This window comes from Bifidobacterium choladohabitans, from assembly GCF_016102005.1.
In the GTDB taxonomy this organism is placed as follows: Bacteria; Actinomycetota; Actinomycetes; order Actinomycetales; family Bifidobacteriaceae; genus Bombiscardovia; species Bombiscardovia choladohabitans.
Genome location: NZ_JACFPL010000001.1, coordinates 1 through 57671, shown reverse-complemented (window position 1 = coordinate 57671; position 57671 = coordinate 1). Strand labels below are relative to the sequence as shown.

The 57671-nt window shown below is 61.9% G+C and carries 42 protein-coding genes, 1 tRNA gene, 1 pseudogene and 2 riboswitches (1 of these 46 running past the window's edge); of the genes and pseudogenes, 28 read left to right on the top strand and 16 right to left on the bottom strand.

Annotation, left to right across the window (positions count from 1 at the left end):
• The 3 genes and pseudogenes from H3S97_RS00220 to H3S97_RS00210 form a co-directional block, all read left to right on the top strand.
• A pseudogene (locus H3S97_RS00220) lies at nucleotides 1–461 on the top strand (ABC transporter ATP-binding protein); it begins 454 nt to the left of the window's first position.
• A gap of 31 nt (nucleotides 462–492) precedes the next feature.
• Complete coding sequence (locus H3S97_RS00215) at nucleotides 493–1248, top strand: ABC transporter permease (protein ID WP_198219217.1); 756 nt, start codon at nucleotides 493–495, stop codon at nucleotides 1246–1248.
• A gap of 324 nt (nucleotides 1249–1572) precedes the next feature.
• Nucleotides 1573–2340: an LOG family protein gene (locus H3S97_RS00210; protein ID WP_198219215.1), complete on the top strand. Its 768-nt coding sequence runs from the start codon at nucleotides 1573–1575 to the stop codon at nucleotides 2338–2340.
• An 18-nt stretch (nucleotides 2341–2358) separates the two neighbouring features.
• Here the strand turns inward: H3S97_RS00210 and H3S97_RS00205 are convergent, their stop codons facing one another.
• The 3 genes from H3S97_RS00205 to H3S97_RS00195 form a co-directional block, all read right to left on the bottom strand.
• The gene (locus H3S97_RS00205; RefSeq protein WP_198219213.1) at nucleotides 2359–3036 is read right to left on the bottom strand and encodes an O-methyltransferase; all 678 of its coding nucleotides are present in this window, start codon (nucleotides 3034–3036) and stop codon (nucleotides 2359–2361) included.
• A gap of 75 nt (nucleotides 3037–3111) precedes the next feature.
• Nucleotides 3112–4320, bottom strand: coding sequence for a succinate dehydrogenase/fumarate reductase iron-sulfur subunit (locus H3S97_RS00200; RefSeq protein ID WP_198219211.1), 1209 nt, complete (start codon nucleotides 4318–4320; stop codon nucleotides 3112–3114).
• Nucleotides 4321–4402: 82 nt separating this feature from the next.
• A complete protein-coding gene (locus tag H3S97_RS00195) occupies nucleotides 4403–6304 on the bottom strand; it encodes an FAD-dependent oxidoreductase (protein WP_198219209.1) in 1902 nt (633 codons plus the stop codon).
• 48 nt (nucleotides 6305–6352) lie between these two features.
• On the opposite strand from H3S97_RS00195, the gene H3S97_RS00190 reads away from it, so the two are divergent.
• Nucleotides 6353–6727 carry an MGMT family protein gene (locus H3S97_RS00190; RefSeq protein WP_332468251.1) on the top strand — a complete coding sequence of 125 codons (375 nt, stop codon included), beginning with the start codon at nucleotides 6353–6355 and terminating at the stop codon, nucleotides 6725–6727.
• Here H3S97_RS00190 and H3S97_RS00185 read toward each other — a convergent pair.
• The 4 genes from H3S97_RS00185 to H3S97_RS00170 form a co-directional block, all read right to left on the bottom strand.
• Nucleotides 6643–8256, bottom strand: a complete 1614-nt coding sequence (locus H3S97_RS00185; protein ID WP_232356192.1) for a DNA-processing protein DprA — start codon at nucleotides 8254–8256, stop codon at nucleotides 6643–6645. The two genes, H3S97_RS00190 and H3S97_RS00185, sit on opposite strands and share 85 nt — an antisense overlap.
• A 49-nt stretch (nucleotides 8257–8305) precedes the next feature.
• Entirely contained in the window at nucleotides 8306–9892 is a 1587-nt protein-coding gene (locus H3S97_RS00180; protein ID WP_198219205.1) for a YifB family Mg chelatase-like AAA ATPase, read from the bottom strand.
• A complete protein-coding gene (locus H3S97_RS00175) occupies nucleotides 9892–10539 on the bottom strand; it encodes a YraN family protein (protein WP_232342443.1) in 648 nt (215 codons plus the stop codon). The genes H3S97_RS00180 and H3S97_RS00175 overlap by 1 nt, the downstream gene beginning before the upstream one ends.
• A gap of 606 nt (nucleotides 10540–11145) precedes the next feature.
• On the bottom strand, nucleotides 11146–12042 hold the full coding sequence (locus H3S97_RS00170; RefSeq protein ID WP_198219203.1) for a pyridoxamine kinase: 897 nt from the start codon (nucleotides 12040–12042) through the stop codon (nucleotides 11146–11148).
• A gap of 289 nt (nucleotides 12043–12331) precedes the next feature.
• On the opposite strand from H3S97_RS00170, the gene H3S97_RS00165 reads away from it, so the two are divergent.
• The 5 genes from H3S97_RS00165 to H3S97_RS00145 all read left to right on the top strand — a co-directional run bounded on the left by H3S97_RS00165 (nucleotide 12332) and on the right by H3S97_RS00145 (nucleotide 21417).
• Nucleotides 12332–13651 carry an O-acetylhomoserine aminocarboxypropyltransferase/cysteine synthase family protein gene (locus tag H3S97_RS00165; RefSeq protein ID WP_198219201.1) on the top strand — a complete coding sequence of 440 codons (1320 nt, stop codon included), beginning with the start codon at nucleotides 12332–12334 and terminating at the stop codon, nucleotides 13649–13651.
• Between the two features lie 195 nt (nucleotides 13652–13846).
• The gene (locus tag H3S97_RS00160; RefSeq protein WP_232356191.1) at nucleotides 13847–14737 is read left to right on the top strand and encodes an ABC transporter ATP-binding protein; all 891 of its coding nucleotides are present in this window, start codon (nucleotides 13847–13849) and stop codon (nucleotides 14735–14737) included.
• 11 nt (nucleotides 14738–14748) lie between these two features.
• Nucleotides 14749–17442, top strand: a complete 2694-nt coding sequence (locus H3S97_RS00155) for an ABC transporter permease (protein ID WP_198219199.1) — start codon at nucleotides 14749–14751, stop codon at nucleotides 17440–17442.
• Nucleotides 17443–17846: 404 nt separating this feature from the next.
• A complete protein-coding gene (locus H3S97_RS00150) occupies nucleotides 17847–18731 on the top strand; it encodes an ABC transporter ATP-binding protein (RefSeq protein WP_232356190.1) in 885 nt (294 codons plus the stop codon).
• A gap of 79 nt (nucleotides 18732–18810) precedes the next feature.
• Nucleotides 18811–21417 (top strand): ABC transporter permease, encoded by a 2607-nt coding sequence (locus tag H3S97_RS00145; RefSeq protein WP_332468250.1) that lies wholly within the window; start codon nucleotides 18811–18813, stop codon nucleotides 21415–21417.
• 19 nt (nucleotides 21418–21436) lie between these two features.
• Here the strand turns inward: H3S97_RS00145 and H3S97_RS00140 are convergent, their stop codons facing one another.
• From H3S97_RS00140 to H3S97_RS00120, 5 genes are all read right to left on the bottom strand, one after another.
• Nucleotides 21437–22126 (bottom strand): response regulator, encoded by a 690-nt coding sequence (locus tag H3S97_RS00140; protein WP_198179901.1) that lies wholly within the window; start codon nucleotides 22124–22126, stop codon nucleotides 21437–21439.
• A 325-nt stretch (nucleotides 22127–22451) separates the two neighbouring features.
• Nucleotides 22452–25196: a sensor histidine kinase gene (locus tag H3S97_RS00135; protein WP_198219195.1), complete on the bottom strand. Its 2745-nt coding sequence runs from the start codon at nucleotides 25194–25196 to the stop codon at nucleotides 22452–22454.
• A gap of 342 nt (nucleotides 25197–25538) precedes the next feature.
• Nucleotides 25539–26522, bottom strand: a complete 984-nt coding sequence (locus H3S97_RS00130) for a ribokinase (RefSeq protein WP_373564659.1) — start codon at nucleotides 26520–26522, stop codon at nucleotides 25539–25541.
• Nucleotides 26523–26576: 54 nt separating this feature from the next.
• A complete protein-coding gene (locus H3S97_RS00125; protein ID WP_198219193.1) occupies nucleotides 26577–27611 on the bottom strand; it encodes a LacI family DNA-binding transcriptional regulator in 1035 nt (344 codons plus the stop codon).
• A gap of 477 nt (nucleotides 27612–28088) precedes the next feature.
• A complete protein-coding gene (locus H3S97_RS00120; RefSeq protein ID WP_198219191.1) occupies nucleotides 28089–31745 on the bottom strand; it encodes an RCC1 domain-containing protein in 3657 nt (1218 codons plus the stop codon).
• Nucleotides 31746–31998: 253 nt separating this feature from the next.
• On the opposite strand from H3S97_RS00120, the gene H3S97_RS00115 reads away from it, so the two are divergent.
• The 6 genes from H3S97_RS00115 (at nucleotide 31999) to H3S97_RS00090 (ending at nucleotide 38110) form a co-directional block, all read left to right on the top strand.
• Nucleotides 31999–33378 (top strand): alpha/beta fold hydrolase, encoded by a 1380-nt coding sequence (locus H3S97_RS00115; RefSeq protein WP_198219189.1) that lies wholly within the window; start codon nucleotides 31999–32001, stop codon nucleotides 33376–33378.
• A gap of 10 nt (nucleotides 33379–33388) precedes the next feature.
• Nucleotides 33389–34192: a pyrroline-5-carboxylate reductase gene (proC, locus tag H3S97_RS00110; protein ID WP_198219187.1), complete on the top strand. Its 804-nt coding sequence runs from the start codon at nucleotides 33389–33391 to the stop codon at nucleotides 34190–34192.
• Between the two features lie 42 nt (nucleotides 34193–34234).
• Entirely contained in the window at nucleotides 34235–35341 is a 1107-nt protein-coding gene (ychF, locus tag H3S97_RS00105) for a redox-regulated ATPase YchF (RefSeq protein WP_045924585.1), read from the top strand.
• Complete coding sequence (locus H3S97_RS00100) at nucleotides 35338–36138, top strand: alpha/beta fold hydrolase (RefSeq protein WP_198219185.1); 801 nt, start codon at nucleotides 35338–35340, stop codon at nucleotides 36136–36138. Before ychF ends, H3S97_RS00100 begins: the two co-directional genes overlap by 4 nt.
• Before the next feature lie 54 nt (nucleotides 36139–36192).
• Nucleotides 36193–36996: a L,D-transpeptidase gene (locus tag H3S97_RS00095; RefSeq protein WP_198219183.1), complete on the top strand. Its 804-nt coding sequence runs from the start codon at nucleotides 36193–36195 to the stop codon at nucleotides 36994–36996.
• Between the two features lie 106 nt (nucleotides 36997–37102).
• Entirely contained in the window at nucleotides 37103–38110 is a 1008-nt protein-coding gene (locus tag H3S97_RS00090) for a bile acid:sodium symporter family protein (protein ID WP_198219181.1), read from the top strand.
• Between the two features lie 32 nt (nucleotides 38111–38142).
• Here the strand turns inward: H3S97_RS00090 and H3S97_RS00085 are convergent, their stop codons facing one another.
• The 4 genes from H3S97_RS00085 to H3S97_RS00070 form a co-directional block, all read right to left on the bottom strand.
• Nucleotides 38143–38523 (bottom strand): fluoride efflux transporter FluC, encoded by a 381-nt coding sequence (locus tag H3S97_RS00085; protein ID WP_198219179.1) that lies wholly within the window; start codon nucleotides 38521–38523, stop codon nucleotides 38143–38145.
• Nucleotides 38520–38957 (bottom strand): fluoride efflux transporter FluC, encoded by a 438-nt coding sequence (locus H3S97_RS00080; protein ID WP_198219177.1) that lies wholly within the window; start codon nucleotides 38955–38957, stop codon nucleotides 38520–38522. The genes H3S97_RS00085 and H3S97_RS00080 overlap by 4 nt, the downstream gene beginning before the upstream one ends.
• Nucleotides 38958–39044: 87 nt before the next feature.
• Nucleotides 39045–39117: riboswitch (Fluoride riboswitch) on the bottom strand.
• Nucleotides 39118–39164: 47 nt separating this feature from the next.
• A complete protein-coding gene (locus H3S97_RS00075; RefSeq protein WP_408610403.1) occupies nucleotides 39165–40517 on the bottom strand; it encodes an ABC transporter ATP-binding protein in 1353 nt (450 codons plus the stop codon).
• Between the two features lie 20 nt (nucleotides 40518–40537).
• Complete coding sequence (locus H3S97_RS00070; RefSeq protein ID WP_198219639.1) at nucleotides 40538–42277, bottom strand: ABC transporter permease; 1740 nt, start codon at nucleotides 42275–42277, stop codon at nucleotides 40538–40540.
• Between the two features lie 97 nt (nucleotides 42278–42374).
• A riboswitch (M-box (ykoK) riboswitch) is annotated at nucleotides 42375–42533 on the bottom strand.
• A gap of 134 nt (nucleotides 42534–42667) precedes the next feature.
• On the opposite strand from H3S97_RS00070, the gene H3S97_RS00065 reads away from it, so the two are divergent.
• The 13 genes from H3S97_RS00065 (at nucleotide 42668) to H3S97_RS00005 (ending at nucleotide 57453) form a co-directional block, all read left to right on the top strand.
• Nucleotides 42668–43300, top strand: a complete 633-nt coding sequence (locus tag H3S97_RS00065; RefSeq protein WP_198219173.1) for an NAD(P)H-dependent oxidoreductase — start codon at nucleotides 42668–42670, stop codon at nucleotides 43298–43300.
• Nucleotides 43297–44460, top strand: coding sequence for a glycosyltransferase family 4 protein (locus H3S97_RS00060; RefSeq protein ID WP_198219171.1), 1164 nt, complete (start codon nucleotides 43297–43299; stop codon nucleotides 44458–44460). The genes H3S97_RS00065 and H3S97_RS00060 overlap by 4 nt, the downstream gene beginning before the upstream one ends.
• A 9-nt stretch (nucleotides 44461–44469) precedes the next feature.
• On the top strand, nucleotides 44470–47676 hold the full coding sequence (locus H3S97_RS00055; RefSeq protein ID WP_198219169.1) for a UPF0182 family membrane protein: 3207 nt from the start codon (nucleotides 44470–44472) through the stop codon (nucleotides 47674–47676).
• On the top strand, nucleotides 47673–48203 hold the full coding sequence (locus tag H3S97_RS00050) for a GNAT family N-acetyltransferase (RefSeq protein ID WP_198219167.1): 531 nt from the start codon (nucleotides 47673–47675) through the stop codon (nucleotides 48201–48203). Before H3S97_RS00055 ends, H3S97_RS00050 begins: the two co-directional genes overlap by 4 nt.
• A gap of 40 nt (nucleotides 48204–48243) precedes the next feature.
• Nucleotides 48244–48843 (top strand): aminoacyl-tRNA hydrolase, encoded by a 600-nt coding sequence (gene pth, locus H3S97_RS00045; RefSeq protein ID WP_198219165.1) that lies wholly within the window; start codon nucleotides 48244–48246, stop codon nucleotides 48841–48843.
• On the top strand, nucleotides 48833–52435 hold the full coding sequence (gene mfd, locus H3S97_RS00040) for a transcription-repair coupling factor (protein WP_198219163.1): 3603 nt from the start codon (nucleotides 48833–48835) through the stop codon (nucleotides 52433–52435). The genes pth and mfd overlap by 11 nt, the downstream gene beginning before the upstream one ends.
• A gap of 43 nt (nucleotides 52436–52478) precedes the next feature.
• Nucleotides 52479–53774 carry a phosphopyruvate hydratase gene (eno, locus tag H3S97_RS00035; RefSeq protein ID WP_024627326.1) on the top strand — a complete coding sequence of 432 codons (1296 nt, stop codon included), beginning with the start codon at nucleotides 52479–52481 and terminating at the stop codon, nucleotides 53772–53774.
• Between the two features lie 95 nt (nucleotides 53775–53869).
• Nucleotides 53870–54454: an FtsB family cell division protein gene (locus tag H3S97_RS00030; RefSeq protein ID WP_198219161.1), complete on the top strand. Its 585-nt coding sequence runs from the start codon at nucleotides 53870–53872 to the stop codon at nucleotides 54452–54454.
• A 202-nt stretch (nucleotides 54455–54656) separates the two neighbouring features.
• Nucleotides 54657–55247: a DUF501 domain-containing protein gene (locus tag H3S97_RS00025; RefSeq protein WP_332468259.1), complete on the top strand. Its 591-nt coding sequence runs from the start codon at nucleotides 54657–54659 to the stop codon at nucleotides 55245–55247.
• A gap of 11 nt (nucleotides 55248–55258) precedes the next feature.
• Nucleotides 55259–56260, top strand: coding sequence for a Ppx/GppA phosphatase family protein (locus H3S97_RS00020; RefSeq protein ID WP_198219157.1), 1002 nt, complete (start codon nucleotides 55259–55261; stop codon nucleotides 56258–56260).
• 24 nt (nucleotides 56261–56284) lie between these two features.
• Nucleotides 56285–56370: transfer RNA gene (locus H3S97_RS00015), tRNA-Leu, on the top strand.
• A 90-nt stretch (nucleotides 56371–56460) separates the two neighbouring features.
• Nucleotides 56461–56868 (top strand): FKBP-type peptidyl-prolyl cis-trans isomerase, encoded by a 408-nt coding sequence (locus H3S97_RS00010; protein ID WP_024627330.1) that lies wholly within the window; start codon nucleotides 56461–56463, stop codon nucleotides 56866–56868.
• 105 nt (nucleotides 56869–56973) lie between these two features.
• Nucleotides 56974–57453, top strand: coding sequence for a GreA/GreB family elongation factor (locus tag H3S97_RS00005; protein ID WP_024627331.1), 480 nt, complete (start codon nucleotides 56974–56976; stop codon nucleotides 57451–57453).
• Nucleotides 57454–57671 lie beyond the last annotated feature (218 nt).

The following is a 57671-nucleotide window of genomic DNA, read 5'->3' as shown; positions in this document are numbered from 1 at the left end:
GGACGAAATTAGCCATACTTGATGAACCTTCCACTGGTCTTGATGTAATGGCTCGGGATGACCTTTGGAAGGTGCTTAGGTTTCTGGCTGAGGAAGGTACGACGATTGTCCTATCGACACATGATCTAGATGAAGCGCGAGTTCTCTGTCACGAAGTAGCAGTGATAGATCATGGTCGGTCTGTAGCCCAAGGCAGTCCAGAGGAACTCATAAGGAAACATGCCAAGGGAACGTTAATCTCCTGCCAAGTAACGCCAGATGGAATATCGGACCTTGTGAGCATGCTTCGAACTTTTGGTGAACCGGAAGTTATTGATAAGACAACCGTTTCAGTACGTGCCGATGATACGGATCCTGTTATTGCTGTGCTGTCGAGCAATCCTGCGGTTTCCCAATTACGTATGAACGAACCAAGTCTTTATGACGCCTTCGTGAAGTTGACCGGGCATGATTTCGAATAATTGATGATACTCATTTTTGTTAGGACTCCAGATGATAGAAAAAAGGCACCTTCGCCCTTTGTTGGCGCTGCAGACTCGTGAATTGATCAGGAACACCTCATACTTTATTTTTGTCATAATTTTCCCTTTTGCCATGGCGGGAATGTTTCTTCTCATGTCCGCGATGATGAAGGGACAGGCTGATGCTCCGGATTTCAGCCCATTTGTCATGCCCATGGCGCTCTTTCTGGCAGTGACCGGTACAGCTTTGACCATGACCGCAGGTCCTTTGGCTGAGGTCAGGCAATCGGGAGCTCTTCGTGTGCTTTCAACGACGCCGATTCGCAAAGCTGACTATTTGATGACATATCTGGCTGTAAGGCTCATCATGGCGACCGCGCAGATCCTTGTCATAGTAGGCGCTTCGGTATTGCTGACTCTGCTTCCGTTTAGGGATGTAGGTCGAGTTTTTGTCGTGTCCTTATTGGGACTGGTCATGTTCCTTGCCTTGGGGTATTTAATGGGTGGCTGGCTTTCGTCACCGCAGTTGGCAACCAACTTGGGAACTCTCGTGCAATTGTTGGCTTTGTTCCTCAGCGGTCTGGCCATACCTTTCGCCATCCTTCCGGATTGGTTGACGAATGTTATCAGATGGATTCCGTCGACTCTCTTTGGAGATCTCATTTTCTGGGCATCAAAAAATCCTCTGCAGCAAACGGGCGCTATGCTTTCAACTTCCATCGTGCTTGCTGTTACTGCAGTGCTTGTGTTTTTGGCGGTTCGCGGTTTCAAATGGGATGTGGAGTGAGTTTGGAACCCGAAGTGTCATTAATTAAACATGTTTGAAAGTTGAAATATTCAAGCAAGTCATAAGTTATTCATGCCACCAGCCATAGGAGGGTTAGAGGGCCAAACTCGGTTTTTCTCTTGGTTATTTGTCCATGTCTGGGACTGCAGCACCATACTCTGTTGGTCTGATTCAGCTCGTCCACGCTACCCTCAGCGCCTGCGGTTATTTCTCCTGATATGAATCTGATCTTGCCGCCAGACGGGCGGCGGGGGCCGCTATCATGAGAGCCGGAACAGGATCGAGCGGGTCCTTCGGATTGGGGCCCGATGAAGGAATGCGTACATGGCGGATATGGTTGACAATCACAATGACGATGAAGGCCCGGACCTGGGCAGGACCTACCACAGTGGTCCGGTCATCATGCGCGGGCCCATGATTCCCGAGGCGGATGCCAATGCTGGGTTGCTCTCGTCGGGCGGTGACACGGACTGGCTGCATATGGATCCTTGGCGTGTGCTGCGCATCCAGGCCGAGTTCGTCGACGGGTTCGGTGCACTGGCGGAGCTGGGGCCCGCAGCCGCTATCTTTGGGTCAGCCCGGACTGGCAGGGATGATTCCACCTATGCGGCTGCGCGCAAGATGGGCGGCGACCTGGCCAAGGCCGGTATGGCGGTCATCACGGGGGGAGGGCCTGGCATCATGGAGGCGGCCAACAAGGGCGCTGCTGAGGTCGGTGGCAAGTCCGTCGGCCTGGGCATCGAATTGCCCATGGAGCAGGGACTGAACCGCTGGGTGAATCTGGGCATCACCTTCCGCTACTTCTTCGTGCGCAAGATGATGTTCATGAAATACTCCTCGGGCATCATCGTCTGCCCTGGTGGGTTCGGCACCCTGGATGAGATGTTCGAGGTGCTGACCCTGGTCCAAACCCATAAGGCGCCCAGCATGCCCATCGTCCTCTTCGACAGGGCCTACTGGCAGGGGCTCTTCGATTGGATCTCAGACACGGTGAGGCAGCGGGGCATGATCTCTGATCTGGACCCCGATCTGGTCATCCGCACTGATGATCCTGATGAGGCTGTCCAGGCTATCCTGCGTCACCGTGCCTGAAAATTAGGCGAGCGGCAGTCAGCGGGCGCGGGTGGCCATGATCATGCCCGTGCCGATGGGCAGCAGGCAGGATTCCCAGGCATTGTCTTTGCTTATGTCTTCCATGATGGTGCGTAAGATGGTCGTTTTCTCGGATCTATTGGCCGGGTTGAGCACGCCGCCCTTGTCAGGCTCGTCCAGCAGATCGAAGGCATCGGTAAAGATCAGCTGTCCTCGGTCCTTGAGCAGGCGTGGAGACTGGTCCATAACCTGTTGGTAGTTGTCCCCATTGCCCGAGACGACGATAAGATCGTAGTCGCTGGGGTTGAGCCTGGGGAAGTAGGTTCGGGCAGCAGCGTTGACCGCCCGCAGCCTCATGCCTGGGTGGGCTTTCTCCATGCCCGCGAATATTTTTTTGACCAGGGAGGTGCCTTGGGCTGTGGAGTCGACGGCGGTGAACTGGCCATGGCCGTGTAGGCCTGTCATCAGGCGCAGGGCTTCGACCACGGAGCCGTTGCCGACCAGGATGATGGATGCCGGAGCGTTTCGGCCTGCCAAAAACTGCAGAAAGGCGCCTTGAGACCGGGAACACTGGGCGAATCCGGCCTCTGAAGCCTTGTCTCGCAAGGCCTGCAACTTGTCGGATTCGACGTTCAGAGCGCTTGCCTCGGCGAATTCCCATCCTCTGGCGATGTTGTTGTACGAGGTTTTGTCCATGCTAACCATGGTAACGACCAGAGGGCACAAGCCTGTCGTCAGCTCCTAGTGCCCTGTGTGTGCGCAGGAGTCTGACTACTCCTTGACGGCTTCGACCAGCTTCCACATCTCTTCACCCACGTCGATGCCTCTGGGGCAGGGTCGGGTGCAGGCCCGTATGGACTGGCATGCCTGGATCCCGTCCACCTGGTCAATGGCCTCAAGACGTTCCTGACGATGGCCGTCGCGGGAATCGTTGATGAATCGAGCCGCTGCGATCATGGCCGCCGGACCGGCGAAGGCCTCACCGCCCGCATAAATAGGACAGGCGCCCTGGCAGAGCCCGCAGGCGATGCAGGTGCTGAGCAGTTCATACCGGGCCAGCTCTTCCGGCGTTTGCTTGTATTCTGACGCTGGTTCTGTGCTGGCTGCTTTCGTCCTGTCCGCTTGGCCGCTATCGGCAGAGGAGTCATCATGGAGCAGATAAGGCTTGAAGCGCCGAATCTGCTCGAACATGGCATTGGTGTCCACTATCAGGTCCCTGAGCGGGGTGAAGCCAGGAAGTGGGCGGATCTCTACAACTGAAGATTCTGCGGTGTCTGAAGTTTTTGTCAGTCCTGATGTTTTTATACGGCCTGTGGTTTCTGTAAGGTCTGTAGCTTCTGCAGGATCGGTCGGACCGGCTCCAGTAGGATCTGTGGTCGTAAAGTTTGAGGCCGAATCCGAAAGCGCAACCGACGAGGATACGCCCGTGGTGGTGGTCGCCGTACCGGTACGACGGAAGGCTGGAGGCTGTTGGACCTGCGGACTTCCACTAGCTGCACCTGGTGAGGCGAAGGCGTTCGGCATGGATTTGGGTGCGGACAGGCAGTCGGCGATGGTGGCAGTGCAGAGCAGATCCGGGCGGCCGTTGATGAGCACGGCATCCGATCCGCACATGCCATGTCCACAGGAGTACCGGAAGTTCAGCGTAGGATCCACTGCTCGCTTGATCTGCAGAAGGGCATCCAGAACAGTGCGCTGTGGAGCAATCCGGATTGTGTACTCCTGCGTCCAGCGGCGACCTCGAGCCCGTCGGTTGCCTGTCGTGGCGAAAGGATTGCTTTTGGAGAATGGGTTGGTTCGTGCCGGCCGCTCTGATTGAGGTCGTGGGGTAAACCGGGCTATTCTAAAGGTCACTGGACGGGGATCGCGATCCGGTGAGGATGCCTTGGATTCGTCTGATCCCGTGGACTGTGATGTCACGGTTGCTCCTGTTCTTGCTCGGAATCTGGCCCGATGCCCATTGATATGCGCGAATTCCATCCTAATCGCTGACTGGCCTGGATAGATGTCGAATAGGTGTCTGTCTGAACAGATTGGGCCCAGAGTCCATCATCAGAGTCCATCAGTAGTCGCGGCCCTTGGGAGGCATGTCGACGATATGAACAGGCTGCCAGGAGACGTTTTCCTTGGCATCGATCATGGTGTGAGCCAGATAGTGTTCGTCATCACGCTGCGGATAATCGCTCCGGTACAGGGCGCCGCGGGATTCCTGACGCCGCAGGCTGGCGTTCAACACAGCCCGGGCCAGTGTCAGCAGGTTGTCCACCTCCATGATGGCGGTCACCTCCTGGTTGAGCACTGCTGTGTCACTGTGCGCATGCAGCTGTCTGGCATCGGCATCCAGTTGATTTAATCCTTGCAAACCCTTTTCAATGCTGCTTTGATCGCATCGGACGGCAACGGCCTCCTCCATCAGCCGTCCCAGTCGGCCCATCAGCGCATAAGGGTTGTTCAGGTCGGCATCGACACCGGTGTTGGCTTCTTCGTTTTGGTTGTCGGCCAATGCTGGTTCCGTGGGCTCGGCCTTGCTTGCGCCAGCCAGCAACACGTCCATGAAGGCCTGACGCCTTTGCAGGGCTGGTGCGAGCGGAGACGTGTCGGTCATGTCGTTTGGCTCGTCGGCATTGGACATGGCGGCGGCGATGGTCTGCCCAGTCCGGGTGCCAAAGAGGCAGGCGTCCAGCAGGGAATTGCCGCCCAGCCGGTTGGCCCCGTGAACGCTGACACAGGAGCATTCCCCGGCGGCAAACAGTCCGTTGACGATTCGACGGTGGCCATTCTGCCAGCGGTAGACGCGACCACGATCGGTAATGGGAATGCCTCCCATGGTGTAGTGGGCGGTGGGTTTGACCGGAACCATGTCCACAGTGGGATCCAGGTGGGCGTAGCGATGGATGGTCTCGGTGACTTGGGGGAGCAGGGCAGCCATGCGCTGGGCGTCAATGCCGGTCATATCCAGCCAGACGCAATCATGAGGTCCGTCAGGGTCCGATGGATCGGCCACTCCCCGGTCTGCATCAATCTCGGCCATGATGGAACGGCTGACCACATCCCTGGCGGCCAGGTCGCCGTGTCCCGGCGCGTAGTCCTGCATGAAGGCCCGTCCCTGACTGTTCCTGAGCACGCCGCCTTCTGCGCGTGAGGCCTCCGACAACAGGATGCCCGTGTGGCCCAGGCCCGTGGGATGGAATTGGATGAACTCCACATCCTCCAGCTGCAGGCCGGACTGCAGGGCTAGCGCCATGCCATCGCCGGTCAGATCCCAGGAGTTGGAGGTCGTATGGAAGAGCCGGCCGGCCCCGCCTGTGCACAGGACGATATTGTCGGCTTGGATGGCCTGCAGCTTGCCGGCGTGGGTATCCAGGACGATCAGTCCTCGGGCATGGCCGCCGGATTCCTCATCAGTGGGCGGATCAACGACCAGATCGGTCACATACCACTCCTCGGCGAACTCGACTCCCTGACGCAGGCACTGCTGCCAAAGGGCGTGCAGGATCTGGTGGCCGATACGGTCGGCTGCATAGGCTGCTCTCCTGACTGGATGGCCGCCATAATCAGCGGTATGGCCGCCGAACTTCCGCTGGGCGATGTGCCCGTCTTCGGTCCTAGAGAAGGCCACTCCGTCATGCTCCAGCTCGATGATGATGCCCGGGGCCTGCTCGGCCAGAATCCGCACGGCATCCTGGTCAGCTAGCCAGTCGCTGCCCTTGACGGTGTCGTAGTAGTGCCAATGCCAGTCGTCCTTCTCCTGGTTGCCCAGACTGGCCGCAATGCCGCCCTCCGCCGAACCGGTGTGGGAGCGCAGGGGCTGCAGCTTGGAGATGACCAGGACCTTTGGCGACGAGCTGCTTTCGCTCTGTTTGCCCTCTAAAGCTCTGTACAGTCCCAGAGCCGTTGACAACCCGGCCGCTCCGGCTCCGACGATGACGGCATCATAGCGGTTTCTGACCTTCTGCGGATTCATACCATCGATACTGTCACGACCTATTGATAGCGGCAGCCCTACCAGTGCATGTCTGCTTGCGTGGGCAGAATAGGTCTTATGACCGAGCTTTCCTTCTCACAGCAGGTTTATCAGGTCGTCAGGCGGATCCCTCGCGGCAAGGTGGCCACCTATGGTCAGGTCGCCTCTCTGACTGGCCATCCGCGCAACGCCAGGTTCGTGGGTTATGCGCTTCATGACAATCCTGAACCTGGGGTGATTCCCTGTCATCGCGTGGTCTTCCGCGATGGTTCTCTGGCCCCGGGATTCGCTTTTGGCGGGCCTGAACGTCAGCGTCAGCTGCTGGAGGATGAAGGCGTTCATTTTGTTCCTCCCCGCAGCGATGAATCTGCTGGTGCAGATGGCTGGGTGGTTGATTTGGATCGCTGTCGCTGGAAGGCCTGACTCTTCGGATCTTCAGCTACGACGCATCCGTCCTGCAGGTTGATCAGACCACGAATCTCCAGGGAACCCAGCAGCTGCATCAGATGCCTGACTGAGAGTTCATGTCCCTGATTGGCCAGCTCAGTGCGAAGCTGTCCCATCATGGGCGGACCGCCCCGGAGCTGGCAGGTACGGATAGCCGCCAGCAGGGGTCCCTCCTCCTTGGTCAGGCGATCGTCGTTGGCTTTTTCGTGTTCGTGGGCCATGCCTGGATTTGATGGCGGGGTTGAAGGATGCTCTTTGTGCTGAGAGTGGGTCGAAAGCCTGCCTTTATTAGTACCGGATTGTTTGAGCGTGATCGGGAGCGGCTGATTGCCGTGAGTGGTTTGCATAGGATGATCACAGTCAAGCGGCGGTGTGCGCTGCGTGGGTTGTCTACTTGCTTGATGCTCATGATCTTCGGTGGTTTTGGCTGAAACTCCGGCTCCTTGTTGAACAGACTCGTCAGGGTGGATAGGTGCATGGGCGGGATGGCAGATGTCTTGGACGTCGGAGGCCGACAGGAGCAGCTCCGCCTTGCCTTCATGGATAAGCCGGTTGCAGCCGGTGTTTTCAGGCTGGTCGATTCTGCCGGGGGCAGCCAGTACGCGACGGCCCAATTCCACACCCCAATTGGCGGTGTTCAGCGCACCGGATCGGTGACGGGCCTGTGCTACAACGATGTCGGAGGCCAGGGCGGCGATGATCCTGTTGCGCAGAAGGAACCGACGCGCCTCGGGGATGGTGCCAGGCGGCAGCTCGCTGATCAGCGCGCCGCCATCTGCCTCAATGTTCTCGAACAGACGGCTGTTGCGTTTGGGACCCATATGCAACAAGCCTCCGGCAAAAACGGCCACCGTGCGTCCGCCGCCGGCGGCCAGGGCTCCCCAGTGGGCCGCGGCGTCCGTGCCCATGGCTCCGCCGGAGACGACCAGGTGGCCTTGGCCGGCGGCCTGTCTGGCGATCTGATGGGCGATGGACCGTCCATACTCGTCGCAGGCTCTGGACCCGACCACGGCCAGGGGCTGGTCACAGCAGATCAATGTTTCAGGATTGCCTCGTCCCCACAGGCAGAAGGGAGGGGCCCAGTCGGAGCGGCGTGCCAGGTCATCCACCTGGCCTGGCCAGCAGGGGTCATCTGGGGTCATCACCCAGAATTGGCCCCCACCTGTCATCATGGTTCGTACCTGGTCGGTGTCCATGGCCAGCAAGGGCGCCAGGCGTTTTCGCCAGGAATTGCTGATTTTGTGGAACCGGGTGAGGTCCTCAGGGCTCGTTTGCCGTCCCCATCGAACCGCCCCTTTAAGAAAGCGTTCGTCCAGACTGACACGAGCAGCATCATGGGGACTGTCGCTCTCCGACTGATTCGGCGCTCCCAACTCGATCAGATTTCGGCACAGGTCGGCAGCCTGGTCCGAGCCCAGCAGGCAGGCAATCATGAAGGCATCGGGGCCGTCTGCCGCCAGGGTCAGTACAGCTCTGGCAAGCCAGTCGTTTTCAGCCATGGACATTGGTCGCGGTTGGCCGGCGGGCATGGTTCTCATCAAAGGTTTGGACATCTCAGACGGCCCTTGTTCTAAGCAGGATGCCAGTGGTCACATCGTCGGCACCGGGGCTGGTCCGCCCGTCCAGGTCTGCCAGAGTCCAAGCCAGGCGCATGGTCCGGTCGGCACCTCGCAGGCTGATCCGTTGCCTGCGCAAGGCCTGATCCACGACCGAACGTGCCTTGGCTGATGTGTTCTGACGTAGCCATTCGCCGCTGATCTGGGCGTTGCAGGTCCAGCCTTCCTTGTGAAAACGCTCTTTTGCTGCCTGGCGGGCGCGGGTCACACGCTGACGGATCTGTGCGCTGTGTTGGCGTGGACGGTGGTCGTCGAGACCAGGGTCGGTCACAGGGGGGACCGTGGTTTGGATGTCGATGCGGTCCATGATGGGTCCTGACAGCCTGTTCCAGTAGCGGAGGCGTTCGCGGGGCGTGCAGGTGCAGCGCTCGCCGGTGCCGTATCCGTATCCGCAGGGGCAGGGATTGGCGGCCATGACCAGCTGGAAACGAGCAGGGAAGGTGGTGCTGCCCTTGGCGCGGGACAGGAAGATTCGTCCGATTTCCAGGGGCTCGCGCAGGGATTGGATCACCCTTGGAGAGAACTCCGGAGCCTCATCCATGAAGAGGACGCCACGATGGGCACGGGTAATAGCGCCGGGCGTGGCCAGTCCTGCGCCGCCCCCGACCATGGCCGCCATGGAGATCGTATGATGTGGGGCCTCGAAGGGCGGCACATCGGTGATTCCATACTGGCTCAGCGTACCGCACAGGGATCGGACGGAGGCTACCTCCAACTGTTGAACAGCATCCAGAGCGGGCATGATGCTGGGTAGCCGTTCTGCAAGCATGCTCTTGCCGGCTCCCGGGGGACCGACCATGAGCATGTGGTGACCGCCGGCTGCAGCCACCATCATGGCCCACTTGGTCTCCTCCTGACCGATCACGTCAGCCATATCCGGCTTGGGGGGAGTTGGGCCGGCATTGGCGGGGGAGTTGTCTTGATGACCTGGGTTCCTGGGGTGCACACTCGCTATGTCGGCCGGTTTGTCAGAGTTCTTGTGGCTGTCTGACTCAGGTACGGCAACCCTGCTTTGCCCGCCCAAGGCCTGGATGAGCTGGCCCAGGTGGCGCAGTCCCACGACTTCTATATCGGGAACCAGACGGGCCTCGTCAAGGTTGTCTGCGGGGACGAAAGCCCGTGTGATTCCCTGAGCTCTGGCCTGAGTCAGAATGGGCAGCAGGCCATTGATGGGCAGAATCGTGCCGTCCAGGTTGAGTTCGCCCAGGATGACCGTATGGTCCAGGCCTTCCGTCGGCAGCGCTCCGCCGGCTTCCAGAACACTGGTCGCAATGGCCAGATCGTGTGAGGAGCCATGCTTGGGTTTTGAAGCAGGGGACATGTTGACGGTGACCCTGGTCTGCGGCCACCGGAATCCGCAGGCCGAGCAGGCGGATTTGACCCGTTCTCGCGACTCCGACAAGGAGGCGTCCGGCAGACCGATGATGGAGAAGTAGGGCAGACCGGGGGAGATGAAGGACTGTACGTGGATGAGAAAGGCCTTGAGGCCTATCAGTCCCACGGATTCAGCGGATCCAAGACGCATCAGAAGGCCTCCCTGGTGTGTCTGAGGAAGACCGATCCCGGATTCCAGCCGCCCCTGCCCGAACGGTTGGATCCCCTGACGGCCTCGGTGGATGCCTGACTGGAAGCCAAAGGATAAGGGCTCTCGGAATGAATGTTTCTGCCAGGGTCGGACTTGACTGACAGACTGATGACATCGAAACGGGTGCCGCGATGTCGCGCGCTGGGATCTCGGTCGTGGCTGATCAGCCATTGGACTGCTGCGCGACGCAGGTGGGTCTGCTTGCGCGGGCCGACAGCCTCTTCTGGGGATCCGAACCGACCGGTGCGCCTGGTCTTGACCTCTACGAAGACCAGAATCGCCTCGGGATCCAGGGCGATGATGTCCAGCTCGCCGAACCGGCTTCTCCAATTCCGGGCCAGGATTCTCCAATTTCGTTGCCGCAGCCACTGGCAGGCGTAGTCCTCGCCCAATCGTCCTAGCTCTCGGCTGTTTATGCCACTGGCTCCGATCTGTCGTTCAAGATCCGCCAGCTCTATGTCGAAGGATTCATCGTTGCTTGTGCCTAACCTTGTCCTCCCAGGGCGCATGGTTTCTGGATTGTCGACGGACCTTATGGAATCGGGCAGAGCGCTTATGGGCTGTGTGACCGATGGGTCTGCGATCATAGCGTCAGCATCGGTTCTGTCGTCTTTGTCATTGATGAATGCGCGGAGATTGGTTGGTCTAGTCAGTGCTTGTGTGTCCATGTTTCTAGGAGACCACTGGAAGGAGGTCGGCGACTAGTCGAACCAAGCATGTGGTCGAATGAACCTTTGCACGCACGAAAGTGGATGAACGAGTGGATTGACGATGCTGACGCTGTATCGATTCTATTCATTTCTGTATCAGGCAGCGGCCGCAGAGGCAAGAAGAACTGAGACGGAAGAAAGCAGTGCCAAGTAAAGTAGAAACCAGGCAAAAAGGACCAGGTAAAGCCGAACTAGGGGAACAGAAACCAAGGAAGCAAGGGAGGGCATGACAGTAGGCAGCTAAATGAACCAGAAACAAAGAGATAACAGAGACCGGAAGGCACCGCCGGCGAATTCGTTGGCAATGCCTTCCGATCTGCTGTGGTCAGCAACTTATCTTTATGACTGATTTGTCACCCTGTCGACCGGGTCTTTGGCTGGCAAAATGCAGTGATTTATGCGGTCTGGATTCCATTCATCCACCTTGGCCTCCCACTCTTGACACATGCCTGGACGCCTATGCCGCTTTCACCGGGCTTGGGCTCACCGCTCCTGCATCAGAGCTGTCATTTGCCCCAGATCCAGCTCGAAGCTGACCCCGCGCTGCTGATAATCGGGCTGATTGCGTGTGTGTTGCATGGCCGAGCGGACGAACTCGCCGGCGATCCGGGCGGCATCGGCCAGGCCTCGTCCCGCAAAGAGCGCCCCACAGAGGCTGGAGGCGAAGGCATCGCCGGTTCCGTGAATCATGAAGGGCAGCTTGTCGTGGACCAGCTCAGTGCGCTCGCTGACACCGCCATGATCCGCTGAGGCCACGAAGTTGCGCAGCTTGCCGTCCTTCCGGTCAATGCCCTTGATGATGACGTTTTTCGCGCCCATGTCCAGCAGACGGCCCAGACGCTCGCCAACCTGGGCATCGTCAAGGTCCTGGCCTTCGTAGTCGATGCCGGTCAGCAGACTGACCTCGGTCAGGTTGGGCATGAGCAGGTCGGCTCCATCGACCAGATTGGTCACGGCCCGGCACATCTCCTCGGTGTAGGTGGGGTACATGGATCCGCCGTCGCCCATGACCGGGTCGACCAGCCGCAGAGCCTTGGGGTATTCCCGATACATGCGCTGGATGATGTCGACCTGCTCGGCGCTGCCCAGGAACCCGCTGTAGATCCCGTCCAGCTCGACGCCCTCCTTCTGCCAGGCATCCAGGTATCCCGGCAGCATCTCGGTGGTGTCGTGGAAGGTGTATTCCTTGAACATGGTGTGTGCGCTGAATAGGGCCGTGGGTACCGGGCAAACGTCGCATCCGGCTGCCGAAAGGATGGGGATGGCGGCCGTCAGCGAGCACTTGCCATACCCGCACATGTCATGCACAGCGGCGACTCGGGGGATGTACTTGCTGTCGCGCTGGTAGAGCCTGTTCTGATCGTCCGACTGTCCGGCCATCTTTTGAACTCCTTCATGCCTGCTGAGGCTGTTCGCAGCGGAGCCTTCTCCGTTGCTTACCCGACTCTACAGCGAAGTGGTTAAACGGGTACCTCCGCGTGTGCAATGTCGAGACGGAAAAGGCCCGCTTTCAACCTTTTGGAAGCTGTTATAAAAAAGGACGATACCGAAAAGTCCTTTCCGGCTTGAACAGGTGGGCTTGGGCCGCTTATGGTCGCATTCAAGAGCTTGGACGAGGACGCACGTCACCAACAGGCGCACCATCCATCAGAAACAGATAGGAATCGACATGACCGACCAGAACCCGCACAAGTACCATTTCGAGACGCTTCAGCTCCACGTGGGCCAGGAGCAGGCCGACCCCGCCACTGATTCCCGGGCCGTGCCCATCTACGCCACCACCAGCTACGTCTTCCACGACTTCGACCATGCCGAGGCCCGGTTCGCCTTGAAGGACCCGGGCAACATCTACGGCCGTCTGACCAACTCCACCCAGGGGGTCTTCGAGGACAGGATCGCCGCCCTGGAGAACGGCACCGCCGGTTTGGCCGTGGCCTCGGGAGCCGCAGCCGTGGAGTATGCCTTCCGGAACATCACCCAGACCGGGGACCATATCGTATCCTCCAAGAACATCTACGGAGGAACCTTCAACCTGCTCAAGCACACCCTGCCCCGCGATGGTGTCGAGACCACCTTCGTTGATCCTTCGGACCCGTCCAACTTCGAGTCGGCCATCCAGGAGAACACCAAGCTGGTCTTCTTCGAGACCTTCGGCAACCCCAACGCCGACCTGCCCGACTTCGAGGCCATCTCCAAGATCGCGCATGCCCATAACCTGCCGGTGATTGTCGACAACACCTTCGCCACTCCTTACCTGTTCCGTCCGCTGGAGCACGGGGCTGACATCGTCGTGGAATCGGCCACCAAGTTCATCGGCGGCCATGGCACCACCCTGGGCGGGGTCGTCGTGGAAGGCGGCAAGTTCGACTGGGCGGCAGTGCCCGGCAAGTTCCCCACCTTGACCGAACCCGACCCCAGCTACCACGGTCTGCGCTTCTACCAGGATCTGGGGGTTGCGGCCTTCGTCACCCGTATCCGCGCCATCCTCCTGCGTGACACCGGCGCCGTCATCTCGCCCTTTGCAGCCTTCCTCCTCCTGCAGGGGACCGAGACGCTCTCGCTGAGGGTTGAGCGTCATGTCGAGAACGCCCTGAAGGTGGTGGACTACCTGCAGACCGTGCCGGAGGTGGAGTCGGTCAGCCATCCGGCCATCGAGGGCCGCCCCGACCACGAACTCTACAAGCGCTACTTCCCCAACGGCGCCGGCTCCATCTTCACCTTCGATCTGAAGGGCGGCAAGGACGCGGCCAGGGTCTTCATCAACAACCTGCATCTCTTCTCCCTTCTGGCCAACGTGGCAGATGTGAAGTCCCTGGCCATCCATCCGGCATCGACCACCCACTCCCAGGAGACACCGGAGGAGCTGGAGGATCAAGCCATCCATCCCGGTACCATCAGGCTCTCCATCGGCACGGAGAACATCGAGGATATTCTGGATGATCTCAAGGGTGCCTTCCAGGCATTGAAGGAGTCCGGTCTGGCCAAGTAGCCGGCAATCACGCTTCCTTCTTGGTCCCGTATATGCGTGATATATGACCGAGAAGGCGAAGAAATACAAGGTGCCTGTCGAAACCTCATTACGTTTCGATGGGCGCCTTTGTATGTGCCCTCTCTTCACCCCTTTCCAGTCGCAGACAGCACCTGACCAGTCAGGCGGAAATGTTGCGGTGGGTAAGATGGAGGCATGAAACATGGAGCAAAGACGAGGTCGTCTTCCGATCCGTCGTCCGGTGTGGGGAAACCGAGGCAGATTGCCCAGGTGGCCATCAGGGCCAAGGGATTGACCAAGGACTATGGGAGTGGGGAGAACCTGGTCCATGCCCTGCGGGGTGTCGATGTCGAATTCGAGCGGGGCAGGTTCACGGTCATCATGGGTCCCTCGGGGTCGGGCAAGTCCACTCTCATGCACACCTTGGCCGGCTTGGACACCGTTACCTCCGGACATGTCTACCTGAACGGGGCCGAGGCTGCCGGGGTGAAGGGCAAGCGGACCAGCCGTCGTGGAGGGCGGAGGGGAGTGGTCGACCTGACCAAGCTCAACGACAATCAGTTGACCCTTTTGAGGCGCCAGAGCCTGGGCTTCATTTTCCAGAGCTTCAACCTCCTGCCCATGTTTACGGCCAAGCAGAACATCCTCATGCCCTTGATCCTGGATGGGGCCAAGCCGGACACAGCCTGGCTGGAGGTTCTGGCCAAGACCCTGGGCCTGGAGGACAGGCTGAGCCACCGGCCCAGCGAGCTTTCGGGCGGTCAGCAGCAGCGTGTGGCCATCGCCAGGGCCCTCATCACCAAGCCTTCAATCGTCTTTGCGGACGAGCCTACGGGAAACCTGGACACGGCCTCATCGACCGAAGTGCTCAGCTTCCTGCGGGATTCGGTCCGCGAGCTGGGGCAGACCATCATCATGGTCACTCATGATGTCTTTGCGGCCTCATTTGCCGACCGGGCTTTGGTATTTGCGGATGGGCGGATCGTGGCAGACCAGGACAGACCCACTGTGGATTCCATGAACTCCCTGCTCTCCGAGGAAGTCATGGCCTCCGCAGCTACAGCTGGCTCAGCTGCTCATCGCTGAGGGGAATGCTCATGTGGTTCGTCGCCAGAAAAATGATGCGGCATGACCTGGGCATGATGGTTCCCGCGGGCATCGCCATTGTCGTCGGAACACTGTTTATTGCCATGATCTTCCTCTTCGGCAACACCATGGACGTTTCCATGCGGCAGATGGTCTCATCCGATGCGGCCCAGGCCAACTACGCCATCATCCCCGCGGAAGGCAGCAATCCAGATCAGAAGAGAGTGAAGGACTTCAAAACCGAGGAGCTGGCAAAAGTCCCAGGCGTTCACGCAGTCAGGTCAGACACCCAGCTCATGGCGGATGTCCGCGCCGGCAAAATCAAAAGCGAGAGCGTGATTGCCATTCCTATGGCGGATTCATCGCTGATGCCGGTCGGTCTCGCCAAGGGATCCTGGCCCAGTGCCGACGACCAAGTGGTCCTACCCGGGCCGACTGTGTCCAGGCTCAAGCTCTCCCTGGGTGACAGAGTGAATCTGAATCTGTCGCCTAACATGCTGTACATATCCGAGGACCATGGGTCGAAAAATCAGGCCAGTGCCGACCAGGTGGCGGGCAGGTTCATATCGAAGCCCCTGACCTTGTCGGGCGTCAGTTCGAACCGGGGGAACGAGGGCGGCGAGTTTGGCGAGTCGGGCGGTGCAATCGTGCTGACCCCCAAGACCATAGATGACTTTATGGCTACAGCAGGCCTTGGCAACATGGGTAATCTGTATGCCCAAAATGCATACTTGAATGTTGCCGGGCAGGGCAGCGACCTCGATGGGGCTCTGGCCTCTCTGCGCAAGCTCATGCCTTCGGGCTATTCCCTAGAGGACCGTCACACCGTGGAGGACCGACTGGTCAAGACCGCGCTCGGCGGTTCCCAAAACCCCGTGACCACCTTCCTTCTGGTCTTTGGCACACTGGCCATGTTCGTGGCTGCCACCGTCATTGCCAACACTTTCCAGGTCATGGTCGCTCGGCAACGTCGCTATTTGGCCCTCCTGAGGACGATAGGCGCCAATAAGAGCCAGGTCAGGGCCAGTGTTCTGATGCGTTCAATCATCCTGGGCGCTGTGGCATCCCTGATCGGGGTTGGCGTCGCCATCGGCATCATGGCAGTTCTGGGTGCAGCCAAAGCTCATACGAGTTCCCTCTACTTCCAATTGAAGCTGACTCCGGCAGTCTTCCTGGTGCCTCTTGTTTTCGGCATCATTGTCACGGTCCTGGCCTCCCTGGGCTCCTCGTGGGCCGCCACCAGGGTCAGTCCTTTGGAGGCGCTGAGGCCTGCCGATCTTCTGGAGAACAAGCGGACGAGCAGGATGCGTCTGTTCGTCAGCGTGGTCATGATTCTGCTGGGCATCACCATGACGGTCTGGTCCCTCTGGCAGGTCAGGCTCAGTGTCACGGCAGACAAGGCCAGCAAGACATCCGGAGACGGGCCGAACATTGTTGCTGCCATGGCCGTCATCGGCATTGTTCTTGCATTCCTGGGCATTTTGTTCAGTGCCAATCGTTGGATTCCCTTCATGCTCAGGGGAGTCGGGTCCCTGGTTTCTCGGATCGGGCCCTCGTCCACAATCGCTGTGGCCAACATCGCTCGGAACCGCTCCCGTGTGGCAGCTACGGGTACCGCCCTCCTGATTGGCGTGACACTGGTCGCCACCCTGGCCACGGGCGCCGCCAGCGCCAAGCAGACCATGGCCGACATGCTGGACGAGCACTACTCCGTCGATCTGCAGATCAGCGCCGATGGCCTGGATGACAAGGCTCTGAATGCCATTCGGCGAATCGACGGGGTCGCTCAGGCCGAGCTGGTGCCCCAGTATGCTGCCATGGTCAAATCAGGCGGCGAGAACGGTGCGGGAATGACTATTTTCGCCCTTGACTCGCAGAAGATCGATCGTCTCCTGAACGCCAAGGTCGGCAAGGATCTTTCCGGACAGGATGCCCTTCTGCTTCCAGAAAGCCGCATGGACAAACAGAAGGATTTTCATGACGGAGGGAATCTGGGGCTCAATATTCTCAACCCGATTCAAGGCGACGCTCATGGCGGATCCGCATCGGTGGCTCAAAGACTCTTCGTGACCAGTGTCTATGCGCCCTTCCAGGGGATTGATGCCAGTAATTTCTATGGTCTGACTGACTCATCCTCGCTAAATGGCGTTCAGCCTCAGACCGTGCAGATCTGGGCCAAGGTCGATGGTTCACCAACAGTCTCAGCATTCATTGACAAGGTGAAAGACGCGCTTTCTGGTTATTCGGCTGTTTCCGTCAAGGGTGGTCTGGCTGAAAAGCAGCAGTGGGATCGGACCATCGACAGCCTGCTCATGATCATCCTGGCTCTCTTGGCGGTTGCAGTGGCCATCGCCCTGATTGGCGTGGCCAACACGCTTTCCCTCTCGGTACTGGAACGCAGACGGGAGTCCGCCACTCTGCGGGCCATCGGGATGACCCGGAAGCAGATCAGGCGGTCCCTGGCTGTGGAGTCAGGGTTGATAGCTCTGGTGTCGTCCTTGTCTGGCATGATCCTGGGCCTGCTCTTCGGCTGGGCTGCAGCCTATGAGATTTTCTCCTCTCTGGGTACGGTGGCTTTCCCCATTCCTTGGACCATAGGCATAGTGATTCTGCTGGTGGCGCTCGTAGCCGCGATTTTGGCAAGCGTTCTGCCTGCAAGACGCGTCAACCGGACTCCGCCGGTCGTGGCTCTTGCAGAGGAATGACGGCAAGCCAACCTTCATTCTGGCATGCCTTGGTCGGCGCCGGGAATGAATGACTCATTCTGCCAGGTGATGTTTTCCTTGACGCTGCTTGGGTGTTCCTGTAGTCAATCACGGGAATCCAGGCAACTGTTTCAATCCCTTGGTCCTATGGTTGCATGTCTTGTGACTCGTGTCTTTTGTGTTGAGCAAGATGCTTGACATGATTTGCTTCATCTCCGCAAATGTCCATTCCCGCAGCCCCGCGTTGAGTTGGATGGTGTCAGCCTAACAGGAGGACTTCTTCAGCGCACTCATCCGTAAGGATGATTATCTTCATCGCTCCCAGGGAGCATATCGCGGCAGCTAATAGCCGCATAGGGTCGGAAGCTGACGGGAGAAAGGTTTCCTCGCGGATAAGGAGCACCATGCAGAACAAAGCGGATACTTCGTCTTCACAAGGGTTGATCGACAGAGCAGGTCCAGGCATCGTGGGTCAGCCGGCCGTCAGCGCCAGGCAGCTGACCAAGGATTATGGGCAAGGATCTAACGCCGTCCATGCCCTGCGCGGAATTGACGTGAATTTCGAGCGTGGCCGGTTCACCGCCATCATGGGTCCTTCAGGTTCGGGCAAGTCAACGCTCATGCACGTTCTGGCTGGTCTGGATACTGTCACCTCAGGCCATGTCTATATGGCCGCTGATCTTCTGCATTCGAAGAGCGGAGATCGTCACCATCCATCGATTGATCAGGCCGGCCGAGTCGACCTGACACGAATGGACGACCGTCAGCTGACCCTTATCAGGAGACGGCATCTGGGATTCATCTTCCAGAGCTTCAACCTATTGCCTATGTTCACTGCCAAACAGAACATCCTCATGCCGCTGGTACTGGACGATGTTCGGCCCGACACCTCATGGATGGAGCAGCTGGTAGAGACTCTGGGATTGTCGGAGAGGTTGGACCATCGGCCCAGCGAGCTCTCGGGTGGCCAGCAGCAGCGTGTGGCCATTGCCAGGGCCCTCATCACCAAGCCTTCAATCGTCTTTGCGGACGAGCCTACGGGAAACCTGGACACGGTTTCCTCGACCGAGGTGCTCAGCTTCCTTCGGGATTCGGTCCGCGAGCTGGGGCAGACCGTCATCATGGTCACTCATGATGCCTATGCCGCATCCTATGCCGACCGTGCGCTGGTCTTTGCAGACGGACAGATCGTTGCGGACCGACAGGATCCGACGGTGAAGGCCATGAATGACCTTCTGTCTGAACAAGTGTCGGCTGGCACTGCTGGCGATTCCCAGGTACGGGACTAGGGGGTGCACTGTGTGGCGGATAACCCGTACGATGATGAAGCGCGATGCACGTATGATGATGCCGGCTGGCCTGGCCATCGTGATCGGCGCCCTCTTTATGTGTCTGACGCTCCTTTTTGGCAACGTGGCGAATGCCTCCATGCGTCGTGAGATTAGCCTGGATGCCGGTCGAGCCAACTATGCTGTGACCTCCAGAAAGGATCAGGACAAGCCAATCCTGTTCGACAAGTTTGACAGCAAAGGACTGTCGAAATTGCAGGGGGTTCGTGGTCTGCGCCCTGATGTCAGCCTCATGATGGATATGGAAGCAAACGGTCAGTCCAGCAAGGGGATTCTTGCCATTGCGGGTGCCAGGCAGGAACTCATGCCTGTTGATCTGGACCGGGGGCAATGGCCGGATTCAGATGATCAGGTTGTGTTGCCGCATTCCGTTTCCGACAGGCTCCGTGTGGGTCTGGGCGATAAGGTGCGCCTTCATCTGTCCCCGATGATGCTGCCAGGTAGTGATAGCGATAGTGCTCAGGATTCTTCGAGTACAGAACGCCTTGTCGATCAGGGCACTGTGGACTTGACCGTCTCAGGCATCAGCGCGAGCCGTGGCGGACAGTACGACGACTTCGGCGGAGCTGTGGTGCTGACGGGTTCTCGGATTGATCGCCTGCTGACTATGGCGGGAATGGTTGGACCTGAGTCTCCCTCTGTGGAAAACATCTATCTGCTGGTTGACGGCCAAGGCAAGGAACTCCAAAACACTCTGCAAAACATCAGTCGATACGTTCCCGATGGATACCGGCTGGAGGACCGTGGTGCCATGGAGGACAGACTGCTCAGTGAGCAGACGGGCAATGGTGTGGACTTCATGACCGTCTTCCTCATGACTTTCGGTGTGCTGGCCATGGTGGTTGCTGCCTTGGTGATTGCCAACACCTTCCAGATCATGGTGGCCCGACAGCGCAGGTATCTGGCCCTGCTGAGGATTATTGGTGCTGATCGACGGCAAATCAGGGTAAGTGTGCTGCAACAGGCTTTGCTCCTTGGCGTCATATCGTCCTTTATTGGCATCCTGCTGGCCATGGGATTGATGGGCCTTGCCGGTTGCTTTGGTTTGCATTCGGGCACAATGAAGCTTGAACTCTTGCTTACCCCTGCTGCCCTCCTGGTTCCGTTTGCGCTCGGTGTTTTGGCAACCTTGGTGGCTGCCTTTGGGTCTACTCGTACGGCTATCAGGGTCAGACCGCTTGAAGCCCTGCAGCCAGTGGATCATCAGGACCCAGGCAGCAGGAAGCGGGCCGGTTTACGAATCAGTATCCTGCTGGCTGCCGTTGGTCTGGCATTGGTGATCTGGTCCTCTTGGCGCGTCACCGAGCTAGTCAGGACAAACTCTGGCAATACAGTCCAGGCCAGTAATCAGCAGGAACTCTTGCTAGGTCTCGCGGTATTGGGTGTTTTGCTGATTTTTCTGGGTGCGTTGATAGGGGCTCGTCGATGGATTCCGGCTCTTCTGCGTTGCCTGGGTAAACCTGTGTCCAAGATTGGACCATCTTGCAGGGTCGGAGTGGCGAATATCGCTCGAAATCCCTCACGAGTCGCTGCCACAGGTGTTGCTCTGCTGATTGGCGTAACTCTGGTCTCCACTTTGGCTACGGGTGCGGTAACCGCTAAACGTACTTTGTTCAAGGATATTGATCAGCGTTATTCCGTGGATATTGAAATATCTGGTCAGGGGCTGAACAAGAGAAATGTGCGGGCCATTGAGCGTGTCGAAGGTGTTGCAGATGCAGAGCTGGTGCAGCGATTTAATGCCAAGGTCGAGTCAGGAGGCCCCTCACAAGCTTCCATGACTGTCTATGCCTTGGATGCTTCACGGATCAGGCGAGTGCTTCATGCCGATCTGGGTCCAGGTATGCAAAGGTCGGATGCGCTACTGGTGTCGACCAGAACGATTTCCAAGCATTCCGGTTACCGGGATGGAAGTCAGCTGAAGTTGTCGATAGCTGATCCTCAGGCGGACGACGAACGTGAAAAGGAGGCAGATGCAAGAAGAACATTGACCGGGGTCTTCGCCGGATTCGGAGGGCTGGATAACAGTGGCGTCTATGCAATCACGGACTCCCGGAATGTCGCTGGGATTGACACCAAGACGCATGAAATCTGGATTAGGACGCAGGGAGATCGCGATGCTGCACTGCTCTTGGATGACATACGTCAGGCTGTAGGAGAGCATGACGACATGGCTATGAGCGGAGGGCTGACGCAAATGAGGACATGGAGCGAAACAATCGATTCCTTGTTGGCAATCATGGTGGCATTGCTGGGCGTTGCTGTGATTATCGCCCTGATAGGGGTTTCCAACACTTTGATGATGTCGGTGCTGGAACGCCGTCGTGAGACTGCCACGCTCAGGGCAATCGGCATGAGCAGCGTCCAGGTTCGTCGATCCTTGGGAGTCGAGGCCTGCATGATAGCCCTGGGAGCCAGTCTGGCTGGAATCGTTCTAGGAACGCTCTTCGGATGGATAGGAGCCTACCAGGTCTTTGTGCCCTTAGGATCCGTGACCTTCACCGTGCCATGGTCGACTTTTGCGCTGATACTGCCAGTGGCCTTGCTGGCTGCGGTGGCAGCCAGTGTGCTGCCAGCCAGGGAGGCAGTCAAGGTTTCACCCATTGAGGCTCTTAGTGACGATTGATGCTGCATGACGTCCAGGTTCATACCAGATGGTTTTCGTAAGCGAAGACCACCGCCTGGACGCGGTCCCGGGCATTGATCTTCTGGAGAATGTGAGTGACATGAGTTTTCACTGTGGGCAGTGAGATCCCCAGATTGTCGGCTATCTCCTGGTTGCTCAGACCTTGGGCTATGTGAATCAGGACCTGCAGCTCGCGATCAGTGAGCAGGTCCACTTCGGGATCGCGGTAGGTCGATCCCGATGGCATGGACCCGGCCGCAGGCACGTCATGGGCCATGTGTTCGATCAGGCGTTTTGTAGCCGAAGGAGCGATGATCGCATTGCCCCGGTGAACTGTACGGATGGAGGACAGGAGGGTTTCAGGCTCGGTATCCTTGAGCAGAAATCCTGATGCACCGGCTTTTATGGCAGCCATGACGTATTCGTCAAGATCAAAGGTGGTCAGCACAATGACCCTGGGCTCCGGACGGTCGGGTGACAAAGCAGTGATCAGGCGGGTGGCTGTCAAACCATCCATGCCGGGCATGCGGACATCCATGAGGATCACGTCAGGACGCAGGCGTGAGGCCAGATCCACTGCTTGCTCGCCGTCCGCGCCTTGGCCAACCACGGTCATGTCATCCTGGGAGCCGATGACCATGGCAAAACCGGCTCGGACCAGATCCTGGTCGTCCACGACGGCAACGCTGATGGGTTCGGTCCGTTCCATGAGAGCCTGCTTCTTTCCGCTAGATGATGGCCAGCGCCACCATCCGATTTTATCTGAGTTGAGTGTTGCTGGGAATTATGACTGGGAATTACGACCGGTTTCAATTTCTAATCAATGTAATCGCTGCCTGGTTGATTGTTGACTGAGTAAATGTTGACTGAAATGTTGACTGAACAACTGTCGTCGGAGCGACTGTTAAATAGTGGAGTGGCGCTCGTCAGCTATCGTTGCCTGTAGTGGGCTAATCTTCGGGTGTATGACTTATAGAGTGCTCATTTTTCTGTATGTTCGTCTTAGGAGGTGCTCCTCATCAGGAACGCCTATGTCAGGAGTTCGATTGCTCTGATTGGTCCGATTGGGCATGCTCTGGCTCCTTATCCTGTTGTGATTGTTGCGAATGGTTGTCGAGCTGATCATCGAGATCTACTGGCAGGGGTTTGGCTGGATGAAGAGCCGGCAAAGGTATGGTCTTGTGTGTGGGTTCGACCATCTGGTTCCTGCATAAATCGAGGCTCGTGTCTTGGGAATCGGCGGTGTCAATGTTTGAACGCAAATCGGTTCTGGAACTGTGACGCAGGATAGTGAGCAGTTGTCGCATGCGAGCTAGGGCCTGGCGTCCTTGAGTTGCAATGTCGCCGAAGGCTTGCGCTACCTGCTCTGGGGAAGGGTTCACCCCCTTGACTTGATAATGGTTCAACTCGGAGATGGCTTTGGTAGTGGATGCAATGACTGTATTCAGGGTTGCAGCCACTTCTACCTGCATGGTAGAGCCAATGAGTTCGCGCTCTTGATTGGCTGCCAGAGCCTGGCTTTCCTGCAGGGTCTGGTTTAGCGCGCGCTCGCGTTCCTGCTGGAGGAGCAGGACCGAACCACGAGTACGTCGGCGTGAGGCAATCAGAATGGTCAGCAGACAGATCAAGGCCGGTGCGGCCATCACTATGAAAAGTGTTAAATGGGATACAGAGAAAGATGATTCTGCCGGGCCTTCTGTCATGTAGGCCAGAATGGTTGGACACCCTTGGTTATTGGCTACACATCTGACAGCCCATAAAACCGTATCCGTGATGACCGCCAACGGAACCCACCGTCGGGTGGTGTATTTACCGTAAACCATTGCTGAATAGACGGCGATTGGGGAACAGATCGCAGCCTCTGGCAGCCATGGCGAGAAGAGCAGCAGCAGGGCGGCAGCTGCAGCCACTAGGGCGGCGCAAATGCCGGGGCGGACTCTGCGCACAATCAAAGGCAAAGCGATACCTAGCGTGGCGATGACCTTTACTGGTCGGCCCGGATCATATTGTCGCATGACAGATGCTATAGCAGCAGCTTGACCTGGATTCTCTACCAATACGAGTCCGATTACCAAACCCAGGTCGGCCGTCAATGGATGGCTTTGAAACCAAATGAAGAGCTTGGAGACAATCGAGCGCAAGGACCACTGAGCTTGTCGATTTGCGTATATTCCCATTTTGGGGTCGGATTTTGGCGGAGCGACAAAAGGAATCCATACCTGAAGGTGGTAACCGCCACCTGGTTTGGGGCCAGCCTGAAGGTTGCCTCCCAGAGACGTCAGTCGTTCCTGCATTCCCAAAAGTCCAAAGCCTGAATGCTCAGGTTGTTCCATCTGCGTCTGAGAATCTGAAATAGTAGTGGCAAGGTCAAGCGGGTAGTCCTCAATAGTCAGGCTCAAACCGTCCGTGAGCCACTGCTCTTCAATCAGCACGTGTGAAGCAGGAGCGGCATGCTTGCGAACATTGGTCAATGCTTCTTGCAAGACCCTATAAGCAGTTATGGCGCGGCTGCGATCCAACCTCTGTGGTTGGGGTCGGCCTTCGACGTGCCGGCTGAATTGGGATTCTGGCTGAGTGAGTCGAGCCGCATCTATCAGGTCTGTCCATGATCCGTAGCTGGTCGGTGGGTTGCTTGAAGAGGTGGCAGCCGAGGGCCAAGTATGTGCATTGTCGGTTGTATCAACATTGGCCTTGCCAGTGTCAACAGTTGGAGCCTCTTGAATTGTGGGAGGATGATCGCTGGCTTGTCTTGGTTGAGCACCTTCTGCATCAACTGAATTGCGATCATGCTCGTTCGCGAATTGACGAGTAGAGCTCGTTTGGGTAGTTGCTTGAGATTGGTCAAGTATTCTTGGGGAAGACGGGTGTTGACCTGGAGGGAAATTCGTTGTTTTTTGGCTGGCGTCGGCCGCTTGGTTGGATGGAGCCCTGAGTTTGTCGAAGAGCGAGCTCAGCTCACGTAGGGCGCGACGGCCCTCTTGATCAATGGTGCGCATGGTCTTGAGGGCCAGGTTCGCATCGGCAGTGGCAGCGTATCTGCCGGCATCTGCTTGCACGATGACAATGGACAGTGTATGTGCGACAACATCGTGCATATCACGGGCCATGCGGGCCCGCTCAGCGCTTGCAGACAGGGCCGCGCTTTGTTTTGCCTGCAGGGCCAAGGCGTGGTTGCGTCGCCGGGCCTCGTCAAGGGCATCCCGCCTGGTCTGCGTCCAGTAGGACGCAATGATGGCGACGAGCAGCAGAAGCCCATCGAACAGAAAATTCAATAGGAAGTTGATTGTCAGTTCCCTCAATGAGCTCGGCGACATGAAGGTGCAGTCCCGCCGTGTCCTGCCTGGAGGCAGAAACCCCGAATTGACCAACGTGAAGGCCAGGCATGCTAAGGACATCATGACCCAGGTCAAGGTCAGGTAGAGTCGACGCAAGGATGGGCGTCCGTAGAGCAGACAGGAATAGACCATTACCAGGCAGACTGCATCAGCTAGCATGATGGCAGGCCCCAACAGGAGCTGAGCCAGAGCCACAGCGACGAAGAGCCCGGCTGCCAGGTCGGGGAATCGGCGACGGATAATGACAGGCGCTATGATCAGGATCGTCCAGATCAGGATTTGGATTTTCTGCGAGGGGATCAGGGCTCCATCTATTGGATCGGAAGCGGAGGTGGGGCCGCTCACCAGTAGAAGTAGAAGGATGGCCAAGAGAGTGTCAGTCAGCAGCACTCGACTGTTGGACCTGGTGATCGGCCGCTGCGCTGTTTGACTGACTGTGTTCATGGAACCAACAATATTCGTGGGTGATGGGAGGCGCCATCAGTCCGAGGGATGATGTGGTCAAATGTTGTCCCTGGCTGCCGAAGAATTGTGGCTTTGCAGATGTGGTTACTGATCATCGGTTTAGCCACCTCGAGGGGTTTAATACCGTTCCTTCGCTCAAATACCAGTCAGGCCGACTCCCCGTCGTGCATTCCACAACGGTTCGTCGGCCTGACAAAGCCGGGGGAGGGGCCGGTCCACCTGACTAATCATCGGACCCTGACCAACGGACCTTGGTCATAAGATCCCGGTGGACTAATCCCGATGGCTCGACCTTGATGATCCGCCTCCGAGCGCCCGGTCTCAGGAGAAACGCAGCCGAATCTGCTCGGCTGTGCCGTAGGAGGCCTGCGCCCCCTGCCCGGTGGCGGCGTAGGCGGAGACGTAGGAGGCCAGCTGGGCGGCCTGCACAAGGGTCATGTCGGAGGCAAGGCCGGCCAGCACGGTGCCCATGAAGGCGTCCCCGCAGCCGGTGGTGTCCACGGCATCCACATGCACGGCGTGAATCCGGTAGGTCTGGCCCTGGTCCAGCACCATGGATCCCTCGCCGCCCAAGGTGACGATGGCCCGGTGGAAGCCGAAGTCCTGCATGGTCTGGTTGATTCGGTCCCAGTCGGCCCCCAGCCAGTCGCCGTCCTCGGGCTCGTCGATGCCCAGCAGCTGAGCCATCTCATGCTCGTTGACCAGGATCAGGTCCGAGTTGGCGATCAGGTCGGCGGGCAGGTCGGCGCGGAAGGGGGAGTCGTTGAGCAGCACGGTCATGCCGGCCTCGTGGCCCATGCGCGCGGCCTCGGTGACCGTCTCGATGGGGCTCTCCAGGCACAGGCCCAGCACCTTGGCCGAGGTCAGGGCCTGGCGGGAGCGGTGGGCGTAGTCCACATCCACCTTGCCGTTGGAGCCGGGGGAGTAGACGATGGTGTTCTCGCCGCGCGCATCCACGGTGATGACTGTGGTTCCGCTGGCTCCCGGCACGGTCATCACATGGGAGACGTCCACCCCGGCATTGCCCAGCTGCCCCAGCAGGAAGTCGGCGTTGGAGTCGGATCCCACGGCCCCGAAGAGCCTGACCTGGGCGCCGATGCGGGCCGCGGTCGCCGCCTGGTTGGCCGACTTGCCCCCGGGCAGCACCTGCAGGGGACCGCCGTTGATGGTCTCGCCGGGCTTAGGCAGCCGGTCGGTGTTGACGGTGTAGTCCGCATTCATGGACCCGACCACCGAGATGGACCCTGTGATGGTATCCAGTCCCTTGAGCACCTGGTCGGGTGCCGCCGCCATATCTTGAATCATGTTTCTCCGTTCCTTGATGAGCTTGTCCGCCTTGATGATCACGCTGTGACAGGTTCAGGGATCCTGGCCGGTGTGCGCGGGCGGGCGACCCACCGAGGCGCAGTGGCGGTAGCTGGTCTGCAGCCGGACCGACCGCACGGGCGAGCCTGCCATCAGAGCCAGGAGCATGTCCACGCAGCGGGTCCCCATGGTGTCGATCTGCTGGGAGATGGTCGATACGGCCGGGGTCAGGATGCGGAAGACGGGCAGGTCGTCGAAGGTGACCATGGACAGGTCCTCGCCGATGCTGATTGCTCGCGACTGTGCCGTTTTGATGGCGCGTATGGCATCCAGGGAGGATCCGAAGAGCACGCCGGTGATGCCCTGCCGGGCCCAGAGGTCGATCATGTCGGGGTCGAAGGTGCCGGGCTCTACCTGGTCGGCCAGGGGGTCGTCCATGCCTTCGATGCCTGCCAGCAGGTCCCGGTAGACGTTCAGGCGTTCCCGGAAGGTGGCCGATTCCTTGAGGGGTCCGGGCACCAGGGTGATGCGTCGGTGGCCCTGGGCGTGCAGATCCTCAAGGGCCTGCCTCAGGCCGGACTCGGGGTCGGCGTCCACGCAGGGGATGGCCCGCCCGCCGCGTCCGGCGGCACCCTCGGCGGCACGGTCCACGCAGACCAGTGGCAGTCCGCGTCGGGTCAGTTCCTCCAAGGTGTGCGAGGAACGCGGCCCGGGCACGATGATGGCTCCGTCGATGTGCTGGCCCAGCAGATTGCGCACCTGGGCCCGGTCCTCGCCGGGGTCGCCCTGGGTGGAGGTGCAGATCAGCGTCTGGAAGCCGTGGTTGAGCAGCTGGCCCTGGATCAGATAGGCCAGGTCCGCGAAGTAGGAGTTGCGGATGTCGGGGATGAGCAGGCCGATGGTGCGCGAGTGTGCGGAGTGCATGGATCGGGCCCGGGAGTCCGGCACATAGTGCAGGTCGTGGATGACCTGGTTGATGCGCTGTCGTGTGGCGGGGGAGATGCGCCCGGAGTCGTTGAGGGCTCGGGAGACCGTCGATACGGAGACACCGGCCCGTTGGGCCACATCCCTGATCGTCGCGTACGCCATCATGGCCTTTCGTCGAAGTGGTCGGCCGCCGGGCCGGACTGCCGACCTCGGCGGTTGCCTGACCGCCGCCATGGGCAGGCGAACGGTTCTGACAGCCTTCAGTTATATCAGTGCGGTAACGATACCGCAACTTTCACAGCATGGCCCGTCGAGGCTTGGCTTTGAGTGAAGATAATCGAAGCTGAATGCCCGGGGAAAGGTTACTGTTTTGCGCGATTATGCTGGGATAGGGAGATGAACAGCGGCCGGGCCGACTGGAGGCTGTTGAGTCTCTTGGTCGGCCTGGCCGTGTTCCCCTCTCTCCCAGGCGGGGCGCGGGCGTGCATGCCTGCCCTCGGCTTCCGCCTGCAGAAGTGTGGTGGGGGCGCGGAAGGGAAGTGTCGGCTCTCTTGGGGATGAGCCTTCAGTGACACGTTTCCTCCCTGCTCCCCCTGTATGGGCCGGGGGCGGGGGGATTGATACGCCGCCCGGCCGCTCTTACTCGAGTGAAGCATGAAGCAGTCGGTGTTGTTCCCTGCGGTGGCGGCGGGATGCCAGCACCCCGCCCATGCCGGTCATGCCCGTGGCCAGGGCGAGCAGGATGCCTTCCCCTCCTGCCTTGGGGAGCACGCCTGCAGGCAGGTACGTGTATCGAAGGGAGGTGTCGGGCGTTTGGGGTGCGCCGCCCAGCGTGTAGTCCACGCTGACGGTGACCGGGCCCGGCTGGTGCGCGGGCGTAGTCACGGTGACGCTGCTGCCGTCGCCGCGCGTCAGCCCTGATGCGGCGGTCTGGTCGAACCTGACGCCGGTGATCACCAGCTGCAGGTTGAACGACACCGGCACAGGAACAAGACTCCTAGCGCTACTGTTATATTGCCCTGTGGGGATGCTGTCGTTGCCGAGCTGGCCATAGTAGTTGCGTCCGTAGGCGTAGGCGTTCCCGTCGCTGCCCACTGCCAGCGAATAATGGTATCCGCCGCTGACCTGCGTGGCTTGCAGTCCTTTGCTCTTATCAGTGGGGCTGGCGGGGTCGCGCACGCGCACAGGAACAAGACTCGGATTGTAGCTGCCGCCGGTGTTGTTGCCGAGGCTACCATACAGGTTGCATCCCCAGGCGTAGGCGTATCCGTCGCTGCCCAGGGCCAGCGAATGATCTAATCCGGTGCTGACCTGAGCGTAGGTGAAATCCTGGGGCAGGTCCGGGTACGCCTTGCGGTCGGGCGTCCTCACCCTGACCGGCGTATACCGAGTGGCGTATGTCCCGTCGCCGAGCTGGCCATTGTCGTTCCGTCCCCAGGAGTAGGCGTTCCCGTCGCTGCCCACGGCCAGCGAAAAATCGTTTCCGGCGCTGACCTGCACGTAGGTGAAATCCTTGGGCAGGTCCGGGTACATGTTGCGGTCGGGCGTCCTCACCATGACCGGCGCATGCCGGTCGCTGTCTGTCCCGTCGCCGAGCTGGCCAAAGCCGTTGGCTCCCCAGGCGTAAACGTTGCCGTCGCTGCCCAGGGCCAGGGAATGAGTGCCTCCGGCGCTGACCTGCAGGTAGGTGAAATCCGCAGGCAGGTCCGGGTACGCCTTGCGGTCAGGCGTCTTCACCCTGACCGGCGCATTCTTGTCGGTGCTCGTCCCGTCGCCGAGCCGGCCATAGCCGTTGTATCCCCAGGCGTAGGCGTTGCCGTCGCTGCCCACGGCCAGCGAAAAATCGTTTCCGGCGCTGACCTGCACGTAGGTGAAATCCTTGGGCAGGTCCGGGTACGTGTTGCGGTCGGGCGTCCTCACCCTGACCGGCGCATGCCGTTCGGTGCCCGTCCCCTCCCCGAGCTGGCCATAGCCGTTGTATCCCCAGGAGTAGGCGTTCCCGTCGCTGCCCAGGGCTAGGGAATGCCGGTATCCGGCGCTGACCTGCACGTAGGTGAAATCCTGGGGCAGGTCCGGGTACGTGTTGCGGTCGGGCGTCTTCACTATGACCGGTGTAGTCCGTTGAGTTCTCGTCCCGTCGCCGAGCTGGCCAAACTGGTTGTTTCCCCAGGCGTAGGCGTTCCCGTCGCTGCCCACAGCCAAGGAAAAACCATAGGAAGGATATCTGTCATCTATTGATGCGCTGACCTGGTTGAACCTGATGCCCCGGCTGGCGCTGTCAGGCGGAGTGATGGTGGTGGATTCCCTGCCCAGCTGGCTGCCCTTGTCCGGGCTGATGCTCCACGTGCTGTTCCCGCTGTCCGGCGACCAGTGGGCGGTCAGGGCCAGGTCCTTGTCGACGGGCCTGCTGAAATCGTAGGCGACCTGCCCGGTGAACCATCCGTCGAACAGGAAGCCTTCCCGCACAGGGTCGGGGGAGGGCCGCTTCGCCCTCCCGTATGGGGCGGGGACGGTCTGGTCTGCTGGTTTGGGGTTTCCGCCTCCCGTGTCGAAGCGGACCGTGAACGCGGATCCTGGTTCCGCAGCTCGTGCCGGCGGCTGGTCGACTGTGTACGCAAGGCTCCTGGCGAAAGGCTGCCCGTCCTGCCTGCCGGTGATGAGGATGGCGGCTGGCCCTGGCTTATGCGCGGGCATGCTTGTCTGCCATGAGTTGTTGTTCTTGGTGAGTTTGAGCGGTTGGCTGTCCATGCTGGCTGTTTCCAAGATGGGCGCGGCTGTGGTGTCGAGTCTGGCTGTGGTGTCGAGTCTGGCTGGCTTGCCGGGCCGGCCCTGCTTATCTAGGCTCCAAGTGAACATATTGCCCTGCCTGCTGATGGCGGCGATCCTGCCGCCGGCAGCGGTGGCCTGCATGTACTGCTGGCTCCCGTCGTCCGCGCGCTTGGGGGTTTCTCCGGGCTGCCAGGCCCAGACGTGGCCGTGTTTGTCGATGATCGTGGCCTGATCGTCGCTGCTGTTGATTCTGCCGGTTTGCTCGCCGCCGGGCAGGCTGACGATTGTCGGGCTGCTCTTCCCGTCTGGCAGGTACCGGGCCTGCCCGTCCGCGTCCAGGAGGAGGAACCCCTGGCTGAGGGCCTGGGCCTGGACGATACGGGTTTCCGGCTGCTGCTTGACGCGTGCAGGCTCGGCTTTCCCGAGATTGCTCATCTCCCAGGTCCAGACCTGCCCGTCCTCGTCCACGATGAGCGCCTGGCTGGCGGAGGCGACGGCGGTGACGGCCTGCGCCTGCCCGGGCAGGCTGATGGCGGCCTGCTCCAAGAATTTCGGGTTCAGGCCCTGGCTGTCGGCATTGCTGGCCTGATAGGCGTGGACCTGTCCCTGCCGGTCCACCGCCAGCAGGAGGTCATTGTCCGTGCTGATGCTGGTGAACCCGGCATCCTTGCCGGTGTCGAGGATGGTGGGCGTTGCTTGTCTGCTGTTCCAGGTGTATATCCGCTGGTCGGATCCTAACGCGGCCTGCGATCGGCTGCCTGCTGCGGCCTGCAGGTAGCGGAACCCGGCAGGGGCCTGCACGGGGGAGGGAGCCTGTTTGGGTGTGCTCTCCTGCGTCCAGGTGTAGATGCGGCCGTCGCCGGCCAAGCCGAGGAACTGGCCGCCTGCCGTTTGGATGCTGGCGAATTGAGGCTCCTGCCTGTCGGGCGGGCTGATTGTCAGCCGGGCGCCGGAGGCGGGCCCATGATCCGGGTTCAGCGTCCAGTCCGTGGTTTTCGACCATTGGGCTTTCAGGGTCGTGTCCTGGAGGATGGGGGTCTGCAAGTCGAAGGGCTGGCCGTCGTGTGTCCATCCGTCGAACCGGAAGCCCTCACGTTGAGGGTTCTGCTGCGGGGGATCGGCGAGGGTGCCGGTTTTCACGCTCGTTTGGGTGGGTTTGCTGCCGTCGGCCGGGTCGAAGCGCACTATGTGCGAAGCCTGACCATCCCTCTTTTCGGCTGGTTTGGTCTGGGCGGAGCCTATGCTGCCGGGTGTTCCCGTCGTCGATGACGGGGTTCCTGTACTTGCTGTTTGGCTTAACGGTGTGGCGGCTTGTATCGGCGATGGCGAGGGCAGTGGGGTTTCTGGAGTGTTGCTGGGGGGAATGCCGGGGGTTTGCTCAGCTACGCGAGGGGTCTGACGACCCCCCCCCCCGGTGAGGACAGGAGCATCCGCCGCCTGGGCGGATGCGACGCCCAGGCCTGCCAGCAGGCTGATCAGGACGGTCATCATCGCCATGATGCGACGCAGACGGGAAACCAGATGCATCAAACCAAAACCCCTTCACCAAACACCAAACGGAATCAACGCCGCTTGCATAACAAAGTTCTTCTTTTCGGAAAGCCGCCCATTGCTCAATACCAGCCCGTGCAACAGACTGCACGAGTCACGACAAAAGCCAGCCGTCTTCTCGACATCCCCCGCTTTTCACCCTACCACCCGGCCCACGGACAACACACGAGCCAGGTCCAACCGCCCGGGAACAATGAATCCGACTGATCTCAAAGAAAGGAGCCAGCATATGACCAACCAGGGATACTATCTGCCGGGACTCTACGTTCGGGAGGGGTCCATCCCCGTTCCCTTGGACTGGGCGGGCAGTGAACCTGGCGTCTGGCGAGCCGAAGATCATTCGGACCAGGGGGTCATCCGCTGCTTCTACCGCGTGGTCTGTGCCCCCGAGCACATCCACGATGACCTGCCGCTGCTGGTCTACCTGCAGGGCGGACCAGGCTCGGGCGCCCCACGGCCGTTGAACGCCACTGCCGACGGGTGGATGCCTGAGGCCCTGCGCCACTTCCGCATTGTCCTGCCCGACCAGCGGGGTACGGGCCGGTCCAACGCCATTGATGGCTCCACCATGGCCTCCTTGGGTGAGCCCCGGGCCCAGGCCGACTATCTGAAGCATTTTCTGGCCGACTCCATCATCCGGGACTTCGAGCACCTGCGTCGCACGGTCTTCGCCGGCCGTCCCTGGGTCGCTCTGGGGCAGAGCTTTGGCGGCTATCTGACCCTGGCCTACCTGTCGAACTTCCCAGAAGGGCTGGCTGCGGCCTTCACTGCCGGAGGCGTACCCCACATCCCCACTGATGCATACGAGCTCTTCTCCCACACCTTTACCAAGATGGCCCAGCGGTCCCAGGCCTTCTATCAGCGCTATCCGGGGGATCAAGACCGAGTGGCGGCCATTGCCGACCGGCTGGCCCAGGGCGATGTGGTCCTGCCCGGCGGCGACCCCCTGAGCGTGGAGCGGCTGCAGACCTTGGGCGCCGACCTGGGCAAGAGCGGCGGGTTCGAGCGCCTCCACTGGCTGCTGGACACGGCCTTCCTGGAAGGCGACGGCAGCCTGCCCGCCTCCGGCCCCAGCAGCTCACGGGCCACCCTCTCGCAGACCTTCCTGGAGGGGGTGCGGGCGGCCACTGCCGTTACACCGCTCTACTGGCCCCTGCAGGAGTTCATCTACGCCGATGGGGACTGTGAACCCCTGCGCTGGGCTGGGCAGCGGGTGCGCGATGCCCGACCCGAATTCGACACTGCTGCCCGCCCGCTCATGTTCACCGGGGAGGCGATCTTCCCCTGGATGTTCGAGCAGGAGTCGGCCCTGCGCCCCTTCGGCCCGGCGGTCAGCCTGCTCATGGAGGAGGGCTCCTGGGGCCACCTGTACGATCCCGAGCGTCTGGCCGACAATCAGGTTCCCTTGCAGGCAGCGGTCTATGCCGACGACCTCTACGTGCCCTCCGAGCTTCAGCTGGACACCCTCTCGCGCGTGGGTCACGCCCATGCCTGGGTGACCAACGAGTTCGAGCATGACGGTCTGCACGGGGACAGGGTCTTCGCCCACCTCTACCGGCTGGCCCTGGAACGCGGCGATCTGGAGGGGCTCTTCCCGGCGCGCGGCTAGACTTGAGGGCATGAACACGGACTCATTGACTCTCGGCTTCATCGGATACGGCAACATGGCCCAGGCCATGGCCCAGGGGCTGGTCGACGCGGGCGTGCTGCCCGGCGGCCGGATTGTGGCCTGTGCAGCCCACTACGACCGGCTGGTGGTGCGGACGGCACAGCTGGGGGTGCGGCCCATGCACTCCGGCACCGAGGTGGCTGCGGCCGCTGATCTGGTGATTCTGGCCGTCAAGCCTGGGCAGGTGGCCCAGGTCTGCGAGCCCATCCGCCATGAGCTGGCTGACCCGGACCGCATGGTCCTTTCGGTGGTGGGCGGCATGACCCTTGAGGACTATGCCGACATCCTGGAGGAGGGCACCCACCTGATCTGCGCCATCCCCAATACCCCCATTTCGGTAGGGCAGGGGATTCTGGTCACCCAGGAGGACGACACCCTGACCGACCAGCAGCGGGAGCTCTTCACCCAGGTCTTCGACCCGGTGGCCATGATCGAGCGGCTGCCCCGGGAGCTGGTCTCGGTGGGCACGACCATCGCCGGATGCGCACCCGCCTACACGGCCATGTACATGGAGGCCCTGGCCGACGCCGGGGTGGAGCATGGGCTGCCCAGGCAGGCGGCCTACAGGCTGGCGGCGCGAATGGTGGAGGGGACCGGAGCCCTCTACCTGGCCACCGGTACCAACCCCGGAGCCATGAAGGACGCGGTCTGCTCGCCGGGCGGAACCACCATCAAGGGCGTTGCATCCCTAGAGAAGCACGGCTTCCGTGGAGCGGTCATCGAGGCCATCGATGCGGTGGAGCGCGGCGACTAGGGGGAGCCACGCCGGGGCAGTCCGGGCAATAGACTGGTACATATGTCGTTAACCATAGGAATCGTCGGGCTGCCCAACGTCGGCAAGTCCACACTCTTCAACGCTCTCACCCGCAACAACGTTCTGGCGGAGAACTATCCCTTCGCCACCATCGAGCCCAATACCGGCATCGTGCCCCTGCCCGACGACCGGCTGCCCGTCCTGGCCAAGCTGGTCCACACAGACAAGATCGTGCCCGCCACGGTCACCTTCGTGGACATCGCCGGCATCGTCAAGGGGGCCTCGGAGGGGGAGGGGCTGGGCAACCAGTTCCTGGCCAACATCCGCGAGGCCGACGCCATCTGCGAGGTGGTCCGCGCCTTCAATGACGACGACATCGTCCACGTCAACGGCAAGGTGGATCCGGCCGACGACATCGACACCATCAACACCGAGCTGATCCTGGCCGACATGCAGACCATCGACAAGGCCCTGCCCAAGCTGGAGAAGGACCAGCGCGGCGGCAAGATCAAGCCCGCCTACCTGGACACCGTCCGCAAGGCCAAGGAGATTCTGGGCCAGGGGCGGACCATCGACCAGGCGGCCCAGGCCGGGGACATCGACAAGGACGAGCTCTACGACCTGCATCTGATGACCGCCAAGCCCTTCATATACGTCTTCAACGTGGACGACGACGAGCTGCAGAACGAGGACTTGAAGAAGCAGCTGGCCGACTCCGTGGCTCCTGCGCCCGCCATCTTCCTCAATGCCCAATTCGAGTCCGAGCTGACCGAGCTGGACGAGGCCGACGCCCGCGAGATGCTGACTGACGCCGGACTCAAGGAATCTGGCCTGGACCAGCTGGCCCGGGTGGGCTTCGACATCCTTGGTCTGCAGACCTTCCTGACCGCCGGGGTCAAGGAGGTGCGCGCCTGGCAGATCCATAAGGGCTGGACCGCCCCCCAGGCCGCCGGGGTCATCCACACCGACTTCGAGAAGGGCTTCATCAAGGCCGAGGTGGTCTCCTACGACGACTTCGTGGCCGCCGACGGCTCCTACGCCAAGGTGCGCGAGGAGGGCAAAATGCGCCTCGAGGGCAAGGACTACGTCATGCAGGACGGCGACATCGTGGAGTTCAAGACCGGCATCCCCTCCGGTTCAAAGAAGTGAACTCCAAGCCCGGGTTCGCCATTCGCAGGGGTCATGGGCTGCCGCTGATCTTTGTGCACGGATCAGGTGTGGACCACCACATCTTCGACGACCTGGACCCCGTCTTTGAGCGGGTCTGCGGCTTCGAGCGGATTTACCTGGACCAGCCTGGCTTCGGCCGCACACCGCCCGACCCGTCTATCCTCGATCTGGACGGTCTGGCCCGGTGGCTGGATGACCAGGTGGACATTTTCAGCGGTGGCGGCCCCTTCGCCCTGGTGGGCAACTCCCTGGGCGGGCTGCTCAGTCGCCATGCTGCAGCCGGTCGGTTGGACCGCTGCCGGGGGATGGCTCTGCTTTCTTCAGTGGTCGACCCGGTGACCGCCCACAGGCGCCTGCCCCCGCGTCAGGTGCTGGTCCGGGACGACCAGGGACTGGCCGATGTGGACGAGTTCACCAGGCATGCTTACCGGCAGATGGCTGTGGTCGAGTCCCGGGAGCATCTTGAGGCCTACCAACGCACCATCATGCCCGGCATTCGTTCGGCCGATGCCGATACGGTGGCTCGAATGGAGGGGCACTACCAGCTGGATATGGAATTCGACCAGGTTTGGTCCGGATTCATAGCCCCTGTGCTCTTCGTCTGCGGCCGCCAGGACGACCGTGTGGGCTACCTGGACCAATTCGACCTGGCCTGCCGCTTCCCCCGGGCCTCCTACTCGGTGTTGGACCAGGCCGGCCACAATGTGCAGATCGAGCAGACGGCCCTGGTGTGCGACCTGCTGGAGGATTGGGCCAGGCAAGTGCTGAAAGGTTGAGTCCTCCCTATTTCCTTCTGCCGCTAAAATGAACTGTGCATATAGGTTCGTTCGATGGCAACGAAGGGGAAGGACATGGCTGTCTGGGGATTGGATAGCAAACGCCTTAAGCGGCGTGTGATTGCCATGCTCCGTTGGCTGCTGGACCCTATCCGCCGCACGCCTGTGGTGGTGACAACCGCCCTGTTGACGCTGTTGTTGACAGTCATGATCGTCAACCTGATCCAGCCGGTGGATGCGGCCCATGCGGAACGTTCAGCAGGTGCGAGCGCTTCCAGCACAGCCACCGTTTCGGCGAGACAATTTCCCAAGGCGCATCATTCCGGTAAATCCGAGTCCTCCGCTTCATCAGCGAAAAAAGAACAAGCAGGGGAGCGGACAAAGGTTCAGAAGACCGAGCCTGCTGGCGCATCTGCTCAGCCTGTCGATTGGCTCAAGCCTTCGCAGCAGGTCGATTACCCGGATCCTGCGGTCCATCCTGGCCTCTCCCTGGAGGTCAGCCTTCAGGATCAGCGGGTCTATGTGCGCGACGGGTCTCAACTGCTCTACACCATGTACGCCTCGACGGGCATGGACGATTCCACGCCCAAGGGCAGCTTCCGCATCCAGTCTGAGCGCGGCGACCACTTCTACAACCCCAGGGAGGGGATGGGCGCCCGTTACTACACCAGCTTTCTGAACCACGGGGTCTTCCTCTTCCACTCGGTCCCCACTGATTCCAGCGGCAGCTACATCAAGGAGGAGGCTGACTTGCTGGGTGTCCGCCCTAGCTCCCACGGTTGCATCCGACTGACCGCGCCCGACGCCCTATGGATCATGCAGTCCGTGCCCGCCGGCACACCCGTCCTGGTCAAGTGAATTTCAGCACGTCCAAAATGTGACCATTCACCTGCGCTCTCGACTTGGGTTTCCTAATTTTGCCCCTACAACAGAGAGAACTATCGAGAGGAAGTGGTCAGGAATCATGCAAAAGGTGCAGCGGTTCAGTGACTGGTTGACTAAGTGGTTCATTCTGGTGGTCCTAGTTTGGGCCGCCATCAACTTCTTTGTCCCGCAGATTAGCATTTGGGCCCGCAGCTACACCAACTACTTCCTGAGCATTATTCTCTTCGGCATGGGACTGACCCTGAGCCTGGACGACTTCAAGCGAATCGTCAAAATGCCGCTCATGGTCATCGTCGGCACCATAGCCCATTACCTGATCATGCCCCTGCTGGCCGTGCTGCTCTGCCGCATCTTCCGGCTGGACGGCATGATCGCCGTGGGAGTCATCCTGGTGGGCTGCTGCCCCTCGGGGACCTCCTCCAACGTCATGTCCTACCTGTCGCGTGGCGATGTGGCCCTGGACGTGTCCATAGGCCTGCTTTCCACGCTTTGCGCGCCCTTCATGATCCCCATGCTGATGAACCTGCTGGCCAGCCAGTATGTGGCCATCCCCACCAAGCAGCTCTTCCTGACCGCCCTTGAGGTGGTGCTGATCCCCATCGCCCTGGGCCTGGCCGTCCACGCCATCTTCAAGGAGAAGGTGCAGAAGGTGACCGTGGCCCTGCCGGCAGTCTCGCAGATCGCCATCCTGGTCATCATCGGCGTGGTCGTCTCCGTCAACCATGCCAAGCTCTTCACCGCCGCCACTGCCCTGGTTCTGCCGGTGGTCATGCTCCACAACCTGTGCGGATACGGGCTGGGCTTCCTCTTCAGCCGGCTCATGTACCGCATCTACCCCAAGGGCTTCCGCTACGCCCAGCAGAAGGCCATCACCTTTGAGGTGGGCATGCAGGATTCCGGACTGGGCGCGACTCTGGCCCTGCAGGCCTTCGCAGCCGACCCGATCGTGGCCATCCCCTCCACCTTCTTCAGCGTCTGGCACAACATCTCCGGATCGGTACTGTCCGCCTGGTGGCGTCGGCATGACGACCGCCTGGGGATCGCCGCTGACTCCGCCCAGGGTCGTCCGGAACCGGCTCGCGCCTGATTCCGGAACGCCTTGATTGCTGGCTGGATCTGCTACATGCCCGGTCCGGCCAGCATGAAACCAAGGGCAGTCAGCAGTGGCGGCAGAAAGATTGAAGCTGCCAGATAGCCCAGAGCCGCCAGGTGCCGTCTCTGCCGGGTCAGGGCCAACACTTCGTTGACCGCTGTCGAGAAGGTGGAGAAGCCGCCCAGCAGTCCTGTGGCCAGCAGCAGCCGTCCCCAGGCGGGCAGTCCGTGGAAGGTGGCAAGGGCGGCCACCAGTCCTGCGGCGAATCCGGCCAGCAGGTTGATGAGCATGGTCGACAGGGGCAGGTCCACCTGCCAGCGGGCCTTGACCAGTGTGTCCAGCAGGTAGCGCAGTGCGGCACCCAGGCCGCCGCACAGGCAAATCAGCAACGTAAACGTAATGGTCATCGCGCACCCGCCTGGATGCGTGCGGCAAGACGCGCTCCCAGCGTTGCCATGGCCCAGGAGACCAAGAGGCCTCCGGCGAAGGAGACCAGCAGGTAGGCAAGGGTTGCTTGGAGTTGACCGCCTGACAGGCCTTGGACCAGTTCCAGCGAAAGGGTGGACATGGTTGACAGTCCTCCGCACAGGCCCATGCCCAGACCCTTGTTGGTCAGTTGCCTTCGGTGCGGATGTGCGCTTTTTGGCAGCCCGGCCAGGAAAGCGGTCAGCAGGGCGTAGCCTGCGCAGGCGATCAGGTTGGCCAGGAGGGTTCCCGGATGCAGTGGGCCGCTCTGGCCCGGCAGCAGGCTCAAGGCGTACCGGCAGCCGGTGCCCAGGGTTCCACCCAGCATCACCACCAGGGCTGTGGCCATGTCAGGTCCGGTAGGAGGTTTGGTCATTGGAGGCTCGGTTCCCGACGGATCAGCATCTGCGTGTCGGGCTGGATGGCATGTGCCTGCACCCGGCCCACAGACGGGTCGTCGAATCATGGTGCAGGAACTATCAGCAGTTTGCGGTTCGGGGCTCAAGCCCCGGGCGGGTTCCATCGCCCGAGGCTCATTCTAGGGGCGCCAGAGGACCGTGATTTCCGTACTTGCTGCAGTTGTTCACTCGGTGTGATTCTCGGGGTCCAGGGTCAGCCGATCGTCGTCGGCGTCGTAATCGAAAAGCTCGCCGTAGCGGCCCCAGGTGATGGCGGTGTCGAACTGCTGGACGGCCTCCTTGTCCGAGTGGTGGGCCCGCAGCAGGTCCAGGATCAGGGAGCCATGCAGGCTCTTGTCGTCGCTGTTCTTCAGGGCCCGGTCGATGATGCGGATCAGCGGGACGTGGTCCATCAGCATCTTTGAGAACATCTCCTTGCTCTCCAGGATGTCGGCATCATGCCAGGCCCGGCCCTGGTCGGTCAGCCTGACATGCCCGTTGTCCGCCTGGAAGATGCCCAGCATGAGCCCGGCGTCGATCAGGGGGAAGAGGTCGTCCACCTCGAAGGAGAGCTTGGCGGCCAGGTCGGCCAGGTCCATGCCGTTGGGCTGGTTGACCATGACATCGGCCAGACCGGCCAGGCCGCCGGGGGTGGCGTCGGGCAGGTTGCGCTCGGCGGTGTCCTCGTCCCGCACCGAGTCCCGCACGGCCTGACGGTTGCGCACCTTGGTCTGCAGACGGCGGCGGATGTCCTCGCTGTCGCGCTGGCCGGTCAGGATGGAGTAGAGGTAGTCCACGCAGGACTGGAAGAGGTCGGACTGCTTGTCCCGAGGCCTGTCCAGGTTGATGGGCACGTTGGCGATGACCCGGCCGGGATGCGAGTCCAGGACCAGGACCCGGTCGGCCATCTCCACGGCCTCTTCGATGTTGTGGGTGACGATCAGAACCGACTTGACGCTGCCTGCCTCCTCGGACCAGACCTTGAGGACCTCCTGGCGGAGATTCTCGGCGGTCAGCACGTCCAGAGCCGAGAAGGGCTCATCCATGAAGAGGGCGTCCGGCTTGAGGACCAGGGCCCGGGCGATGCCCACGCGCTGGCGCATGCCCCCGGAGAGCTCCTTGGGGTAGGCGCTCTCGAAACCGTCAAGGCCGATGGCGTCGATGGCGGCAAGGGAGAGTTTTTCGCGCTCCTTTTTGGGCACGCCCCGGGCCTGCAGGCCCAGTTCCACGTTGTCCTTGACGGTCAGCCAGGGCATCAGGGCGAAGCTCTGGAAGACCAGGGCCACGCCGGGGTTGGGCCCGTCCAGCTGCTTGCCCCGGTATTCGACGCTGCCCTCGCTGGCCGGGACCAGGCCGGCCAGGATGCGCAGCAGGGTGGACTTGCCGGCGCCCGAGCGGCCCAGGATGGCCACCACCTCGCCCTCGTGCAGGGTGAAGTCGATGTTGTCCAGAACGGTCAGCTCCGCGCCCTTGTCGGACTGGTAGGTCTTGGTCACGTGCTCGGCCGTGATGATCCCGTTGGAATTGATCTTGGTCATTGTCGAACCTCTCAGACTTCTCATGTCAGGGAATAGCGCCGTTGTGCCAGTGATTGCAGGGGAGACCAGAAGAACCGGTCGGCCAGGACCACGAAGATGCTCATGACGGCCACCCCCAGGATGATGCGGGGGGTGTCGCCGGTTGCGGTCACCTGGGCGATGTAGGCACCCAGGCCCCGGGCCGTCAGTTCGGTCTTCCCGTAGGAGACCACCTCGGAGACGATGGAGGCGTTCCAGGCCCCGCCGGCCGCTGTGATGCCGCCGGTGCACCAGGAGCCGAACAGGGCCGGCAGAATCAGGGTCTTCCATCGTTGCCAGCGGTTCTGGCCCAGGCTGCGCGACATCTCCAATAGGTCGTCGGGGATGGCCGAGGCCCCGGCGATGACGTTGAAGAGGATGTACCACTGGGTGCCCAGGGCCATGAGCAGGATGCTGCCCCAGTTGATGTCGATTCGCCAGATGATGAAGACCATGGTGACGAAGGGGAAGATGAAGTTGGCCGGGAAGGAGGCCAGGATCTGCACCAGGGGCTGCAGGTAGCGGGAGATGCGCGGGTTCATGCCGATCAGGGCGCCGATGGGCACCCAGACGATGGTGCAGACCACCATCAGGATCAGCACCCGCAGGAAGGTCAGCAAACCCAGCTGGAAGACGTGGCCGACCTCGCCCAGGCCCAGCGGGCGGATGACCAGGCGGTCCAGCTGCCAGAGTCCCCACAGGCCGATCAGGGCCAGGCAGGCCCACCAGACCAGGTCGCTGGCCCGCCTGTGTCCGCCGCCACGGCTCCAGCGTGCCCCTGTGCGGCCCAGGGGGCGGGTGATCCGGTCCAGCAGGTCGGACAGGGGATGGCCCACCAGGCCCAAGAGGTCCTTGACCCCGGACAGACGGATGACCGTCAGCACCAGGCTGCGCCGGGGCTCGGTGGACTGGCTGCTGGTGTAGCGGAACTTCTCGGCCCAGGCGGTCAGCGGCTTCCAGAGCAGGAAGTCAATCAAGAGGACCACCACGATCATGGTCAGGATGGCCAGCCCCACCTTGCCCAGGTCCTGTTCGGCGGTGGCCTCCTCCACGAAGGAGCCGATGCCGGGCAGGGCCAGGGTCCTGTTGTTGACCGAGATCATCTCGGAGGCGGTCAGGAAGAACCAGCCGCCGCCCATGCTCATCATGCAGTTCCAGAGCAGGGGGATCATGGAGTTGGGCACGTCCAGCTTCCAGAAGCGCTGCCAGCGGGTCAGGCGCATCAGCCTCACCGCCTCGTCCAGGTCGGCGGGCTCGCTGGTCAGGGAGTTGTAGAAGGAGAAGGCCATGTTCCAGGCCTGGCTGGTGAAGATGGCGAAGATGGAGGCCGCCTCCACGCCCATGATGGACCCGGGGAAGAGGACCAGCCAGATGGAGATGGTGGCCGACAGAAAGCCCAGGACGGGCACCGACTGCAGGATGTCCAGCAGGGGGATGAGCACGGAGCCAAGGCGACGGGAGCGTGCGGCGGCCAGTCCGTAGAGGAAGGCGAAGACCAGGGAGATGATCAGGGCCGTGAACATGCGGAAGAGGGAGCGCAGCGCATAGTAGGGCAAGTTGGCCGGGTCGGTGGAGACATGCGAGGGTACGCCGGCCGGGCCGATGGGCGCGCCCAGGGCCGGCAGCAGATAGGCCAGGGCCCCCAGCAGGACCAGAGCGCCTATGGCTACGGCCAGGCCCGTCCATATACGGGTGGAGCGCGATGCCTGGCTGCGGTCGTCGTTCAGTGGAGAACGGAGCATTCCTGGCAGTGCGACAGTATTCACGATGGCCTCCCTCCAAGGTGCGGAACATCCCTGTCGGCAGCCTCGAAGACGGCGTGGCGATCGGCCATGCGCCGATCATTGTCATCGTTCAAGCTTCGGCTTCGCATGGTATTTGGCCCTGCATTAGTCCCTGCCTTGATCCGACGGGGACTGTTGACCTGCGCGGGGTGTCTCCACCACTTTGCGGCAGCATGCCTTGTCCATGCGGTAGCTTCACCTACCGACCACCCAATAACATAGATGGGCACCGGGGGCAGTGTCAAGCATTTGCCGAACCAGTGTTGCCGTCCTTGCCAGGACTGACAATGACAAGGGTCTGCACGCAGTCGGTGCAGGCGCGAAATGGAATGTAAGGAGCGAATCCCCATGAAGATCGTGGCAGTCACGGCCAACCCCGAACCCAAGAGCCTGACCGATGCGGCGGGCAATGCCCTGCTGGACGGTGCGGCCGAGGGCGGGGCTCGCACCGAGTTGATCGACCTTTGCGCCGAGGGGTTCAATCCCGTCTTCGGCATGGAGGACAGGACCCACTACCTGGGCCAGGGACCCCTGCCCGAGGATGTCCAGGCCATGCAGGAGCGCATCAAGGATGCGGACGTGCTGGCCCTGGTCTTCCCCGTCTACTGGTACAGCATGCCGGCCATCATGAAGGGCTTCATCGACCGGGTCATTTGCAGGGGATTCGCCTATAACGCTGATGGAACCCCGGGAGCCCTGGCCGGACGGCGTGTGGAGCTGGTCATGCTGACCGGCGGAGACAAGGAATGGTACCAGTCCAGCGGCATCGGAGAGGCCTTGGACAACCAGCTGCGCAGGCAGACCTTCCTCAAGTACTGCCAGGCCACCCAGGTGGAGACCATTTATGTGGACAAGCTGGACTCGGGCAATGACGAGCAGCAGGCGCGGGAGGCCGCCGACCGGCACCTGGTGGCCTTGGCCTTGAAGGGGCGTCAGCTGGCTGCAGGGACCGAGCCCGGAGCAGGCCAGGACGCTCAGTGACGCTCAACATCGGGTTCGTCTTCGATGACACCCTGGATGTGTTTGACGGGGTTCAGCAGCACATTCTGACCCTGGGACGGGAGCTGGGCAGGCGGGGCCATAGGGTCCAGTACCTGGTCGGGCAGACCGCCCATCCGCCGGTTGACGGGGTTCACTCCCTATCCCGTAACGTCATGGTCTCCTTCAACGGCAACAGGATGCGCATACCGCTGCCTGCGCCCAAGGCGCCCATCCGCCGGGTCCTGAAGGCCGGGCACTTCGACCTGCTGCACGTCCAGGCACCCTACAGTCCATTTCTGGCCGGGCGGGTCATCCGCGCCGCAGACCCGGCAACGGCCCTGGTGGCCACCTATCACATCGCCCCCACGGGAGACCTGCAGCTCTTGGGCGGACGGCTGCTGGGGATAATCAACCGCCGGACCCATAGACGCATCGACAGGGTCATCGCGGTCTCACCTGTGGCGGCCAGCTATGCCAGGCAGACTGCCCGCGTGCCCAGCAGGGTTGTGGCCAACCCCGTGGACGTGGCCGCCCTGCGCCAGGCCCGTCAGGCCGCCGGCGACCAGGAGGTGGCGCGCCTGCACGGCCAGGGGCCGCATCTGGTCTTTCTTGGACGATTTGTGGCACGCAAGGGGGCAGGGATTCTGCTCTCGGCCCTCCGGGCGGGGGAGCGGGCCGGCATCCTGCCCGAAGGCCTGCATGTGACCATGGCCGGCAAGGGTCCGCTGCTGGAGGACTGCCGTCGACAGGCCGCCGCCATGCACACCCCGGTGGCCTTCCCCGGTTTTGTGGACGAGAAGGACAAGCCCGCCCTGCTGGCCTCCTCCGACCTGACCGTCTTTCCCTCCACCGGGGGCGAGTCCTTCGGCATCGTCCTGCTGGAGGCCATCGCCTCGGGCACGGCTCCTGTGCTGGCCGGGGACAATCCCGGCTACAGGTCCACCCTTATGGGCGATGAGCGGGCTCTGGTGCCCGTCGACTCGCCCAACACCCCCGAACTGTTGGCCCGGCGAGTTGCCCAGGCTCTGGGGGACCCCTCCTGGAGGCGGAACGTGCGCCATGACCAGATTGCGCTCCTGGACCGCTACGACGTGACCACCGTGGCCGATCAGGTGGAGGAGGTCTACCGGCAAGCCATTCAAGACCGCCGTCTCATGTAGGCTAGGTACATGTCATTCTTTGATTTCTTCGGTTCCATGTTCGACCCTGAGGGCGGTCCAGGAGGACCAGGCCGGCGTCGCAATGAAGACGACCCGGTCATCCTGCACGTGCAAACCGATGGGGAGGGTCCCGGCCAGAGGGGCGGCGGCACACCCCGTTTTCGCTTCCCCGGACCAGGTGACCCCCGGCTGACTTCCCGCAGAAAGGGCAATGACGGGCCCTCGCGGGGTTCGCGGATCCTGGCCGTGGTTGTGGCAGTCGTCCTGGTCGTCTTCCTGCTCCTGTTCGCGCTCAGCCGCTTCATCACTGATGTCATGTGGTTCTCCCAGCTGGGGGCGGCCCAGATCGTCTGGACCCAGCTGGGCATCAAGGTGGGCCTATGGCTGGCATATGCCCTGCTGCTGGCCGCGGTGACCCTGCTCTCGGCCATCCTGGCAATTCGTAGCCGTCCCGATTCGCCTGACGGGTCCACCATCAGGGTCAAGGGCGATCTGATTGAGGTAGGCAAGGGAGTCTCCTCACGCACCGCGCTCAAGGTGGCCGTGGTGGTTTCCCTGGTCGTCGGCGTCTTCTTCGGCTTCCAGTTCAACGCGGACTGGAAGCAGGTGCTCCTGCTCTTCAACGCCCAGTCCTTCGGGGTGCGCGACCCCCAGTTCGGCCTGGACAACGGCTTCTATGTCTTCATCCTGCCCGGCCTGCAGCTGCTGGTCTCCTCCCTGCTGATGATGCTGCTGGCGGCCACGGTCTTCAGTCTGGTCACCAACTTCCTCATGGGCGGTATTCGGCTGACCATGCCCGTGCATGGACGCGGCATTCTAGAGATGACCCGTCCCGCCCGTCGCCAGGTGGCCGTCTGGCTGATCCTGTTCATGCTGGTCTGGGCCGGTGACACCGCCCTGGGTGTCTTCGGCAGGCTGACCGAGGAAGGCGATAGGATCACCGGCGCCTCCTACACCTCGGTCAAGGCGGCCATCCCCGTAACCCTTATCATGGCCGTGGTCATGGCCTTGCTGGGCATCATCCTGGCTGTCTGGATTCTGCGCTCTCGCACCCTGGAACCCGGCCGTATCCATGCAGGTTCCCTGGGTTCGGCCGTCAAGCAGTGGCGGTTGCCCGTCCTGGCTGTGGCCGTCACCGTTGTCCTGTCCCTGCTGCTGACCGTGTTCTGGCCGGCACTGGTCCAGCGTTTCCGGGTCAACCCGAACGCCCAGGAGATGGAGTCCGCCTACATCCAGCGCAACATCGCCGCCACCACCAAGGCCTATGGGCTGGACAAGCTCAAGACCGAGGCCTATGACGCCACCACCGAGGTCCAGTCGGGCGCCCTCTCCCGTGATGCGGAGACGACTGCACAGATTCGTCTGCTGGATCCCCAGGTGGTTTCCCCCACCTTCCGTCAGCTGCAGCAGTCCAAGCAGTACTACACCTTCGAGGACACCCTGGCCGTCGACAAGTACGACATCGACGGAGTCAGCCAGGACACGGTCATCGGCGCTCGCGAGCTGGACCTGGAGGGCAACGACAACCGTAACTGGGTCAACGACCACACGGTCTTCACCCACGGCTACGGCATCGTGGCCGCCTATGGCAACAAGGTCACTCCGGACGGGCAGCCCGAGTTCTTCGAGCAGGACATCCCCACCAAGGGCAAGCTGACCGACAGCCAGCACTACGAGCCGCGAATCTACTTCTCGCCCAACGCGCCCGAGTATTCCATCGTCGGCGCGCCACAGGGCTCGTCGGGCTGGGAGTTCGACTATCCCACCGGCTCCAAGGGAGCCACCAACACCTTCAAGGGCAACGGCGGCCCCTCGGTGGGCAACTTCCTGGCCCGGGTCCTCTACGCCATCCGCTTTGGATCCGACCAGATCCTCTTCTCGGACCGCGTCACCCCCGATTCGCAGATCCTCTACAATCGCTCACCTAAGGAGCGTGTGGCCCAGATCGCCCCCTATCTGACCCTGGACGGGCGCGTCTACCCGGCTGTGGTTGACGGACGTGTCAAGTGGATCGTCGACGGCTACACCACCTCTGACGCCTACCCCTACTCCCAGAAGGTGGACTTGGGACCCATCACCCAGGACACGACCACCCTGAGCTCGGAGGCCGTCAAGGGCCTGGGCTCCCAGAAGGCCAACTACATCCGCAACTCCGTCAAGGCCACGGTCGATGCCTACGACGGTTCGGTGGACCTGTATGCCTGGGATGCAAAGGATCCGGTGCTCAAGGCCTGGCAGAAGGTCTTCCCCGGCCAGTTCAAGCCGCTCTCGTCCATCTCGGGCGACCTGATGAGCCACATGCGCTACCCGGAGAGCCTGTTCAAGGTGCAGCGCCAGCTCCTGTCCCAGTACCACGTCAACTCGGCCAGCCAGTTCTTCTCCGGCGAGGACTTCTGGCAGACCCCTGTGGATCCGACCGGGACCAGCAAGGAGCAGAAGGCCGGGATCAAGCAGCCTCCCTACTATCTGACCCTGCAGACCCCGGGGACCGACAAGCCCGCTTTCTCGCTGACCTCCACCTTCATCCCCGCCGGCACCTCCACCAGGGAGATCCTGACCGGGTTCCTGTCCGTGGATTCCGACGCCGGGTCGACCAAGGGGGTGATAGGCCCGGACTACGGGACCATCCGGCTGATGGAGCTACCCAAGAATTCCAATGTGCCTGGCCCTGGGCAGGCGCAGAACAACTTCAACTCGGATGCTGCGGTCTCCACCGAGCTCAACCTGCTCCAGTCCGGGTCAACCAAGGTCAAACGAGGCAACCTGCTGACCCTGCCCATAGGCGGCGGACTGATCTACATCCAGCCGGTCTACGTGCAGTCCAGCGGCGCCACCAGCTTCCCCCTGCTCAAGCGGGTTTTGGTGGCCTTCGGAGACAAGGTCTCCTCCTCGGCGACGCTGGATGCAGCCCTTGACAAGACCTTCCAGGGCAACTCGGGCGCATCGGCAGGTGATGCCGACAACACCGGGCGTACCAATGCCGAGGCTGACCAGAGCGGGCAATCCGGTAAGGCCCCTGACAAGACCACCGGGTCCAGCGGGGCGTCGGCGACAGGAGGGCAGGCCCTGAAACAGGCCCTGGACAAGGCCAACCAGGCCATGAGCGACGGCGATGCCGCCCTGAAGAAGGGCGACTTCAGCGCTTACGGCGAGGCGCAGAACCGCCTGCGCGAAGCCCTCAAGGAGGCCTCCGACCAGGAGGGCGGCAACAAGTGAGCGCCACCCCGCGCATCCGGCTCTGCCGTCGCGGGGACCTGGAGGCGGTCACCGCCATCTACAACCAGTCGGTCATGGACGGTGGTTCCACAGCGGATACGGCCCCGGTCAGCCTGGACCAGCGCCTGCAGTGGTGGCTGGGCCACGAGCCGGACCAGGGCCATCCGGTCCTGGTCCTGGAGCAGGAGGGCAGGGTGCTGGCCTTCGGCTCCCTGTCGGCCTACTACGACCGGCCCGGCTACCAGGAGACCTGCGAGCTGGGCTACTACGTGGACCGCGACAGCCGTGGACGGGGTCTGGGCGCCCTGATGGTCCATTCCCTGCTGGAGTGCGCCCAGCAGGAGGGCATGCGTCTGGCCGTGGCCATCATCTTCGATGACAATTCGGCCTCCAAGGCCCTGCTGCACAGGTTCGGTTTCAGCCGCTTCGGTCTTCTTCCCCAGGCCGCCTGGGACCGGTTCGCCCTGCATGATGTCTCCTACTGGAGCCTGTCCCTTGAGCGAAACGGGGTCGGGGAGCCTGTGTAGAATCTCACCGTCCCGTTTGAGAGCAGGAGGTATCACCTACATGGCATCCGATTTCTGGCTGATAGCCGGACTGGGCAACCCGGGTGACGAGTATGAGGGCACCAGGCACAACATGGGCTTCATGTGCGCCGATCTGCTGGCCGAACGATGGTCGGTCAACCTGCGCGACCACAAGGGTCTGGCCCAACTGGGCCGTGGCACCCTGGATCTTGACGGACGGCGCATACCTTTCTTCCTGGCCAAGCCGCTGACCTTCATGAACGACTCCGGCGACGCCCTGGCCTCCATCTGCTCCTACTACCACATACCGGTTGGCCGGGTCGTGGTCATCCATGACGACATGGACCTGGAGTTTGGCCGGATCAAGGTCAAAGCCGGCGGGTCCTCGGGCGGGCACAACGGCATCCGTTCCATCGACCGCTCCCTGGGCAGCAACGCCTACGCCCGGGTCCGCATGGGCGTGGGGCATGCCCGGAGGGGAACGGACGCCCACCGCCGCACTGTGGACTGGGTCCTGGGCACCTTTGTCGGCGATCAGCGCAAACGTCTGCCCGAGTTTCTGGCCGACGGCGCGGATGCCGCAGAAATCGTCATTACCAAGGGCCTCAACCAGGCTCAGGAGCAGTTCAATGGTCGATGAGGATACACAGAAGGCGCAAACCCAGGAATCGCTGAACGGGTCCCTGCGTCCTCTGTTGGACGACCTGCAGGCGGATGCTGCCTTCAAGAGGTTGGTCCAAGGGGACTCCGAACCTGCGGCTGACACCGACACCTCCCTTATGGTCCAGGCTCCCCAGGGCATCAGGCCGGCCCTGGCCGCCGCAGCAGCCGGACGGGCACCGGTCGTCCTGGTGGTCCCCTCCGAACGTGACGCCCAGGAGATGACCGGTGCCATCCGCTCCTGGTATGAGGGCGACCCGGGTGACGTAGCCCTGCTGCGCTCCTGGGAGACCCTGCCTCACGAGCGGCTCTCGCCCCGGGCAGACACCGTGGCCTCCCGGATGGCCGTCTTCAGGCGGCTGGCCCATCCGGTCCAGGACGACCCTTACTTCGGACCCATCCGCATACTGGTCATGCCCGTGCGCTCCCTGCTGCAGCCGGTGGTCAAGGGTCTGCAGGATGTGGAGCCCCTGGTCTTTCTGCGCGGCCAGGAGCTGCCCCTGGACCAGGCAGTCGAAGCCCTGGTCCGCAACGCCTACACCCGGGTTGACCTGGTCATGGAGCGCGGCCAGTTCGCCGTCCGAGGCGGCATCCTGGATGTCTTCGTCCCCACCATGGCCCATCCGGTGCGCATCGAGTTCTTTGGCGACGAGGTGGACACCATCCGCAGCTTCCACGCTTCCGACCAGCGCACCTATGGCCCCGACCTGGACCGGATTTGGGCGCCGCCCTGCCGCGAGCTGCAGCTGACCGACCAGGTCCGCGCCCGCGCACGTTCCCTGATCGGGAGCATCCCCAACGCCGACGACATGCTGGAGTCCATCGCCCAGGCCATTCCGGTGGAGGGCATGGAGTCCCTCCTGCCTGCCCTGGTCGACGATCTGGTGCCGGTAGGGTCCATGCTGCCCGAGGGTGCTCTGATTCTGCTGTCTGAGCCGCAGCTGCTGGCCCGCTCCGCCCAGGACCTGGTCAAGACCGCCAACGAGTTCCTGGCCGCCAGCTGGCATGTGGCAGCCTCCGGGCAGGGCTCGGGCGCGCCCATCAGCTTCGACAGGGCCAGCTTCCTGGACTACGACGAGGTCATCTCATCCCTGGAGTACCGCAAGGGGGAGGTCTGGAAGCTGACCGATCTGTCGGTGGATCCGGACCGGGAGGGCGCCGAGCGTCTGGATGCCCTGGCACCTGACCAGTACCGCGGCGACGAGGACCGGGCCGCTTCGGGCATCGCCTCCCTGCTGGAGCGCGGCGACCGGGTTGTGGTGACCGCTCCGGCCCAGGGGACGCTGAGCCGTCTGCGCCGGGCTGTACAGACCACTGGCGTTGTCGGGGTGGAGTACCACCGCTCCCTGGCCGTGGACGGCTTCGTGGACCAGTCCGCCCATCTGGCCCTGCTGACCGAACGTGACCTGACCGGCCGTACCAGCGTGGCCGCCGGAAGCAAGACCTCCAACCGTCGGCGCAAGGCCATCGACCTGGACGAGCTCAAGCCCGGCGACTACGTGGTCCACGACCAGCACGGCATCGGCCGCTTCCTGGGCATGCGTCAGCGCAGCGTGGGCGTGGGCCCCAGCAAGGGCAGCCGGGAGTATCTGGTCCTGGAGTACGCCCCCTCCAAGCGCAATGCCCCACCGGACAAGCTCTTCGTGCCCGCTGACCAGCTGGACCAGGTCAGCCGCTACATCGGCGCCGAGATCCCCAGGCTCAACAAGCTGGGCGGATCCGACTGGTCGGCCACCAAGGCCAAGGCCCGTAAGCACGTCCACAAGATCGCCCAGGGCCTGGTCAAGCTCTACTCGGCCCGGCAGCGCACCAAGGGCTTCGCCTTCAGCCCGGACACCCCCTGGCAGAAGGAGCTGGAGGATGCCTTCCCCTACCAGGAGACCCCCGACCAGCTGACCGCCATCGACGAGGTCAAGGCCGACATGGAGAAGCCGGTGCCCATGGACCGGCTGATCTGCGGGGATGTGGGCTTCGGCAAGACCGAAATAGCCATCCGTGCCGCCTTCAAGGCCGTCCAGGACGGCAAGCAGGTGGTGGTCCTGGTACCCACGACCCTGCTGGTCCAGCAGCACTACCAGACCTTCACCGAGCGTTTCGAGGGTTTCCCGGTGGATGTGGCCGCCATGAGCCGCTTCCAGACCGCCAAGGAGAACCAGGCCACCATGGAGGGCCTGGCCAGCGGGGCCGTGGATGTGGTCATCGGTACCCATAAGCTGCTCAACCCGCGCATCCGCTTCAAGGATCTGGGCCTGATGATCGTGGACGAGGAGCAGCGCTTCGGCGTGGAGGCCAAGGAGACCCTCAAGGCCATGCGGACCAACGTGGACGTCCTGTCCCTGTCGGCCACGCCCATTCCACGCACCCTGGAGATGGCGGTGACCGGCATCCGGGAGATGTCCACCCTGGCCACGCCCCCCGAGGACCGTCTGCCTGTCCTGACCTATGTGGGCGCCTACGAGGATGCCCAGGTGACGGCGGCCATTCGCCGCGAGCTCCTGCGTGGGGGGCAGATCTTCTACATCCACAACCGGGTGGAGGACATCGGCAAGGTCTCGGCCAAGGTCCAGACCCTGGTCCCCGAGGCCAAGGTGGGCGTGGCCCACGGCAAGATGGGGGAGAAGCAGCTGGACGGGGTCATCCGCGACTTCTGGCACCGGGACATCGATGTGCTGGTCTGCACGACCATCGTCGAGACCGGCCTGGATATACCCAACGCCAACACGCTGATCGTGGACCGGGCCGACCGCTTCGGGCTCTCCCAGCTCCACCAGCTGCGCGGCCGGGTGGGACGTGGCCGGGAGCGTGCCTACGCCTACTTCCTCTACGACCCCAGCAAGCCCATGACCCAGACCGCCCACGACAGGCTGGCCACCATCGCCCAGAACACGGCCCTGGGGTCCGGCTACGACGTGGCCATGAAGGACCTGGAGCTGCGTGGCACAGGCAACCTGCTGGGCGACGAGCAGTCCGGCCACATCGAGGGGGTCGGCTTCGACCTCTACGTGCGCATGGTCTCCGAGGCGGTGGAGGAGTACAAGGAGCCCGGGCGGACAGAGCCGGTCACCGTCAGCATCGACCTGCCCCTGGAGGCCTCCATTCCGGTGGACTACATCGACTCGGACAAGCTGCGTCTGGAGGCCTACCGCAAGCTGGCCTCGGCCCGCAACGAGCAGGACCTGCGCGACCTGCACGAGGAGCTGACCGACCGCTACGGTCGTCCGCCGGCCCAGTTCGACACCCTCTTCGCGGTGGCCAGGCTGCGGGCCAAGGCTCGCTCCCTGGGCATTGCGGAGATCGCCTCCCAGGGCTCCAGGGTGCGGATCAGGCCTGTGACCATGCCCGACTCCCTCCAGGCCAGGATTGCACGAATCTACAAGGGCAGCCAGTACCGTCCGGTGACGCAGACCCTGCTGATCCCAGCGCCCTTCGCGGGCTCCCTGGGTTCGGGACCCATGGATTCGGCGGCCATGACCGCCTGGGTGGACACCCTGCTGGACGATCTGGCCTGGGGGCTGCCCAAGTCCTCGGACGATGGCACGCCAGCGGGTCCCGCGCCCGTCCAACAAAACTAGTATCCTGTAAGAGACATCACAACAACTTATTGAAGGAGCAGTTGTGGCAGCAATTGAAAGCGTGTTCGCGCGCGAAATTCTTGATTCCCGTGGCAACCCGACCGTCGAGGTTGTTCTGCAGACCGAGGACGGCGCCGAGGGGCGTGGTCTGGTTCCCTCCGGTGCTTCCACCGGCGAGGCCGAGGCCTGGGAACGTAGGGATGGCGACAAGAAGCGCTATCAGGGCAAGGGTGTGCTGGACGCCGTCAAGGCGGTCAATGAGACCATCGCTCCCAATGTCATCGGCATGGACGCCACCGATCAGCGCGCCCTGGACGAGACCATGATTGACCTGGACGGAACCCCCAACAAGGGCAAGCTGGGCGCCAACGCCATCCTGGGCGTCTCCCTGGCTGCGCTCTATGCGGCTGCCGAGTCCGCCGAACTGCCTCTCTACCGCTACCTGGGCGGCACCAACGGCCACATCCTGCCCGTGCCCAACATGAACATCATGAATGGCGGCGCCCATGCTGACTTCGCCACCGACATCCAGGAGTACATGATCTCCCCCTATGGCTTCGACTCCTACCGGGAGGCCCTGCGCGCCGGCGTCGAGGTCTACCACACCCTCAAGGGCATCCTCAAGAAGGACGGCCACGAGACCGGCCTGGGCGACGAGGGCGGCTTTGCCCCCAAGATGAAGTCCAACGAGGACTCCCTGAAGTACATCGTCGATGCCATTGAAGCCGCCGGCTACGAGCCCGGCAAGCAGATAGGCCTCTGCCTGGACGTGGCCTCCTCGGAGTTCTACAACAAGGACACCGACAAGTACCACTTCGACGGCGAGGACCGCGACGCCGACTACATGCTGGACTATTACCAGGGTCTGGTCGAGCGCTATCCGCTGGTCTCCATCGAGGATCCCTTCGCTGAGGAGGACTGGGGCGCCTGGCAGAAGATCACCGCCGCCATGGGCGACCGCCTGCAGTTCGTGGGCGACGACCTGCTGGTGACCAATCCCAAGAGGCTGCAGAAGGGCATCGACCTGAAGGCCGCCAACTCCCTGCTGGTCAAGCTCAACCAGATCGGCACCGTCACCGAGACCCTGGACGCCATCGAGCTGGCCACCGCCAACGGATTCACCTCCATGGTTTCCCACCGTTCCGGCGAGACCTCCGACACCACCATCGCCGACCTGGCTGTGGCCAAGAACACCCGCCAGATCAAGACAGGTGCCCCGGCCCGTGGCGAGCGCATCGCCAAGTACAACCGTCTGCTGGAGATCGAGGAGGAGCTGGGCTCCACCGCCGAGTACGCCGGCTACAGCGCCTTCAAGGCCTGCAAGAAGTACACCAAGTAAGGTCCTGCCGGTCGGGTCGGAGCCTCTGCAGGTTTTGACCCGACCGTGAAGTCTTTCACCCGTGGCGGTCCGCGTCGGCTGCCGCGGGTATTTTTATGGGTATGGCCAAGAACAAACGTGACGGCGCCGACCGGCGGACAAGCAGGCGGTCGTCGGGACCCATCACCTTCTTTGTGGCGGTCATCGTCGTGGCCCTGGGGCTGATCCAGCTGGTCTCCACCTTCCACGCCTACGCCATCAATCTTTCCGAGCTCAACGGGCTGCGCAACCAGCAGGCCCAGCTTGTCGAGCACAAGCGTGACCTGGAGAACCAGATCCGCCGCTGGGACGACAAAGCCTATGTGACCGCCCAGGCCCGGGACCGGCTGGGATTCGTCTTCCCCGACGAGGAGGCCATCCGGGTCCTGCATCCGGAGGCGGTCACGGGCAGCAAGGACAAGGACCAGGCCGGAAGCAAGGGGGTTCGGGCCCCCAGGAGGAACTCCCTGCCCTGGTATCAGGAGATGGCCTACTCCTTCGCCAAGGCCGACCAGGACCCGGTGGGCAATAGGAGCAAGGGGAGCGCAGGTCAGCAACCTGGTGACGGAGCCAGTCCGAGCGGATCTGCTGGTCCAGCTGGTTCCAACAGTCCAGGTGGCTCTGACAGTCCCTCTCCATCCAAGGGTGGGGGAGCGCAGTGAACTCCGAAGGTTCGGATTCCGTTGCGTCAACAGTCAATGAACCCAGCAGCAGCAAACAATTAGGAAAGACGAGGACAGCGTGATCAAGGCCCAGGGAAGGCCCCAGGCAGCAGTGGAACCTCAAGCCGGCGACAAGGCCCGGGTCGAGCCACAGGTTGGGCAGGACAAGGTCGAAATTTCCGGCCTGGTTGCTGACCGGGATCTGGCCGCGGTAAGAGAAAGAGTCCAGGAGCTTCTGGCGACTCCGGCCACACCGGAGCAGATAGCCGTTGTGAACCGGCAGCTTGGCCGCTATCCGCGGGGCATAGTGGCCGTCGGCGCCCGCTGTGTCTGTGGAAACCCCCTGGCTGTGGTCACCCGGCCCCAGCTGGAGGATGGCACGCCCTTTCCGACCACCTGCTATCTGACCAGCCCCGAGGCCGTCAAGGCCGTCTCACGACTTGAGGCCGACGGCATCATGGCCGACTGGAACACCGAATTGGGTTCGGACGCGAACCTGGCCAGCGCCTACCGCAGGGCCCACGAGCTGTATCTGGCCTTCCGCTCTGCCCTGGCCCAGCGGCTGGGCGACGACGAGGGGCACATCGCGGGAATCTCGGCCGGGGGCATGCCCAAGCGGGTCAAGTGTCTGCACGCTCTGACCGCCCAGTCCCTGGTTATGGGCCCCGGGGTCAATCCACTGGGTGACCGGGTTCTGGGTCTGGTGCGTCAGGTGTTCGATCCGCAGGTCTGCAGGTGCGCCCAGCCCTGGACCGGGACATCCCAACAAGAGAACCGGCAGGAGAGGCAATGAAGGGGGTTTCCATGGATCAGGTGACGGTGGCGGGCGTGGACTGCGGCACCAACTCCATACGTCTGCTGATAGCCCAGGTGGACCGACAGGGACTCCATCCGGTGGCTCCCAGGCTGATGCGGGTCATCAGGCTGGGGGAGGGCGTGGACCGCAACCACCGCTTTTCCGACCAGGCCCTTGAGCGCGCCTTTGAGGCCTGTCGGCTCTTCGCCCGGCAGCTGCAGGAGCACCCTGTGGATGGCCTGCGCTTTGTGGCCACCTCGGCCACCAGGGATGCTGACAACCGAGAAAGTTTCGAAGAGGGTGTGCGCTCCATCCTGGGGGTCACGCCCGAGGTCATCAGTGGCTCTCAGGAGGCCTCCCTGAGTTTTCTGGGCGCGGTCAGCGTGCTCGAGCAGCGCGGCAGCGACGACATGCCACCTGCGCCCTTCCTGGTGGTCGACCTGGGTGGCGGCTCCACCGAGTTGGTCCTGGGCGGGGAGGGGAGCGATCTACCTGTCGACAAGGTCAAGGCCTCCTACTCCATGAACATCGGCTCCGTGCGGATGACCGAGCGCCATCTGCTGGACGATCCGCCCACCCAGGAGCAGATCGACCAGGCGCTTGAGGATGTTGACGGCTGGATCGACCGGGCCTTCGACCAGGTCCCTGTAGCCGGTGTAGGCAGTCTGATCGGGGTCTCCGGCACGGTCACCACCATGAGCGCACTGGCCCTGGGATGCAAGGTCTACGATCGCCATGCTGTCGATGGCCGGTCCATTCCGGTCGCTGCGGCCCGCCGGGTTGACGACCAGGTGCTGAACATGAGCCGCCAGGAACGTAGGGAGCTCAAGGCCATCCATCCCGGGCGTGTGGATGTGATCGGCGGGGGCGCCCTGATCTGGAGCCGTCTGCTGGAGCGACTGGGTCAGGCCAGCCCGAGCGCGCTGGCTTCGGGTACCTATGTGGCCAGCGAGCACGGCCTCCTGGATGGCCTGGTCCTGGACTACGGTCGGACCCTCCTGCGCGAATGATATACTAAGGCGTTATGGGTTACGGCCCCGGTGGCGAAATGGTATACGCATCGGACTTAAAATCCGCCGCCTTCACCGGCTTGTGGGTTCGATTCCCACCCGGGGCACCAAGGCCTCATCGGCTTGGAGGGCAGTGTCGCGACTTGTCACCCGGCCGATGAACCGATACTCTGGTACGCAAGAAAACCAAAGGAGTTGTCATGAGTGACCAATCCATGCCCGAGGTGAACGCCGAATTCGGCGCCACGCCGACCATAACCTTCCATGGTCCGGCACCCAGCGGGCTGCGCGCCGTGGAGCTGGTCGAGGGGGACGGGCCTGTCGTCCGCAAGGGCGATACCGTCACCGTCAACTACCACGGTGTCGTCTGGGGTTCGGATCAGGTCTTCGACTCCAGCTTCCAGCGTCATCAGCCGGCCAGCTTCGGCATTGGCGTGGGGCAGGTCATTCGCGGCTGGGACCAGACGGTGCCCGGTCACAACGTGGGGTCCAGGTTGGTGGTCTCCATTCCGCCGGAGTATGGATATGGTCGTCAGGGGATGCCCCAGGCGGGCATCGGCGGCGACGATACCCTGGTTTTCGTGATCGACATCATATCGACACGGTAGACAAGGGTCTCCAGGCGCCGGTGAGGGCCGGCGCCTTTTTCATACCCTTGACTTTGCAGTTCAGGTCGGGCCACGAGACAAGTGCATCAAACAAGGAGGAATCACATGGCTGAGGAAAAGACGATTCTGCTGACACAGGCCGCTTACGACAAGCTGAAGGAGGAGCTTGACCACCGTCAGGGCGAGTACCGCGACGAGATCACCGAACGCATCGCGGCGGCTCGGGCTGAGGGCGATCTGAGCGAGAACGGCGGCTATCAGGCTGCCCGCGAGGAGCAGGGCAAGAACGAAGGGCGGATCAACGAGCTGATCGTCAAGCTGCGCAACGCCAAGATCCTCAAGGCCCCCAAGGCGGGCACGGTGGGCAATGGCTCCCTGGTGACCCTGACCATGGCCGGCAACGAAATGGTCTATGTGCTGGGCTCCAGGGATCTGACCGTGGCCACCGACTACGATGTCATCAGCCCCGAGTCGCCCATCGGCGCGGCCCTGATGGGTGCCAAGAAGGGTCAGACCGTGACCTACAAGGCTCCCAATGGCAAGGACATCTCGGTCACCGTCAAGGATGCCCAGCCCCTCAAGTAGCGGGACGACCCCTCACCGTCCCAGCCCGGCCTGAACGAAGCCGCTCCCCGCCATGGTCGACGGAGGGCGGCTTCGTCCATGAATGACCACTCTATGAATGACTGTTTGATTCTTGCGATAGGCCGCCGATCTCGGCCTATAGGAACTAAACGCGTTGTTTTAGGTTCTGTGTGTGGGTTTGGTTGTGTGTTGGTCAGAGTGTGGTGTTGGGGTATCTG

Excerpts from the sequence above, each read along its gene's own strand:
- H3S97_RS00215 (WP_198219217.1), top strand. The coding sequence starts at position 493 with ATGATAGAAAAAAGGCACCTTCGCCCTTTGTTGGCGCTGCAGACTCGT.
- H3S97_RS00210 (WP_198219215.1), top strand. The coding sequence starts at position 1,573 with ATGGCGGATATGGTTGACAATCACAATGACGATGAAGGCCCGGACCTG.
- H3S97_RS00205 (WP_198219213.1), bottom strand. The coding sequence starts at position 3,036 with ATGGACAAAACCTCGTACAACAACATCGCCAGAGGATGGGAATTCGCC.
- H3S97_RS00200 (WP_198219211.1), bottom strand. The coding sequence starts at position 4,320 with ATGGAATTCGCGCATATCAATGGGCATCGGGCCAGATTCCGAGCAAGA.
- H3S97_RS00195 (WP_198219209.1), bottom strand. The coding sequence starts at position 6,304 with ATGAATCCGCAGAAGGTCAGAAACCGCTATGATGCCGTCATCGTCGGA.
- H3S97_RS00190 (WP_332468251.1), top strand. The coding sequence starts at position 6,353 with ATGTCTGCTTGCGTGGGCAGAATAGGTCTTATGACCGAGCTTTCCTTC.
- H3S97_RS00185 (WP_232356192.1), bottom strand. The coding sequence starts at position 8,256 with ATGTCCATGGCTGAAAACGACTGGCTTGCCAGAGCTGTACTGACCCTG.
- H3S97_RS00180 (WP_198219205.1), bottom strand. The coding sequence starts at position 9,892 with ATGCGTCTTGGATCCGCTGAATCCGTGGGACTGATAGGCCTCAAGGCC.
- H3S97_RS00175 (WP_232342443.1), bottom strand. The coding sequence starts at position 10,539 with ATGATCGCAGACCCATCGGTCACACAGCCCATAAGCGCTCTGCCCGAT.
- H3S97_RS00170 (WP_198219203.1), bottom strand. The coding sequence starts at position 12,042 with ATGGCCGGACAGTCGGACGATCAGAACAGGCTCTACCAGCGCGACAGC.
- H3S97_RS00165 (WP_198219201.1), top strand. The coding sequence starts at position 12,332 with ATGACCGACCAGAACCCGCACAAGTACCATTTCGAGACGCTTCAGCTC.
- H3S97_RS00160 (WP_232356191.1), top strand. The coding sequence starts at position 13,847 with ATGAAACATGGAGCAAAGACGAGGTCGTCTTCCGATCCGTCGTCCGGT.
- H3S97_RS00155 (WP_198219199.1), top strand. The coding sequence starts at position 14,749 with ATGTGGTTCGTCGCCAGAAAAATGATGCGGCATGACCTGGGCATGATG.
- H3S97_RS00150 (WP_232356190.1), top strand. The coding sequence starts at position 17,847 with ATGCAGAACAAAGCGGATACTTCGTCTTCACAAGGGTTGATCGACAGA.
- H3S97_RS00140 (WP_198179901.1), bottom strand. The coding sequence starts at position 22,126 with ATGGAACGGACCGAACCCATCAGCGTTGCCGTCGTGGACGACCAGGAT.
- H3S97_RS00135 (WP_198219195.1), bottom strand. The coding sequence starts at position 25,196 with ATGAACACAGTCAGTCAAACAGCGCAGCGGCCGATCACCAGGTCCAAC.
- H3S97_RS00130 (WP_373564659.1), bottom strand. The coding sequence starts at position 26,522 with ATGATTCAAGATATGGCGGCGGCACCCGACCAGGTGCTCAAGGGACTG.
- H3S97_RS00125 (WP_198219193.1), bottom strand. The coding sequence starts at position 27,611 with ATGGCGTACGCGACGATCAGGGATGTGGCCCAACGGGCCGGTGTCTCC.
- H3S97_RS00120 (WP_198219191.1), bottom strand. The coding sequence starts at position 31,745 with ATGCATCTGGTTTCCCGTCTGCGTCGCATCATGGCGATGATGACCGTC.
- H3S97_RS00115 (WP_198219189.1), top strand. The coding sequence starts at position 31,999 with ATGACCAACCAGGGATACTATCTGCCGGGACTCTACGTTCGGGAGGGG.
- proC (WP_198219187.1), top strand. The coding sequence starts at position 33,389 with ATGAACACGGACTCATTGACTCTCGGCTTCATCGGATACGGCAACATG.
- ychF (WP_045924585.1), top strand. The coding sequence starts at position 34,235 with ATGTCGTTAACCATAGGAATCGTCGGGCTGCCCAACGTCGGCAAGTCC.
- H3S97_RS00095 (WP_198219183.1), top strand. The coding sequence starts at position 36,193 with ATGGCAACGAAGGGGAAGGACATGGCTGTCTGGGGATTGGATAGCAAA.
- H3S97_RS00090 (WP_198219181.1), top strand. The coding sequence starts at position 37,103 with ATGCAAAAGGTGCAGCGGTTCAGTGACTGGTTGACTAAGTGGTTCATT.
- H3S97_RS00085 (WP_198219179.1), bottom strand. The coding sequence starts at position 38,523 with ATGACCATTACGTTTACGTTGCTGATTTGCCTGTGCGGCGGCCTGGGT.
- H3S97_RS00080 (WP_198219177.1), bottom strand. The coding sequence starts at position 38,957 with ATGACCAAACCTCCTACCGGACCTGACATGGCCACAGCCCTGGTGGTG.
- H3S97_RS00075 (WP_408610403.1), bottom strand. The coding sequence starts at position 40,517 with ATGACCAAGATCAATTCCAACGGGATCATCACGGCCGAGCACGTGACC.
- H3S97_RS00070 (WP_198219639.1), bottom strand. The coding sequence starts at position 42,277 with ATGCTCCGTTCTCCACTGAACGACGACCGCAGCCAGGCATCGCGCTCC.
- H3S97_RS00065 (WP_198219173.1), top strand. The coding sequence starts at position 42,668 with ATGAAGATCGTGGCAGTCACGGCCAACCCCGAACCCAAGAGCCTGACC.
- H3S97_RS00055 (WP_198219169.1), top strand. The coding sequence starts at position 44,470 with ATGTCATTCTTTGATTTCTTCGGTTCCATGTTCGACCCTGAGGGCGGT.
- pth (WP_198219165.1), top strand. The coding sequence starts at position 48,244 with ATGGCATCCGATTTCTGGCTGATAGCCGGACTGGGCAACCCGGGTGAC.
- mfd (WP_198219163.1), top strand. The coding sequence starts at position 48,833 with ATGGTCGATGAGGATACACAGAAGGCGCAAACCCAGGAATCGCTGAAC.
- H3S97_RS00030 (WP_198219161.1), top strand. The coding sequence starts at position 53,870 with ATGGGTATGGCCAAGAACAAACGTGACGGCGCCGACCGGCGGACAAGC.
- H3S97_RS00020 (WP_198219157.1), top strand. The coding sequence starts at position 55,259 with ATGGATCAGGTGACGGTGGCGGGCGTGGACTGCGGCACCAACTCCATA.
- H3S97_RS00010 (WP_024627330.1), top strand. The coding sequence starts at position 56,461 with ATGAGTGACCAATCCATGCCCGAGGTGAACGCCGAATTCGGCGCCACG.
- H3S97_RS00005 (WP_024627331.1), top strand. The coding sequence starts at position 56,974 with ATGGCTGAGGAAAAGACGATTCTGCTGACACAGGCCGCTTACGACAAG.